40 protein-coding genes (1 of these 40 running past the window's edge) are annotated in these 40393 nt (G+C 34.8%); 15 read left to right on the forward strand and 25 right to left on the reverse strand.

Annotated features, from left to right (window positions below; translation table 11 throughout):
- The 4 genes from porV to LV89_RS08475 form a co-directional block, all read left to right on the forward strand.
- On the forward strand, positions 1–1152 hold the 3' portion of the coding sequence (gene porV, locus LV89_RS08460) for a type IX secretion system outer membrane channel protein PorV (RefSeq protein WP_109742448.1). Its footprint begins 30 nt before the window's first position; 1152 of the gene's 1182 nt are visible here — the last part of the coding sequence; the start codon falls outside the window, past its left edge; its stop codon occupies positions 1150–1152.
- Between the two features lie 145 nt (positions 1153–1297).
- Positions 1298–2575, forward strand: coding sequence for a M16 family metallopeptidase (locus tag LV89_RS08465; protein ID WP_109742449.1), 1278 nt, complete (start codon positions 1298–1300; stop codon positions 2573–2575).
- 288 nt (positions 2576–2863) lie between these two features.
- Positions 2864–3046: a 50S ribosomal protein L33 gene (rpmG, locus tag LV89_RS08470; protein ID WP_109742450.1), complete on the forward strand. Its 183-nt coding sequence runs from the start codon at positions 2864–2866 to the stop codon at positions 3044–3046.
- 92 nt (positions 3047–3138) lie between these two features.
- Positions 3139–3291 (forward strand): DUF4295 domain-containing protein, encoded by a 153-nt coding sequence (locus tag LV89_RS08475; RefSeq protein WP_109742451.1) that lies wholly within the window; start codon positions 3139–3141, stop codon positions 3289–3291.
- Between the two features lie 392 nt (positions 3292–3683).
- On the opposite strand, the gene LV89_RS08480 is transcribed toward LV89_RS08475, so the two are convergent.
- Positions 3684–5468: a hypothetical protein gene (locus LV89_RS08480; protein WP_146199107.1), complete on the reverse strand. Its 1785-nt coding sequence runs from the start codon at positions 5466–5468 to the stop codon at positions 3684–3686.
- Positions 5469–5798: 330 nt separating this feature from the next.
- Here LV89_RS08480 and panB point away from each other — a divergent pair, with 330 nt between their 5' ends.
- Together panB and LV89_RS08490 are read left to right on the forward strand one after the other, a co-directional pair.
- The gene (gene panB / locus LV89_RS08485; RefSeq protein WP_109742453.1) at positions 5799–6614 is read left to right on the forward strand and encodes a 3-methyl-2-oxobutanoate hydroxymethyltransferase; all 816 of its coding nucleotides are present in this window, start codon (positions 5799–5801) and stop codon (positions 6612–6614) included.
- Positions 6615–6757: 143 nt separating this feature from the next.
- A complete protein-coding gene (locus tag LV89_RS08490; protein ID WP_109742454.1) occupies positions 6758–7483 on the forward strand; it encodes an RluA family pseudouridine synthase in 726 nt (241 codons plus the stop codon).
- Here LV89_RS08490 and LV89_RS08495 read toward each other — a convergent pair.
- The 5 genes from LV89_RS08495 to LV89_RS08515 form a co-directional block, all read right to left on the reverse strand.
- Entirely contained in the window at positions 7449–7634 is a 186-nt protein-coding gene (locus tag LV89_RS08495) for a hypothetical protein (RefSeq protein WP_109742455.1), read from the reverse strand. The two genes, LV89_RS08490 and LV89_RS08495, sit on opposite strands and share 35 nt — an antisense overlap.
- Positions 7635–7918: 284 nt before the next feature.
- Positions 7919–8470 (reverse strand): YceI family protein, encoded by a 552-nt coding sequence (locus tag LV89_RS08500; RefSeq protein WP_109742456.1) that lies wholly within the window; start codon positions 8468–8470, stop codon positions 7919–7921.
- Positions 8471–8541: 71 nt separating this feature from the next.
- A complete protein-coding gene (locus LV89_RS08505; protein WP_229201491.1) occupies positions 8542–9381 on the reverse strand; it encodes a DUF5777 family beta-barrel protein in 840 nt (279 codons plus the stop codon).
- A gap of 157 nt (positions 9382–9538) precedes the next feature.
- Positions 9539–9994, reverse strand: coding sequence for a Rieske 2Fe-2S domain-containing protein (locus tag LV89_RS08510; RefSeq protein WP_229201492.1), 456 nt, complete (start codon positions 9992–9994; stop codon positions 9539–9541).
- A 347-nt stretch (positions 9995–10341) separates the two neighbouring features.
- Positions 10342–10755: an RrF2 family transcriptional regulator gene (locus LV89_RS08515; protein ID WP_109742458.1), complete on the reverse strand. Its 414-nt coding sequence runs from the start codon at positions 10753–10755 to the stop codon at positions 10342–10344.
- 369 nt (positions 10756–11124) lie between these two features.
- Between LV89_RS08515 and LV89_RS08520 the strand changes: the two genes are divergently transcribed.
- The gene (locus tag LV89_RS08520) at positions 11125–11964 is read left to right on the forward strand and encodes a hypothetical protein (RefSeq protein WP_109742459.1); all 840 of its coding nucleotides are present in this window, start codon (positions 11125–11127) and stop codon (positions 11962–11964) included.
- Between the two features lie 84 nt (positions 11965–12048).
- Here LV89_RS08520 and LV89_RS08525 read toward each other — a convergent pair whose 3' ends face one another.
- The 8 genes from LV89_RS08525 to dhiT all read right to left on the reverse strand — a co-directional run bounded on the left by LV89_RS08525 (position 12049) and on the right by dhiT (position 20744).
- Complete coding sequence (locus LV89_RS08525) at positions 12049–12957, reverse strand: WG repeat-containing protein (protein WP_109742460.1); 909 nt, start codon at positions 12955–12957, stop codon at positions 12049–12051.
- Between the two features lie 209 nt (positions 12958–13166).
- Positions 13167–13799, reverse strand: coding sequence for an LON peptidase substrate-binding domain-containing protein (locus LV89_RS08530; RefSeq protein WP_109742461.1), 633 nt, complete (start codon positions 13797–13799; stop codon positions 13167–13169).
- Positions 13800–13813: 14 nt separating this feature from the next.
- Positions 13814–14293, reverse strand: coding sequence for a gliding motility lipoprotein GldH (locus LV89_RS08535; protein WP_109742462.1), 480 nt, complete (start codon positions 14291–14293; stop codon positions 13814–13816).
- Between the two features lie 106 nt (positions 14294–14399).
- Positions 14400–16217 (reverse strand): PSP1 domain-containing protein, encoded by a 1818-nt coding sequence (locus tag LV89_RS08540; RefSeq protein ID WP_109742463.1) that lies wholly within the window; start codon positions 16215–16217, stop codon positions 14400–14402.
- Positions 16218–16461: 244 nt separating this feature from the next.
- Positions 16462–17742, reverse strand: a complete 1281-nt coding sequence (gene purD, locus LV89_RS08545; protein WP_109742464.1) for a phosphoribosylamine--glycine ligase — start codon at positions 17740–17742, stop codon at positions 16462–16464.
- A gap of 88 nt (positions 17743–17830) precedes the next feature.
- Positions 17831–20182, reverse strand: coding sequence for a RecQ family ATP-dependent DNA helicase (locus LV89_RS08550; protein WP_109742465.1), 2352 nt, complete (start codon positions 20180–20182; stop codon positions 17831–17833).
- Positions 20183–20227: 45 nt separating this feature from the next.
- Positions 20228–20467, reverse strand: a complete 240-nt coding sequence (locus LV89_RS08555) for a DUF2442 domain-containing protein (RefSeq protein ID WP_109742466.1) — start codon at positions 20465–20467, stop codon at positions 20228–20230.
- 7 nt (positions 20468–20474) lie between these two features.
- On the reverse strand, positions 20475–20744 hold the full coding sequence (gene dhiT, locus LV89_RS08560) for a type II toxin-antitoxin system toxin DhiT (RefSeq protein WP_109742467.1): 270 nt from the start codon (positions 20742–20744) through the stop codon (positions 20475–20477).
- A gap of 62 nt (positions 20745–20806) precedes the next feature.
- On the opposite strand from dhiT, the gene LV89_RS08565 reads away from it, so the two are divergent.
- Positions 20807–21775: a KpsF/GutQ family sugar-phosphate isomerase gene (locus tag LV89_RS08565; protein ID WP_109742468.1), complete on the forward strand. Its 969-nt coding sequence runs from the start codon at positions 20807–20809 to the stop codon at positions 21773–21775.
- Between the two features lie 86 nt (positions 21776–21861).
- Here LV89_RS08565 and LV89_RS08570 read toward each other — a convergent pair whose 3' ends face one another.
- The 3 genes from LV89_RS08570 to rpsL all read right to left on the reverse strand — a co-directional run bounded on the left by LV89_RS08570 (position 21862) and on the right by rpsL (position 23471).
- Positions 21862–22338, reverse strand: coding sequence for a DUF4293 domain-containing protein (locus LV89_RS08570; RefSeq protein WP_109742469.1), 477 nt, complete (start codon positions 22336–22338; stop codon positions 21862–21864).
- 122 nt (positions 22339–22460) lie between these two features.
- Positions 22461–22931 carry a 30S ribosomal protein S7 gene (rpsG, locus tag LV89_RS08575; RefSeq protein ID WP_109742470.1) on the reverse strand — a complete coding sequence of 157 codons (471 nt, stop codon included), beginning with the start codon at positions 22929–22931 and terminating at the stop codon, positions 22461–22463.
- 129 nt (positions 22932–23060) lie between these two features.
- Positions 23061–23471 carry a 30S ribosomal protein S12 gene (gene rpsL / locus LV89_RS08580; protein ID WP_109742471.1) on the reverse strand — a complete coding sequence of 137 codons (411 nt, stop codon included), beginning with the start codon at positions 23469–23471 and terminating at the stop codon, positions 23061–23063.
- Between the two features lie 269 nt (positions 23472–23740).
- On the opposite strand from rpsL, the gene LV89_RS08585 reads away from it, so the two are divergent.
- Positions 23741–25105, forward strand: coding sequence for a PQQ-dependent sugar dehydrogenase (locus LV89_RS08585; RefSeq protein ID WP_109742472.1), 1365 nt, complete (start codon positions 23741–23743; stop codon positions 25103–25105).
- Between the two features lie 116 nt (positions 25106–25221).
- On the opposite strand, the gene LV89_RS08590 is transcribed toward LV89_RS08585, so the two are convergent.
- Positions 25222–26049, reverse strand: coding sequence for a PepSY-like domain-containing protein (locus tag LV89_RS08590; RefSeq protein ID WP_109742473.1), 828 nt, complete (start codon positions 26047–26049; stop codon positions 25222–25224).
- A 296-nt stretch (positions 26050–26345) separates the two neighbouring features.
- On the opposite strand from LV89_RS08590, the gene LV89_RS08595 reads away from it, so the two are divergent.
- A complete protein-coding gene (locus tag LV89_RS08595) occupies positions 26346–26951 on the forward strand; it encodes a PepSY-like domain-containing protein (protein ID WP_109742474.1) in 606 nt (201 codons plus the stop codon).
- Between the two features lie 53 nt (positions 26952–27004).
- On the opposite strand, the gene fabG is transcribed toward LV89_RS08595, so the two are convergent.
- From fabG to LV89_RS08615, 4 genes are all read right to left on the reverse strand, one after another.
- Positions 27005–27742 (reverse strand): 3-oxoacyl-ACP reductase FabG, encoded by a 738-nt coding sequence (gene fabG, locus LV89_RS08600; RefSeq protein ID WP_109742475.1) that lies wholly within the window; start codon positions 27740–27742, stop codon positions 27005–27007.
- Positions 27743–27822: 80 nt separating this feature from the next.
- Entirely contained in the window at positions 27823–28281 is a 459-nt protein-coding gene (locus LV89_RS08605) for a MaoC family dehydratase (protein WP_109742476.1), read from the reverse strand.
- Positions 28282–28412: 131 nt separating this feature from the next.
- Positions 28413–28805 (reverse strand): hypothetical protein, encoded by a 393-nt coding sequence (locus tag LV89_RS08610; protein WP_109742477.1) that lies wholly within the window; start codon positions 28803–28805, stop codon positions 28413–28415.
- Between the two features lie 160 nt (positions 28806–28965).
- Positions 28966–29358 (reverse strand): T9SS type A sorting domain-containing protein, encoded by a 393-nt coding sequence (locus tag LV89_RS08615; RefSeq protein WP_109742478.1) that lies wholly within the window; start codon positions 29356–29358, stop codon positions 28966–28968.
- A 742-nt stretch (positions 29359–30100) separates the two neighbouring features.
- Between LV89_RS08615 and LV89_RS08620 the strand changes: the two genes are divergently transcribed.
- The 4 genes from LV89_RS08620 to LV89_RS08635 all read left to right on the forward strand — a co-directional run bounded on the left by LV89_RS08620 (position 30101) and on the right by LV89_RS08635 (position 32627).
- A complete protein-coding gene (locus LV89_RS08620) occupies positions 30101–30790 on the forward strand; it encodes a hypothetical protein (protein ID WP_109742479.1) in 690 nt (229 codons plus the stop codon).
- Positions 30791–30952: 162 nt separating this feature from the next.
- Positions 30953–31954 carry a hypothetical protein gene (locus LV89_RS08625; RefSeq protein ID WP_109742556.1) on the forward strand — a complete coding sequence of 334 codons (1002 nt, stop codon included), beginning with the start codon at positions 30953–30955 and terminating at the stop codon, positions 31952–31954.
- Between the two features lie 92 nt (positions 31955–32046).
- Complete coding sequence (locus tag LV89_RS08630) at positions 32047–32283, forward strand: hypothetical protein (protein WP_109742480.1); 237 nt, start codon at positions 32047–32049, stop codon at positions 32281–32283.
- Positions 32265–32627, forward strand: coding sequence for a type II toxin-antitoxin system VapC family toxin (locus LV89_RS08635; protein ID WP_109742481.1), 363 nt, complete (start codon positions 32265–32267; stop codon positions 32625–32627). Before LV89_RS08630 ends, LV89_RS08635 begins: the two co-directional genes overlap by 19 nt.
- A 98-nt stretch (positions 32628–32725) precedes the next feature.
- Here LV89_RS08635 and LV89_RS08640 read toward each other — a convergent pair whose 3' ends face one another.
- The 3 genes from LV89_RS08640 to LV89_RS08650 form a co-directional block, all read right to left on the reverse strand.
- Positions 32726–34213 carry a RagB/SusD family nutrient uptake outer membrane protein gene (locus LV89_RS08640; protein WP_109742482.1) on the reverse strand — a complete coding sequence of 496 codons (1488 nt, stop codon included), beginning with the start codon at positions 34211–34213 and terminating at the stop codon, positions 32726–32728.
- Positions 34214–34359: 146 nt separating this feature from the next.
- Positions 34360–37542: a SusC/RagA family TonB-linked outer membrane protein gene (locus tag LV89_RS08645; protein ID WP_109742483.1), complete on the reverse strand. Its 3183-nt coding sequence runs from the start codon at positions 37540–37542 to the stop codon at positions 34360–34362.
- Between the two features lie 117 nt (positions 37543–37659).
- Positions 37660–38739, reverse strand: coding sequence for a glycoside hydrolase family protein (locus LV89_RS08650; protein ID WP_109742484.1), 1080 nt, complete (start codon positions 38737–38739; stop codon positions 37660–37662).
- 272 nt (positions 38740–39011) lie between these two features.
- Between LV89_RS08650 and LV89_RS08655 the strand changes: the two genes are divergently transcribed.
- Positions 39012–40349 carry a dihydroorotase gene (locus LV89_RS08655; RefSeq protein ID WP_109742485.1) on the forward strand — a complete coding sequence of 446 codons (1338 nt, stop codon included), beginning with the start codon at positions 39012–39014 and terminating at the stop codon, positions 40347–40349.
- Positions 40350–40393: the final 44 nt, after the last annotated feature.

The raw sequence follows: 40393 nt of genomic DNA on the forward strand, positions 1-40393 counted from the left end.
GCGTCTTTAATGCTTGGATTAACTATGTCAACTGCGACAATTTTCGCACAGACAACTGTACCTCTATCTTCAGATACACGTATTCCTACCCCAGCTATTCCATCATTAATCATTACTCCTGATGCACGTTCTGCGGGTATGGGTGATGCCGGTGTTGCTATTTCAGCTGGAGATGGTGATGCAAACTCAATTTTCTGGAATCCAGGTAAAATGCCATTTGCAGGTAAAGACATGGGCGTTTCGTTATCATATACGCCTTGGTTACGTCAATTGGTAAACGATATGGCATTACTTAATGGTAGTTTTTACAAAAAAATTAAGAACAACCAAGTAATTGGTGCTTCAATCCATTATTTTGACCAAGGACTTTTCCAAGCTACTGATAACACTGGTAATTCTTTAGGTAATTATAATTCAAAAGAATATGCAATTTCTATTTCATATTCACGCAAATTGTCTGAAAAGTTAGGTTTGGGTGTAAATATCAAATATATTAATTCTACTTTGTTAAGTGGTTTAGCAACTACTTCATCTTTAGGTTTTAATGTTCAACCAGCTTCAACTGTAGCAGCCGATATTGGTTTATTCCATACGTCAAAAAGTGATAAAAAATGGAACTATAACTGGGGTTTGATGATTCAAAATATTACGGGTAGAGTTTCTTACGGTGGTTCAGAATCTAACTTTGTTCCTACAAACTTCAAAGCAGGTTTAGCCGCAATTAATACGATTGATGCTCATAACAAATTGACATTAACAGTTGATATTAATAAACTGATGGTACCAACGCCAACAATTGACCCTGCAACAGGTAAATTGAAACAACCAAGTACAGCTATTGGCGGTATTTTAGGTTCATTTGGTGATGCTCCAGATGGTTTCGGAGAAGAATTAAAAGAAATTAATCTTTCATTAGGTGGTGAATATTTATACAACGATATGTTTGCTGCTCGTTTAGGTTATTTCCATAGAAGTACTGACAAAGGTGGTAATCCTTATTTTACAGCAGGTTTCGGTGTTAAATTAGAGAAAAAATACGGTTTAGATTTTGCTTATTTAATCCCTTCAGGAAGCGGAAGTCCTTTAGCACAAACGTTAAGAATTTCACTTCATGCTAATTTTAATGCAGCTCCAAAAGTAATTGCTAATTAGAATTTGTCGGAATTATTATTCCGAATCATATAATTTCTTAAAAATGACATTTCTTCGGAAGTGTCATTTTTGTTTGTAACCACATAGAAATAATAGCTTCGTAACTTTAAGTCACGGTTCTATTATATTAAACACTAAATAAGCTATGTTAGATAGAACAATAAGTCCTGATTTTCAAACAATTCAAAACATAAATATTCCGCCAGTACAAGTAATTACTTTATCAAACGGAATTTCTCTGTATGTTATAAATGTTGGCGAACAGCCAGTCATTAAAGTAGAGTTTAGTTTTGATGCAGGTAATTTACAAGAATCACAAAATGGCGTTTCTTTATTTACAGCCAAAATGATTACCGAAGGGACAACAAAATATAACTCCGCAGAGATTAGTGAATATTTTGATAAATTCGGGTCATTTACAGAGTCTGGACAAGGTTTAGACCGTGCAAGTTTTACTGTTTATGGATTAAAAAAACATCTTTCCTCATTATTGCCAATGGTGCAAGAATTGTTAAACGATGCCGTTTTTCCAGAAGGAGAATTAGAAACGTTAAAGAAAATTCAACAACAAACGCTACAAGTTAACTCAGGTAAAACTGCGTTTATTGCCAATAAAACATTTCGGAAAAAGATTTTTGGAGACTCACATCCTTATGGGAATTCAATTTCAGAAGAAGCAATTCAAGCAGTAAATCAAGATTTACTTATCAATTTTTACAGTGATTTTTGGAAAGGAAAGCCTTTCAAAATTTTTCTATCAGGTAATGTTGGCGAAGCTGAAATAGCATTAATAGAGCAGTATTTTGGGAAAACCGATTTGGGAAAAAGTCCTCTTAAAAAGGAATACTCTTTGGCAATGTTCAATAAAGGCGAGAATGTGTTGGTAGAGAAAGAAGGGGCTGTTCAATCGTCTATACGTATGGGTAAGCAGTTTATGACTCGTAAACATCCAGACTTCTTTACAATGTTGTTATTAAATGAAACTTTAGGTGGTTATTTTGGCTCAAGATTAATGAAAAATATTCGAGAAGATAAAGGCTTCACTTATGGAATTTCGTCCAATTTAGCGTTGTTTGGACAAGCTGGCTACTTTGTAATTGGAACAGATGTAAAAAAGGAATTTACTCAGCAAACAATTGACGAAATTCATAAGGAAATTAAAATTTTGCAAACCGAATTAATATCAAGTAATGAGTTAGAAACCGTAAAAAATTATATGATAGGTTCATTTGCAGGGTCATTAAATACACCATTTGATATTGCAGACAGATATAAAGTAATCTTTTCAGAGAATCTTTCCTTAGATTTTTATCAAAATTATATTTCTAATATTCAACAAATTTCAGATGTTATGCTTTTAGAAGCAGCGAATAAATATCTGGATATAGATTCGCTTTTTGAGATTGTTGTGGGAGGAAAATAGGGAATTTATATAGAAATGTAACTGTTTGATTTTTAGTATTTTATGATGTTTTTTCATTTAAAGTCTTTCATTTGAAATTTATATCTTGAGAATATTAAAAAAAAATAAAAACTTTTTAAGACATATTTGCCTAAAACTCAAAGATTTACTACCTTTGCAGTCCTGTTTGGGAAATAGCTAATCGTTATTGGTTGTTGCTTATTCATAAGTAACTTATAATCAGTTGATAACAATGATGATTGCTTCATTTACGTCACAACGATTAACGCATAATTTTATCATAAAGCAATGGCTAAGAAAGGCAATAGAATCCAAGTAATTTTGGAATGTACTGAACAAAAAACATCAGGAGTTCCAGGAATGTCTCGTTACATTACCAAAAAGAATCGTAAAAATACTACAGCTCGTTTAGAGTTGAAAAAATACAATCCTTTCTTGAAGAAAGTAACGGTACACAAAGAAATCAAGTAATCCACTTAGGAGTTAGACACATATAGAATTACAAGTGATGCTTGTCATCATTTTAATTTTAAATTATCAACTTCATAACTTATTATAAAAAAATGGCAAAGAAGGTAGTTGCAACCCTGAAAAAAGAAGGTGGTGTAAAATACGCTAAAGTTATTAAAGCTGTAAAAAGCCCTGTAACTGGTGCTTATACATTCAAAGAAGAAATCATTCTTCAAGATGAAGTACAAGCAGCTTTCAAAGGATAGTATATCCGAAAGACTTAATTAAAGCCTCTATTGTGAACCAATAGAGGCTTTTTATTTAATAATAGCTTTAAATAAGAATGAATACACCTACTGAAAGTTAATCGTTAATCCTGATAGATATTGTGTTGAATAATATTGAGAAAAAAGCCCAAAGAAAGATTCTAAGGGCTTTTGCAGTCTCCATAAGCTATTTTATATTGTCTTTTAGTTTTATGTCATATTTACGAAGTAACTATCATAATAGTTTGTACTGTGTTAAGAATAAGTGAATTTTAGGTCAAATGAACTCAATCGATACTAAGACGTAAAAAAGAATAAAAAGGTTGTGTTATGAGCAAAAAAAGTCCTCTCGAAGTTATCAAGAGGACTTTTTGTATATAAACCTTAATTGATTATTTTTTAGGTTTGTCAGGAATGATACGAATATCTTCTGGTTTTTTAGGGTCAATATAGAATTTATATTTAGCCACAGTACCAGTTGGTTTACAATCTCCTGCATTCAAACGTTGAACTTCATATTCATATACTGCTGGATTCTTTGGAAGTGGAAGATCCTTAGGCCATTTGATATTTGGGTCAGTAGCAACGTTTTCGTAGTTAACAGTTGAGCTATAAGTTTTTACACCAGTAGCACCTGAAACAGATTTCTTACGTCTTGGAACTAAACGTTTTGGTTTAGCAACCGCCACTGCATCAGCAGGTTTAGCAGGAGCAACAGTTGTTGCTTTACGAGCTTTACGACGTGGCTTGTAAGCTGAAGAACCTCCGAAATATTTTGTAGCTGTTGAGCCTCCAAAAATTTTGAACATATATTGGTCTTCAACAGGTTTTGCAACAATATTCTGAACAACTGGTTTAGCTCTGTATCCAAAACTTGCAGCAGATGCTTCAGATAAACATTTTCCTTCTACACTTGACTGAACTGTGTAGTAATAGAAGCTACAATCATCTCCATTTACTAATGAAACGTTTGCTGGTAAGCTCAAGTTAGCATTTTTAGTAGTTTGTTGATAGATTGGAGTTCCAGAACCGTCAGCTTTGTAAAGTTTGAAGATATATTCTTCATTCTCTGGAGTTGCAGAAGTGCTTTTCCAACGGAAAGAAGGAATTGTAGTTGAGCCATTATCATACATCATTCCGTTTTCTCCTTGTAAAGTAGGAATAGCACAAACAACTGGTGCTGGAGGAGGAGGTAATAATGAATAAATCGTATTTCCTGTTTTCTCTCCAAATGTGTGAGAAAGAGCTAAACCGAAGTTACAACCACCATGAGTACGAGTATATTCTCTGGTTAATACTTTAATTGATGAAGGAGTCACATCTCCACCATCTACTGTATAAGGAGTTGAAGTTAAGAATCCTTGTCCATTTAATCCAACTGCCCAGTTTTTAGCAAAATTGTAAAGAATGTCAACACTTAATAAACCACCTAATTGGTTTTTTGATGCTGAAGGCGAAGTACGGAATATGATAGCATCAGCACCTAAAGCACCTGTTGTTACAGCACCAAATCTTGGAGCTGAACTATTGAATAAACCTCCTTTTAAATCAACATCAACATTAATTTTCTTACTTACTGGTAAAGCTAATGCAGGTCCGATTAATAAATAGAAATCTTCGTAGTTTCCTTGAGTATCATATTTAACTGAACTTGGAGCGATTCTTTCACTTAAAGGTCTTGTCGCATTTATGATATTTATATTTTTAGCAATTTGACCATCTGCACCTTTGTAATCATCACTCACCCCAAAATTTTGGTATCCTCCCATTAAACCTAATCCTAAGATTCCCCAGAAACGATTTATTGAAAGGGTATTGTAAGCACCTGGCTTTAAAAACAATGATTTGTCTTCTCCTTCTTTACAAAAAGGAATGGCAACACCAACACGGTCTGTAAGTTTCCAATAACTTTTTGGTTTAGTTGAACGCAAAACGTTGCTGTTTTTATAAAAAGCTGAATCAAGGTAATAACCATCTGCTACTGTTTTTACAACCTGTCCGTTTGAATAGGTAGTAGTAGTGATTCCGTTATCGGTTAAAGAGCTAACGATTGTAGGTTTAGTCTTCAAGTCTTGGGCTGATGCTAAGTGACCTATACTAAGGCAGGTCAATAGCCCCATAGTTAACCTTTTTGTAGTTTTCTGCAAAAGGCTATTTCCTGAAAAAATCTGTGTCATATTTACTTAATTTTGATAAAATGATAAAGTTTTGCGACGGACTAATTTAGTAGTTTGACAATTCTTGTGAGTAAAAGTAACGCTTTTTCTAAAAAAACAAGTGCTAAAATGCGAAAATTCATATTTTTTTCACAAAAAAACGTGATATACTCTGCTTTTAGGCGTTATTACGCACGATTAATCTTAATTTTGTGATAATTCTATTGTTGCACAAATATACAACAAGCGTGCCGATATGTGAATACCGTAAACTCAAAGTGTTTTTACTTCGTATGAAACATATTTTTACCTGATAATTATCTTCTTTTTTAAATCTTAATTAGAAAATTCATGTCTGTACATACTGAAATTAAGCGAGTTACGACGCATATTTTGCAAGAAATGAAAAACCGAGGAGAGAAAATTTCTTGCCTTACTGCTTATGATTATTCAATGGCTCGTATCGTTGATGCGGCTGGTGTTGATTTAATACTTGTTGGTGATTCTGCTTCAAATGTGATGGCTGGGCATGAAACTACGCTTCCAATCACGCTTGACCAAATGATTTACCATGCTACTTCGGTGGTAAAAGCTGTAAAAAGAGCATTGGTTGTAGTTGACATTCCTTTTGGGTCTTACCAAGGAAATTCTACTGAGGCATTACGTTCTGCCATTAGAATTATGAAAGAATCTGGTGCTCATGCTGTAAAGATGGAAGGTGGTTCCGAAATTAAAGAATCGATTGTTAGGGTTTTAAGTGCTGGGATACCTGTAATGGGGCATTTGGGGCTTACTCCTCAGTCAATTTATAAATTTGGAACTTATACCGTTAGAGCAAAAGAAGAAGAGGAAGCCAAAAAATTGATGGAGGATGCCAAAATGTTGGACGAAGTTGGTGCTTTTGGTGTTGTTTTAGAGAAAATTCCTTCTGACTTGACTAAAAAAGTTTCTCAAAGTATTACAATTCCTACCGTTGGTATTGGTGCTGGAGCTGATGCAGACGGACAGATTTTGGTTGTTCATGATATGTTAGGAATAAATAAGGAGTTTAAACCGAGATTCCTCCGTAGATATGCTGATTTAGACGGTATAATGAATGAGGCTATTTCTCAATATGTTAAAGATGTGAAGTCGGTTGATTTCCCAAGCGAAAAAGAAAGTTACTAAAATTTAGGGATTAGGTGTTGGGGATTAGGGAGAAGTTAGCGAGTAAAGAGGTAAATATTGAGTTGTCAAAATCTCAAATTTATATCCAAATTTCTAATACCCAATTCCTGAATCCTAACCACCAATCACTAAACACTTAAAAAATGAAAGATTTTCACGTAGTTTATGAAGATAACCACATCATTGTGGTAAATAAAAGAGCTGGTATCTTGGTTCAAGGAGATTCTACTGGCGACCGTACTCTTACTGATGCTGTTAAGGATTATATCAAAAAGGAATATGGTAAGCCTGGTGATGTATTCCTGCACCCTGTGCATCGGCTCGACCGTCCTGTGAGTGGGCTTGTTGTTTTTGCTCGTACCTCAAAAGGGCTTGAAAGAATGATGGAGCTTTTTCGAAAAAGAGATATTCGAAAAACTTATTGGGCAGTTGTTAGACGAAGACCAAAAGACCTTAAAGGTAAATTGACTCATTGGTTGATTAAGGATGAATCAAAAAATGTGGTGACTGCTTATGAAGAAGAAGTGAAAGGTTCGCAGAAAGCAGAGTTAAATTATAGAGTGCTTGGAGAAATTAATAAATTTTTCCTTTTGGAGGTTGAATTATTGACAGGAAGACCGCACCAAATCAGAGTTCAACTCGCCACGATTGGAAGTCCTATTCGTGGCGATTTGAAGTATGGTTATGATAGACCAAATGCTGATGCGAGTATAAATCTTCATGCCAGACAAGTTTATTTTATTCATCCTGTCAAGAAAGAACCAATAATTTGTAAAGCGGCTGTTCCTCCAAATGCTTTTTGGGAGGAATTCTTAGAACTTGACCCTGATGAGTTTAAGCAAAAAAATCTTGGTTATCTTCATGAATAAGGGGCGAATAAACATCGTTCCTTATTTGGTCAACTAATCCCAAAAAAGCATGCTTAATTCCTTGTAAAGCTCCCGATGCAATACTCAAAGGAAGAATTAATGGCAAAAAAATAAGCCATTGCAATATCATAAATTGATTTAGTTTTTTCATATTGATTTTGATAGCGGTCAAAATTGTTTGATAATTTCATTTACAAGAAGATAATGTTCTTATTTTGAATTATTTAAAGACAAATTTCGTGCCGAAGTGGTTTGGTTATAGATTCATTTATATCGTAAAAATAAAAATTATTCTTTGAATAACAACATTATTTCAATGAATAATCTTTATTTTTTTCGATATGATTACATTTAGTTTATATATAAAAAAAATTGTGGAGAAAATAAAAAGCCATGACTGATAACAGTCATGGCTTTTTAGGGTATTTCATCACTTTATTTCTTTACATAAGGGCTAAATATATATTTTGATTTTACTGCGATTACTTCTGCAATTTTGGAGAAAACGAGTTTGGGAACATCAATTTTGTGGTCAACAAGTTTTACATCAAAATTGCTGGTTAATGTTATCTTCTGATTATCCACAGTGAGTTTCCCTTTTATTTCACGTGCTTGCGTTATTCCATGCAAAGTTAGTTGCCCTTTGGCTGTAACGTCGTAAGTGCCGTTTTTAGTTAAGTCAATATCTTCAACAATTTTTCCCTTGAAAAGACCTGTTGGAAATTTATCAGATTCGATATAGTTTTCATTGAAATGTTCCTGCATCAGTTTGTTTGGAAAGTCAAAGGCGGTCATTTTCATGCTCACGGCAATTTCCTTAGTTGAGGTATTAAGAATTGCCCCGACGGTTTTGTTGACACCAGAAATATTTTCTACTGGCGTTTCTGAAAAAAAACTCGTTTCTCCGCTTTGGGTAGAAAAAAGTTGCCCGAAAGTTGTACTTGAGGTTAAGCAAGTAATAATAATTAATTTAATGAAATTTTTCATAACGATTAATGTTTGCTTGATATACGTTAATCTTGAATTATAGGATTGAATTAAGAATGACAATTTAGTTTTTATTTATTCATTCCTTTAGCTCGTTTATCAAAGCTAAAGCTTCTTGAAATATTAAAGCCATAGAAAATTCCTCCATCGCTCCATTGTTTGGTAGTTTGTGCAATAAATTGACGTTCAATCATTCCTCTTGAATTGGTTAAATGAAACTGAAAAACGTGTCCGCCTGTCTCAATATCAAAACCAAGTGCTAATGAATTATGATAGTTACTTGAACTTGGTCTGTTAAAATTTGCATAATATTCTGCACTGAGGCTAAGTCTTTTACTTAATTTCAAACGTCCACCAGCACCCAATGCCAGTATATTGTTGGGAGTATCTGTTGTTTCTGCCTTATTAAAATGTAAAAAGGTAGGCATCAATTGTAAGGATAGTTTATCGTTGAATTTTCTCGCTATAATTGCTTGTCCTGTGTAGGTCATTCTTTCAAGATTATCATAGTATTTCATGACTGTTCCAGATTCTAACGCCGAACCTGTGGCAACTGTACTGATGGCATTGCTACCATATAATGTTAAGGTTACGGGTATGAGGTTAGACTGACGAAGGAGTTTGTATTTAGCATAAAAGTCATACATTTTTTCCTGAGAACTTCTCCCTGCACCGATTGTCAGTTGGTCGGTTATTCCATATTCTAAACCTAATCTGATACGGGCTTCGTCAAGACCAAAGAAATTCTCGATAAAGCCAGAGTTGATTGCTCCAAAACGGTGTGAAATCCAGAAATTCAAATGGTTTTTATTAACGGTTTCAATGGTTTGTCCATTTATTAGTCTCGTTCCTTTGAAAGTAGCGGTAGCGTAGTCAACTTGATTTTTACTTTCTGTATCAAGAATTTTCATCAAGTCATCTTGTGAAAATATTGGAGATGATATCGTACATAACAATATAATAAATAGCTTTTTCATGATTGATTATGATATTGGATTGGAATAAAGGATAATGTATTTTCAAGCACCATTCATGTAGAAGGTGCTTGAAAAATTATATGAGGTAGGGTTAAATCGTGACAGTCAAAACATTGCCTGTTTGAGATACTTTGTAGGTTGTTAAAGCTCTTGAAGCAACTGAAAGGGCATTTCCTTTATTGTCGAAGGTAGCTCCATGAGCGGTACACATAAACTTGTTTGTGGCATATTGTACCTTTAGTTGTCCTTCATGGGTACATACCAATGTAACTGCAACATAGCCATTATCGCTTGTATTGGCAATCACAATACTATTGGCACTATCCACATGATAGCCGCCTTTGGTTAATAATTTAGCATAAGCGGTAGTTCCCATGTCAAATGTCACTGTTTTTCCCGTAGAGGTAGCAGGTGTAGTACTTTCTTCGTTTTTACAAGAAGTCATAGTTACACCACAATAGACAGCCATGAGACTTGCTCCACTGAGTCCTAATTTTTTCAAAAAGTCATGACGATTAATTTTTTCTACTTGATTTTCGTTTTGCATTTTAATAGAGGGTTTAAATGAATTGAGTTAAAAATGTTTTACGTTTTACTTTAAAACGTATCTGGTAAGTGGGTATTTACTTGATAGCAGTTTTTGTGTTTTATATACGTAGAATAATCCATGAGAGTTGCGTTGGTTTGAAAAAAAATCTTTTGCAAATTTTGTAGAAATAGACTGATAATCAAAAGCTTAGATTTTCTTCTGAAGATTTTTCCCTAAAACGAAAAAATATTATTAGTAGTATCGAAGAATTATAATGACGGGCAAAGAAAAAAGCATTGGGATTGCCAATGCTTTTTGAATTCTTTTGTTTTATTGATGATGTGTTAAAAACTTGATAGAATAAGTTAATTGTTAATCAAGTCTAACAAGGTATTTTGTTCTAATACCACTAAGTTGGCGTCACGCCATTTTACCATTACTTCACGAAGTGAACAAGTTTCTTCATCTCCGCAGTCGTCGCATTTTCCATAAAAATGTAAAGAAACGCATAACGTAGGAGAGATTGGCCCATCAATAATGCGGATAATTTTGGCAAAAGTTACTTGGTCTGGTGGGATTCTTAAATAATATCCGCCACCTTTTCCTTTCTGACTTTGTAAAATACCATGATTACGCAATTCCAATAAAATTGCTTCTAAGAATTTCTTAGGAATATTTTCTGATTCAGCGATATTTGAAATCAATAATGGCCCTTTTTCGTACTCTCGTGCCAACACTTTCAAGGCTTTAAGTGCGTATTTTGCTTTTTTAGAAATCATGTCTAAGAAGTTGAATATTTTCGAAATGCAATCAGTAAAACGATAAAACGAAAATAAATTTTACATGGTTGGCTAATGAAATGTGCTATTCTATATAGCTTATAGACAAAATTACACATTTTTATTAACACTTTCAGAATAGTCAGAATTTTGATAGCCAAATTATATTAAATCTTGATTCATGGTTTAACAACGTTATTTCTAAAAATATTTCAAAATTCTTAGGAAAAGAATTTGTTTAAAAGCTGTCAATTATCTTTGTGATTATAAAAACCACTAATAATATAAATCATGTATTTTAAAAAATCTGTTGCAGGGCTTTTTCTGCCCCTAATTTTCTGTTTCTCATGTGGAAAGGTCAGCAAAAAAATGATAATTGATAATAAGCAATTATTTGAAAATCTTTATGCTAATGACCAAAAGACGTTAGAAGTTGCCAATAAAGTGGATAGTTTGGCTAAAGCGAAATTAGAAGATGGTGAAATAGATGATGAAATAGAGAAAATATTTACCATGAATGCTCTTTTAGTTCAAAAAAATATTGCTGCTCGTGATAGTATCATTAGGCTGAATGCAACCAATGATAAGGTATTGAAGGAAACACTGAAAAGCGATTTGAAAGGAGAAACAAATGTGTTTTCAGAATTGCGTGCAAAAGCAATTGATGATTCTTTGACATTAGTGATGATTCAGGAAGGAATAAGAAATAGCTCTATTTATAAAATTCCGAATGAAGTTGTTTTTGCGGGAGGATATAAAATCTCCGAAAAAAATGTACCTAAAATGCAACAATTTTTTGAACCCATTTTAGATTCAATAGTGGTGTCTGCAAATAGATATATTAACAAAAAGCTAAGAATAAAAATTGTGGTATATGGTTATGCAGATGCTGACCCAATTAATCCAAAATCAAAACTATATACCGAAATAGGGCAAAGTTTATATCACGAAACTGTTGATAGTTCTTTGCTAAATAATTCGTCGAGGCTTAATCAAGAACTGTCAAGGCTTAGAGCTGAAGAGGTTGGAAGTTTAGTAAATACAATGATTTTTCAAAAATTAGATTATATAACAGGCGTAAAATCTGTATTTGTAGATTTAAGAAAAGAAGGAAAAGGAGAGGAGTTTCCTGAAAATAAAATAAAGTATAATGACATTGATGCAAGACGTAGAATTGTTAAGTTTTATTGGAAAATTCTTCCTGATTGAACCATAATTTTTGCTAAAACTTTCTGTTTGCTATCTTCAAGAAAGTTTTAGCAAAAATTGCTTGAAGATAGCCTTGCTGAAGTATTAATGAACAATTGATAAACTTTCTGTTCCTTCAAGGTTAATAATTTTAGATTCAGAGCCAGATTGAACTTTGAAATTTTGAGCATTTAATGGAATAATACTATCAAAAATATCAGATATTGGCGTTTGTGTTTTCGCAAATTGATTATCAATAAGTGCATATTTCCCTGTATTGAACCTGACTAAACTAATACCTTTTGTGAGTGCAATAGCATCAGATACATTATGTAGAGGAGCAGATTGTGTACCTTCAAAATCTATAAAAAACCATGAACCTTTTTTTACTAATGCTTTGCCATTATTAAAATTTTCGGCATGAGTATATTGGCATTTTACTATTTCATCTCCACAAATATTTAAGAAACCATAGCCCCCTTTTTCTTGTTTTACACGAACAAATCCCTGCTTGAATTTATCGACAAAGCTATATTTTTCCTTATTTTCTAAAGGTTGAATCATAATATCTCGTCCATCAATATCCTTTACTCTTACAAAATTACTTTCCGTTTTATTTACCAAACAATTGGCACTATTTATTAATGAAAACCTGCTGTGTAAATCGGTTAATTGCTCCAACTGAAACACATTTTTGATGGCATCATATTCTAAGATGTTAATTTTCTTTTTCAATTGAAGAGACATTCCTTTTATATAATCTGGGTAGTTTATTTGTTGTGGGTTGGCAAAAAAATGTCGGAAGTGTTTTAATAAAGAATCCTTATTATAAAATGGAGTTGGTTTGGCTAAAGTAGCCATCATTATTTTTTGAGTTTTTTCAAGATTAAAAAATGTTCGATTGTTGTTTTTAGCATTATTCAGAGAGTCCTTCTGAAAAGAAGCCATAACAGGGAAACAACTCAGTATATAGAATAGTAGTATTGCCGAGTAGCAATTTGAAAGCAATTTCATGATTTTTATGTGGAATGGTTAGGTAATAAGTCGTTGATAACTAAAGATATATCTGTTTTCAATGACTGACTGATTATTTATTGAAAAATAAACAACACAATATTATTTATGGGGCGGGTTAAATCATGAATTTCTGATTTACAGATAATTTGTGTACCGTAAAAATACTAAGAAATGTGAAGAGATTGATATTTTTGAGGTATAAGAATTTAAAAATTCAAAGGGTCGAGATTTTTAAAATGCCCATTCAATTTTATGCGTTCTTTGGTGCGTTCAACTTCTTGTAAAACACCAATTACCCTTTCTAAATGTTGAATCAAAAAGCCTTGACGTTCGGCTTCGGTGGGCATTTTTAGTAAGTTATATTCTTCTTCTAATGATAAACCTATTTTGTGGGCAATCTGAAAGGAATATGGTTGAGGTTTATTCACATCAAAAGAATGTTTTTCGCCTAATAATTTATACAGCGTTTCCACTCTTTGCGATAAGCCTACCATTACTGAGGGGCTAATTTCTGGCTCGGGCAATAATTCTACAACTCCGCCAGCATATAATTTCATCTCAACAGGATTTTGAAAATCAATAATTCTAAATACTCTAATTCCTTGTGTACGTACATCCATACGCCCATCATCGTATCTTTTTGAAAGTTTTATGACTTTGACTTCCGTGCCGAATCCCAGTAATTTCCCATCTAAAAAAACGGGAATGCCAAAGTTTGTTCCATGGTCTAAACTTTCATTTAGCAATTGACGATACCGAGGCTCAAAAATATGCAAATTGAGGTCTTCTAAAGGAAAAGGTACTAAGTTTAAAGGAAATAAAGGAAGAAATTTTTGCATGATTTATAAAATGGTCACTTTAATGTTTTTTCTACCGAAACGCCTGCACTCACAATATCAACTAATGGATTTTGACGCATATATTGGCGAATTTGAATTTTATATTTTCCCTTTTTCGGGAATTTAAAATCTTTAAATGCTAAAACTTTATGGTCGTAAATATCTCCTAAACCTTCTCCGAGTGGTTTGCCTGTAATGGGGTCAAAAAGCACAATTTCATCTAAGTGTTGATGTATCACTTTCCCTTTTTCATCAGTCAAATAATGAGTCATATAAAGGTTATGATACAGATAATCTCTATTATTTCTGACATTATAAAACACATTATACGGTATTTGAGTATCTGTAACTTCAAACGTAAAGGTTGGGGTATCTTTAATAAACCACTTGGCGTCTGGAATGTCATAATTATCCTTCAAAATCGTGTTAGAATCGCACGAAAGGAGGAAAGAAACAGCAAAAAGTGAGAAGATAATTCTGAATGAGTGACTCATTGTGTATGTTTTGGGAGATAGTCAAATGATAATGTTCAACAAACAATTTTCAAAATAACGAAGATTGAAGATTATTTGTTGAACATTAAGCATTAAAATTTATAACCTAAGCCTGTCCATCGCCTTTATTTTCAGGTGGGCGATTGTTTGGTTTTGGACCTTTATTGCCTCCATTTTGTTGATTCTGAGGGCGTTGTTGGTTTTGTGGAGGTTTGTTTCCTTGTTGTTTACCGTTGTTTGGACGTTGCTGATTTTGTGGTTTAGGTTGTTGTTGCCCATCACCATTGGGTTGCTGTCCTTGTTGACGTTGCTGGTTTTGCGGTTTAGGCTGTTGCCCTTCTCCGTTACCTTGCTGACGTTGTTGGTTTTGTGGTTTAGGCTGTTGCCCTTCTCCGTTATTACCTTGCTGACGTTGCTGATTTTGTGGTTTAGGTTGTTGCCCTTCTCCGTTATTACCTTGCTGACGTTGTTGGTTTTGCGGTTTAGGTTGTTGTCCTTCTCCGTTACCCTGCTGATTCTGCGGACGAGCATTGTGTTGTTTATTGCCCTTTTGTCCTTGTTGGCGTGGCTGATGATTCCCTTTTTGCTGTTCTCCTTGCGGTTTATTTCCTGCTTGATTTACAGGTTTTTCAGCATTTTGGGGTTTATTATCAGCTTTTACATCACGTCTTTCTTGCTTGAAATCCTTACGTTCTGGACGTTGATTATCTTTTTTGAAATCTTTGCGTTCTGGACGTGGAGAATCTTTTCTTTCTTGTTTAAAATCAGTACGGTCAGATTTATTTTTATCAAATCTCTTTTTATTTCCTCCGCCGTATTTTTTGTCCATTTTGTCCAAATCGGCATTCAATGGTCCACTTCCTTTTTCTAATTCTAACTCAATTTTTGCTGATTCTGCACCGTCGATTGTTTGTGGTTTTTGTCCACTTTCATTCATGTTCAAAATCTCACGAACACGGTCAACCGAAACGGGAATCCAGTTACTTTCTTCGCCTCTATATCCAAACCACATCACTCTTTTGAAAATATCCGTTTTCTGTAAAAAAGCATCTCCTTTAAGTGTTTGGAGTGGTTTTTCAATAGTTGGAATATCTTTAAGAGCATCCATGTAGGTCTCTAATTCATAATTCAAGCAGCATTTTAAACGACCGCATTGACCAGAAAGTTTAACAGGATTTAAAGATAGATTTTGATAACGAGCCGCCGAAGTTGTTACATTTTTGAAGTCTGTAAGCCAAGTAGAACAGCATAATTCACGTCCGCAAACGCCAATACCACCCACACGAGCAGCTTCTTGACGAAGCGAAATTTGCTTCATTTCAATTCTTACTTTAAACTCTCCCGCTAAAGTTTTGATTAACTCACGAAAATCTACACGGTCATCAGAAGAATAGTAGAAAATTGCTTTTGTATTGTCTGACTGAAACTCAACATCTGAGAGTTTCATATTTAACTTCAGTTCTTTGATGATTTCACGAGTGCGGTACATCGTCGGGTAATCACGAGCGACTGCCTGTTCGTGTTTTTCAAGGTCTTTATCATTTGCTTTACGATAAATAGCCTTGATTTCGTCATTATCCTTAATGCCTTTTTTGAGCATTTGCAGACGAACTAACTCACCCTGAAGCGATACAAAACCTAAATGATGTCCACTTGGTACATCTACAATAACAGGGTCGCCAGCGTAAAGCTCAACTTGGTTTGTATTGCGGAAATACTCTTTTCTTCCACCCTTAAACTTGACCTCTACGATGTTGAATTTACTGAAAGTTGGAACATCCATATTCGACAACCAGTCAAATACGTTCATTTTGTTACAACCACCAGTACCGCAGGCTCCGTTGTTCTGACAACCGCCTACTTTTGTACCATCTTCTTTATTTTTAGTCCCACAGCTACCTGAGGAACACGATTTACATCCCATAATTATATATATTTAAGTAAGGATGAGGCTTGATTGTTAAAAGGGAAGACTAAACTTAATTTAGATATTCTAATCCACACGGAAGTCGTCACTTTAAGCGACGACTTCCGTGGTAAGTATTCATTAAGATTTGCTAATGAATTTATTGTAATAGTTTGATTAATAGAAAATTACAATACTTATTCCAGATAACTAAATCCTAATATTTACTTATATTCAATAAGTTTTTGAAATTACTTCCAAATTAGTACCTCAACACATCAAGCCCGATATCTTTACGATAGTATTTACCCTCAAAAAGCACATCTTGGGCCGCTTTTTGAGATTTTTGAATTGCTCTTTCAAGCGTATTTGACATTCCTGTAAGAACCATAACTCGACCGCCATTGGTTACTACCAAATCTCCGTCCAATTTTGTTCCTGCATGAAAAATTGTTGCGTCTTTTACAGAGTCATAACCAACGATAACATCGCCTTTTTTATAATCTCCCGGATAACCACCTGCTACAACCACAGTGGTAACTGCGTGTTGTTTGCTTACCACGAAATCTACTTCATGAAGTTCGCCTTTGGCAGTGGCAATCATTAATGCTAAAATATCCGACTCGATTCTTGGTAAAACTACCTCCGTTTCTGGGTCGCCCATTCTTGCGTTGTATTCAATTACTTGTGGTTCGCCTTCGTGGTTCATTAAACCGATAAAGATGAATCCATTATACTTAATTCCTTCCTTTTTAAGTCCTTCAATCGTAGGAATAATTACGTCATTTTCAACGGCTTGCATGAATTTCTCATTGGCAAATGGCACTGGCGAAACTGCACCCATACCCCCCGTATTTAAACCTGTATCTCCTTCTCCAATACGTTTGTAGTCTTTAGCTTCGGGAAGGATTTTGTATGAATTTCCGTCTGTTAAAACAAAAACTGATAATTCAATACCTGTTAAAAACTCTTCTATTACGACTTTACTGCTGGCATCTCCAAATTTAGCATCGACCAACATTTCAGAAAGGGTAGTTTGGGCTTCATCTAAAGTTAAGGCAATAATTACACCTTTTCCTGCGGCTAATCCATCTGCTTTAAGAACTATTGGGAGTTTCTGACTTTCAAGATATTGCATTCCTTCTTGAAGCGTATCTTTTGTAAAAGTGGCAGATTTGGCTGTTGGAATTCCGTATTTCACCATGAAATTTTTAGAAAAATCTTTCGACCCTTCCAACATTGCACCGTGTGAATCTGGTCCAACCATTAAAATATGTTTCAAGTCTTCTCTCGACTGGAAATAATCACGAATTCCTTTTACTAATGGCTCTTCAGGGCCAACAATGACCAATTCAATATTATTCGAGATAACTGCTTCTGCAATTTTCTCAAAATCATTATAGCCAATAGGTAAATTGGTTGCAATTTGTGCTGTTCCCGCATTTCCCGGAGCTACAAACAATTTATCACAAAGAGGGCTTTGGGCAATTCTCCATGCAAAAGCGTGTTCACGTCCGCCCGAACCTAAAATTAGTGTATTCATTTTTTATAGTTAAGCTTTAAGTTTTAGGCTATAAGCAAACGTTAGATGATTTGCCTATTGCTTATAGCCTATAACATAATGCCAAAATTTAATTCGCTACTTCACTCAAAAACTTAATTCTCATCAATCGTAATTCTTCTTCTGTGATGTCTTCGATGTCACATTCATCCATTGCCACGGCGATATTATCACTTTCGGCTGCCATGAAATAATCGAAAATTTCATCTTGTTTATCAGGTTCGATAACTTGATTGATATAATAATCTAAGTTCAATTTTGTGCCAGAATAACAGATATGCTCAATTTCTTCGATGAGTTCTGCCATTGCTAACTCTTTTTGGTCGGCAATGATGTCTAAATCTACTTTTCTATCAACTTGTTGAATGATATGAATCTTGATTTTTGATTTATTAACCGCCGATTTCACTACTACTTCCGAAGCAGTTTCAATCTCATTATCCTCAACGTATTTTTTAATCAAATCAATGAATTGACGACCAAATTTCACCACTTTCCCCATACCCACACCGTTGATATTTGCCATATCATCTTTGGTGGTTGGATAAGTTGTTGCCATTTCTTCCAAAGATGGGTCTTGGAAGATAACATACGGAGGAAGATTTTTTTCTTTGGCTAATTTTTTACGAAGGTTTTTGAGCAATTCAAATAACGCTACGTCATAAGAACCACTTCCGCCTGAGGCTTCTTTTTCTTCGTCTTCTTCAATTTTCTCGTTTTCATAATCATGGTCTTTCGAGAGTGTCAAAGGGAATGGGTCTTTCATGTACGAACGACCTTTGTCTGACAATTTCAAAACGCCATAATTTTCAACGTCTTTTTCTAAGAAACCTAAAACGGCAATTTGACGAACCATTGAAACACATTGTTCGATTGGTTCTGGTTCAGCATTTTTTCTGCTTTTAGATTTTGGAGTTTTTTTCGCTTTTGCTTTTGGAATTGGATTTCCATCTTCATCTTCTTCATCAGAGAATTCTACTTCGTCGTCTTCATCGTCGTCGTCATCTTCATCATCGTCTGAATTGAGTTTGAAATAACTTTTTGCTTTTCCAAATGTTGCAATTTTTTGGTGGTCATTTGAGCCAACGAATTGACTTTTATATCCCATCAAAATATCAGCAATATGTTGTGCATCAAAGCTTTCACCTGTCAATTCAACCGTTTGAAGTGCTAATACCACTGCCTCCTCAACTTTGTACTTTGGTGTTGGCTTGTTACAGTTATCACAGAAACCACAATCTTTATCCATGTGTTCGCCAAAATAGTTTAATAATTGGCGACGACGACACGTTCCTAAATTCGCATAATGAACCATCTCGTGAAGCAACATTCTGGCTGTATCACGCTCAACAACGGTTTTATCTTTATTGAATTTGTCTAATTTGTTGATGTCTTCTTTGGCATAGAACATGATACACGTTCCTTCCAAACCATCACGACCTGCACGACCAGTTTCTTGATAATATCCTTCTAACGATTTTGGAGCGTCATAGTGAATTACAAAACGAACATCTGGCTTATCAATTCCCATTCCGAAGGCAATCGTAGCAACCATAACTTCGGTTTCTTCATTCAAGAAAGCCTCTTGGTTTGCCATTCTCACGTCGCTGTCTAAACCTGCGTGATAAGGAAGAGCTTTGATGCCATTTACGTTTAATAAATTAGCAATTTCTTCTACTTTCTTACGGCTCAAACAGTAAATGATACCTGCCTTTCCGTGATTAACTTTGATGTATTTGATAATTTGCTTATCAATATCATCACGTTTTGCACGGATTTCGTAGTAAAGGTTCTTACGATTAAAAGAAGATTTGAATAAACGAGCATCGTCTAAATTCAAATTTTTCTGAATATCCTGTTGAACTTTTGGCGTTGCCGTAGCGGTAAGAGCAATAATTGGCAAAGCTTTGTCCATACTCTCAACGATATTTCTGATACGACGGTATTCTGGACGGAAATCATGTCCCCATTCCGAAATACAGTGAGCTTCATCAATCGCAACAAAAGAAATATTTGCTTGCTTTAAGAAAGTTAAATTGTCTTCCTTCGTCAAAGACTCAGGAGCGATATATAATAATTTAACTTCTCCTTTAATAACCGCATTTTTAACCTTTGTCATTTCTGCTCTATTCAATGAAGAATTGAGGAATTGAGCATTAATGCCAAAAGCATTCATTTGGTCCACTTGATTTTTCATCAAGGCAATCAACGGCGAAATCACGATGGCTGTACCTTCCATAGCAATGGCAGGCATTTGGTAGCAAAGCGATTTTCCCGCTCCTGTCGGCATTATTACGAAGGTGTTTTCTCCTGAAAGTGTGTTCTTAATAATGTCTTCTTGTTCACCACGGAACTGAGAAAAGCCGAAGGTCTCTTTGAGCTTCTCTTTTAGCAAGTCGGCGGTTTCTTGGGTAACACTCATATTATTCAAACGTATTTGAGGTTTTGTAATGTATTTGGTGGTTGATTATATAATATTTGTACTCTCTAAATATAATGTGTCAGGGCAAAAGTCTTGTTCATTTAACCATTTTACTGTTCCCAGAAATGGCTTTACCGTTAAAAAGCGGCTTAAATCTTTTAGTTCTTTAAATACTCCATACTCTAAATATGGTTTTACATCAAATGACTTTACCTCATTATTATCAAAAGTCAATTTTAAAGTAAAGTCATGATTTGCTTCAACATTTTTAACTCTTGGATTCATTTCTATATTATTTTAAGGGTTCAATTGGAAAAACTTTTTCACCAATTACTGCCAAACTCCAATCTGCCATTAAATCTTCTTGATGAATTTCTATCCATGCTTCTACTAATTTACGTTTTCTTTTAGTCAAAACACCGTCAATCATATCACCCTCTGGAATTGAAAATACTGCTTCTTCTTCTCCATATCTAACATGAATATGGGGTAAGTTATGCTGCTTGTTATCCATGTAGTACATTGAAACAAGTAAACCGTAGAACATTGATATTACAGGCATTCTTATTTAGTATCTTTGCAATTATTCAATAAAAAATCAGTCATTCAAAATAACTTCTAACATTGAAATTAATAAAAAATATTCAATCAACTGCAAAAAAAGTTTTAGAGGAAGAGGCTAATGCTATCCTAAAAATTGTTCATTTGATTGATTCCGAATTTGAAAACTGTGTAAATCACCTACTTAACCTACAAGGGCGATTGGTTGTTACAGGTATTGGTAAATCGGCAATTATTGCTCAAAAAATTGTGGCTACTTTAAATTCTACGGGTACGCCTTCTTTGTTTATGCACGCTGCTGATGCGATTCACGGTGATTTAGGAATGATTCAGTCTGGTGATACCGTAATGTGCATTTCACGGTCGGGGGATACGCCCGAAATAAAGGTTTTAGTACCTCTGATTAAAAGAACTAATGTAAAGTTAATTGCGATGGTGTCTAATCCAAGTTCTTATCTGGGAAAAAATGCTGATTTTCTCCTTCATGCACTGGCTGAAAAAGAAGCAGACCCACTGAATCTTGCTCCAACTACCAGTACCACAGTCGCTTTGGCTTTGGGTGATGCTTTGGCAGTTTGTTTGTTAGAATACAGAGGTTTTAGTAGTAAAGACTTTGCAAAATACCATCCAGGAGGAGCTTTGGGAAAGAAATTGTATTTGAAGGTTTCAGATATTTATCCAAATCATGAATTGCCAATTGTTAATGAAAACTCAACCGTGAAAGAATCAATTTTAGAAATTAGTTCTAAAAGATTAGGGGCAACGGCTGTTTTGACCGAAAATCAAGAATTAGCAGGAATTATTACAGATGGAGATGTGCGTAGAATGCTGAACAAATATGATTCATTTGCGGGACTATTTGCGAAGGATATTATGACGGTAACGCCAAAAGCAATTTCACCTGATGCTTATGCGGTGGAGGCTTTACAGATTATGCAGGAGAAAAATATTACGCAGTTGGTTGTGGTAGAAGACAATAAGCCCTTAGGCTTTGTGCATTTGCATGATTTGTTGAAAGAAGGGCTGGTTTAATTGTGAATTAGTGAATTGTGATTTGGTGAGTTTTGCTATCGGAAGCTTACTAATCACTAAATCACAATTCTCTCAATCACAATTGATTATCTCATTCTATCGGCAGATTTTACTAACATTTCGTCTCTACGAATAAAACGGTTGGCAATCATATTACATAACATTGCTAATACCGCAGCGATAAATCCCGCCCCATAACTTCCTTGACTTTCAGGTTCAAACATTGGAATACCAACTTTGAAAACTTGATAGAAAGTATATCCTAAAACGGTGGCAATCATAATAGAGTTGACTAAGCCTAAAGTCATTTGCAACATTCTCTTTTTATATTGCGTAATTGAAAAGGCTGCTAATACTGCTGACACAATGGCTAATAATAAAATGAATACTGTGCTATCACTACTCACACAAGTAGTGCCTTTACAATGTTCTAAGGCAAAAGAAGTAAGCGTTACTTTTTCGTTTAAGGTAGCACTACTTTTCTCCCAGATAGGCAAGGCCGTAACCGATAACATCGCTACTGCAACAACGGCTAATAATAAGGTTTGGATTCTTTGAAGCATAAGATTATAAACTTTTTGTTTTTGCAAAGTTCTGAAACTTCTGAGAGGTTCGCAAAACAAAAGAGCGAAAACCTTTCGATTTTCGCTCTTTTTGTTTGTGTATCTCGTTGTTAATATTTGAATTAGAATCTGAAGTGAGAGAATGCTTTGTTTGCTTCTGCCATACGGTGCGTATCGTCTTTTTTCTTAACTGCTGCACCTTCACCTTTAGCGGCTGCCATGATTTCGTTAGCTAAACGGTCAATCATAGTTTTATCTCCACGCTTACGAGCATAAAGAATTAACCATTTCATACCTACTGACAATTTACGGTCAGCACGTACTTCCGTTGGAACTTGGAATGTAGCACCACCCACACGACGAGATTTAACCTCTACCGTAGGCATAACATTATTTAAAGCTTTTTTGAATAACTCTAAACCGTTTTTCTCCTTAGTTCTTTCTTCAACTTTCTCTAATGCACCGTAAAAAATCGTGAATGCCGTTGATTTTTTTCCGTCGTACATCAAGTTATTAACAAACTTAGTTACCATTACATCCCTAAATTTAGGGTCAGGTAATACGTATCTTTTCTTTGGTTTTGACTTTCTCATTTGTATTGTTAAGTTTTTAAATTTAGCCCATCTTCTGCCCTTAACGAAAGCATACTGGACTGTTTTAGTTAATAGTTAAGAATTAATGAGTAACAGAATAACTATTCTCTATTAATTACGTTCTATTTACTATTTTTTCTTTCCTTTTACTGGAGCTTGTACTTGACCTGGTTTAGGACGTTTAGCACCGTATTTAGAACGACGTTGACGACGGCCGTTAACACCTGCGGTATCTAATGCACCACGAATGATGTGATAACGAACCCCTGGTAAATCTTTAACACGACCACCACGAATCAATACGATTGAGTGTTCTTGCAAGTTGTGTCCTTCTCCTGGAATATAAGCGTTTACTTCTTTTCCGTTGGTTAAACGTACACGAGCTACTTTACGCATAGCCGAGTTTGGCTTCTTTGGCGTAGTTGTATAAACTCTTGTACAAACACCACGACGTTGAGGACAAGAATCTAATGCAGGAGACTTTGATTTAAACGTCAATTGCTCTCTGCCGTTTCTTACTAACTGTTGTATAGTTGGCATTTTGTGTTGTTTTATTTGAGATACACGTTCCTTTTCTTATTGATGAGTTGTGAATTAGTGATTTAGTGAATGCTGAAAAGAATCTTATTCACAAATCACAACTTAAAAATTCATAACTGACATAAAATCAGGGGTGCAAAATTACGAGTATTATCTGAGAATTAAAAAGTTTTTGACTTGTTTTATTTATATTCTATCTGTTTTATCTAATTGACCATTAGAACGTTAAGAACAGAGCATATATTTGTATCGAAAAATACTGCAATTCCATGAAATATTTATTACTCAATTTTTACCTTTTTATTCTGTTTGGCGTGATATTTCCAAATATTTCAAATGCTCAAAATCCTGAGTTGAAATTGACTGAAATAGTTTCTGGATTATTCCACCCTACAAATATTGCTTCTGTGGGTGATGGACGATTATTCGTTTCTCAATTAGATGGTAAAATTCAAATAGTACAAAATGGAACTCTTCTGAATACGCCTTTCTTGGATATTTCTTCTAAAATTAGAGATGCAGAATGGGGCGGTATTTTTGGATTTACCTTTCACCCAAATTATGCTCAAAACGGTTATTTATATGTTCATTATGTTCAGAAAAATGCGGAGGCTTCAGTTTATGCTCGTTACACTCGGAGTGCTAATAATTCCAATATTGCTGACCCAAATTCGGAGCAAATCGTTTTAGTTGTTCCATATCCTGTCAATGGGCATCGTTCTGGACATTTGGCTTTTGGTAAAGATGATTTTTTATACATTACAACGGGTGATGGAGCTTCTGGGGCGAGAGGTTCAATAGGGGATACTGACGGAAATGCTCAAAACCTTCAAAATTTATTTGGGAAAATCTTGCGTATTGATGTAAATAATGGCTCTCCGTATAGTATTCCATCTACAAATCCCTATCAAATTGCAGGCGATAATATTCCTGATGAAATTTGGGCGAGAGGTTTACGAAATCCGTGGCATTGGAGTTTTGATAAAGAAACGGGCGATTTATGGATTGGTGATAATGGGCAGGATGATTGGGAGGAAGTGGATTTTTCCCCAAATAATCACGCTGGCGGGCTCAATTATGGTTGGCGATGCTATGAAGGCTCACATCCTTATGTAAGTACGGGTTGCGGAGATGCGTCAAATTATGTAATGCCTTTGCTCGACTATGCGGGTTACAATTCTAATGGAGTTGGGGGGTCGGTTTTGGGTGGATTTGTGTACAGAGGAACACAATATCAATCTTTGCGGGGTTGGTATGTTTATGGAGATTATCAAACAGGAAAATTCTGGACTTTGAAACGAAATACGAATGGAACGTTTCAGAATATATTACAAAATATTACGCTACCCAATCCCGTAAGTTTTGGAGAAGAACCCAACGGGGAACTTTATGTAGCTACTTTTTATGAAGGGAAGCTATATAAAATCAGTACCAATATGATAGAAAGCGTCAATAGTGGAAATTGGAATAATACAAGTACATGGTCTTGTAATTGTATTCCAACGGTAAATGATGAAGTAATAATACAAACTCCTCACAACGTAACCTTAACTCAAAATGCCAATGCAAAATACCTTCAAATAAAAGGGCGTTTGATTTTTAATGGAAATCAAGTATTGGGGTTGGCGAATTGATGAGTTGAAATATTCATCAAAATAAGGTTGTCAGTGTTCAGAACACTAACAACCTTAAAGGCACTTTAATATACTTGAAAATTAATTGTTGTACTCAAATCAAATAAGTAATTGACTTATTTTTTCTTACCAGATTTTTTCGTTCCAACACTTACAAAAACGCCTGTTGCATCGAATACTACGTGATATGTTACAGAATTTGAAGTAATGTTTACGTCATAATTAGTAATCACACCTGCAACTGCTTCACTATACGCATTTACAAAAGTATATCCTGCATAATTTGTGTTTAAATACGTTGAAATTGCTGCTAATAAATCAGCCTGAGCTACTGGTACATTGGTTGTGGCTGTCTTTACTTTTCTTGTTCCTGCACTAATGAAAACACCTGTTGCATCAAATGTTACGTGATAATTAACGCTATTATAAGTAATATTTACCGAATAGCCTGTTAAGGTGCTATTTGAGGTTTTACTATAAGCATTGATGAATGTGTATCCTGCGTAATTGGTATTTAGGTAGCTTGTAATGGCTGCTAATAATTCTGTTTGCGTAACGACTGCGATTGATTGATCAACTTTTCCTTTTCTTCCTGTTGAATTTACACTTACAAAAGCTCCTGCGGCATCAAAATGGATGTGATATGGAACGCTATTTAAAGTAATATCAACTGAATAACCCGTAATTACACTGCTAACAGATTTACTATATGCACTTACAAAAGTGTATCCTGCATAATTTGTGGTTAAATAAGATGAAATTGCAGTTAATAAATTTGCCTGAGTAACTGCCACTTTAGTTGTGTTTTTCTTGGTACTATCAGCAGAACCTCTTGCTGAAGATACTGTTGAAGTTGTGTCAGTTGGAGTAATGTTTGATTGTTCACTGCATGACGCTAATGTCAATAAAAATAATCCGCATATTACTAAAAGATTCTTTCTCATGTTGTTTTGTTGTTATTAATTGAATTGAAAATTTAAAGTTTGGGGTTTGCAAATCCTTTACTGTTTGATGAAGATTACATGACTTGATATTGCTGTATTGCCTGATGTTTGTAAAAAAATATATTATTTAAACGAAGTAAATATTTTAATAATATCACAAAATAAAAGATGAACGAATTTCGTTTTGAGCGATTTTTACCTTTGGAATATTTTAAAAATTATATTAAATCAGGCAATATGAATAAAATGATTTGCGTATTCTACTACAAAACATTTAATCTTTAATAAAAAATAGCATGAAAAAAATATTGTTTTTATTGACAGCCGTTTCTGGGTTATTCTTAGCAAGTTGTAATCAGCAAGAGGTAAATGCCGATAATTCTGATGACGTACTTGCATCTATTGAAGCATCTGCCGCTCGTACTGCTGCTGTGAATGACACCGTGACAAAAGGAAAATGTAAAGGAAAATTGACAAGTGTTGATATTGCAACTTTACCAGCTACTGTTACTTCTTACATCAATGCTAATTATGCAGGTTCAACTATCAAATTTGCAGGTAAAGATGAAAAAGGACAGTATGTAGTTGGTGTGTCATTAAATAGCGTAGAAACTGGTTTATTATTTGACGCAAATGGAGCATTTGTACAGGCATTGGCACATTATGGCAAAAAAGCAAAACTAACAGAAGTGGCTGTGGCTGACCTTCCTGCAAGTGTAGGAACTTACATTACTGCTAATTATGCAGGTTATTCTATCAAAAAAGCAGGAAAAGACGCTGATGGAAATATCATCGTAGGTTTAAGTGATGGCACTAATCATAAAGCTGTGAAATTTGATTCTGCGGGTGTGTTCAAAGAAGAATTGCCAATTCCTCCGCATGGTAAAAAAGGAAAGAAATAATAAAATTAGTGTTGAATTATGAGGTTGAAATTTCAACCTCATAATTCAATAAATTAAGATGCTTGCCCTCCGTTTACGCCTAATACCTGACCATTTACAAAACTCGCTTCGTCTGAAGCCAAGAATAAATAAGCATTCGCAATATCCATTGGGTCGCCCATTCTTTTTACAGGAATCAATTTTATCATTTCTTGACGTACTTCTTCTGGCATGGCATCAGTCATTTCAGTTTTGATAAACCCTGGAGCAACTGCATTTGAGGTAATTCCGCTCTTCCCTAATTCTTTCGCCCATGTTTTTACCATTCCGATAACGCCTGCTTTGGCCGCCACATAATTGGTTTGTCCGAAATTACCATGAACGCCCACAATGGAAGACGTACAAATAATTCGTCCATAATTATTTTGAACCATGTACGGAGCAACTGTTCTTGTACAATTAAAAACACCTGTCAAATTCACATCAATAACCTGTTGCCATTCCAGATGCGACATTTTCAAAAGCGTTTTGTCTCTCGTAATTCCTGCGTTATTTACCAAAATATCAATATGCCCGAAACGCTCAAAAATATCAAGCGTTGCCGCTTCAATAGCAGGAACATCGGTTGTACTAATTTGTAAAAATTCACACTTAAATCCTTGTTTGCGAAGAGCAGCGGCAGTTTCTATACCCGCATCTAATAAATCCCAGATGATAACGGTTGCTCCTTCACGGCAAAATAATTCGGCAGCGGCTTTGCCAATTCCTCTGGCTGCCCCCGTAATGATGGCTACTCTGTCTTTTAGTCTCATGGTTTTGTTGTGTACAATGAACTTCCAAGTTCGTTTTTGTTTATACCTCTTTTTTCGATTCTGGAGAATCGAGATACAGATTACTCATAAAGCATTGAAATTAACTCGGCTACACAAGCGGGTTTTTCTTGTCCTTCAATTTCAAAAATACAATTCATCGTAATTCTAAGTCCAGAAGGTTGAGCATCTTCTGCTTCCAATAAACTCGCTCTCATACGCACCTGACTGCCCGAAGGAACGGCTGAGGTAAAACGAATTTTGTTTGCTCCATAATTCACGCCCATTTTTACAGATTCTACTTTAAAAAGGTCTGCCATAAATTTAGGAGCGAGTGAAAGCGTCAGGAAACCATGTGCAACAGTAGTTTTGAAGGGAGAATATTTGCTCGCCATTTCTTCATTGACGTGAATCCACTGAAAGTCTTGCGTAGCTTTGGCAAAATCATTAATCATTTCTTGGCTTACGGTCATGTATGCCGTTGTGCCTATTTCTTGTCCAACTTGTGCTTTGAGTGAGGCAAGGTTTTGAAAAATTTGCATTGTTAAATATTTTAAGATTGTTCTGAATACCAATTTACGGATTGCAACGATTTAAACAAAAATAAAAAAGCCGTAACCAAATTAGATTTGGGTTACGGCTTCCATTTTCATAGAATAAGTTGGAGGTTAAACTATTGTAAAGCAATCTGGCGGTTGATTGTAGTTGGTTTTGTCGTTACTAAATTTACTTCTTTCACAATTTTTTCATCGCCTTTTGTAAATTCAAAAGTATATTTTCCATCTTCCAATTGACTCATATCGTATTTCCCGTGATAATTTTTATCTTTTTTGCTTACGTGTTCTCTTACTAAAATTTCACCTTTTTCGTCTTTCAAAACTACCAATAAATTTTCGTCTGTCGTTTTTTCAATCATTATGTTCATTTTTAATGAGTTAATGGTTTGAAACATTCCTACTTCAAAAGTTTTTGCTTTTGTTGGCTCAACATTATTATCTTTTGCGTTAGCGATAAATGTCATTGCCGATAAAACTGCGATTGCGAAAGTTTTTACTAAAGTTTTCATTTCTTGATTTGTTTAGAATAGTTTTTAAATTTTAAATATCGTTTAGAAATTATTTTGAAATATTTGTGCCAAATGATTAAATATTTGACAATCAAGGTGTTATTGTTTTTTGTTTACTTTGTTTGTGTTCGTAATTGATACACTAAGCGTTCGGTTTTAATTAATCTAATTGGATGATACGATTCTCGTCAATGGCTTGTTGAGTTGTTAAGTTTACTTCTTTTACAATTTTTTCATCACCTTTTGTGAATTCAAAAGTGTAAGTGCCGTCTTCTAAACCTTTCATGTCATATCTTCCGTGATAAACTGCCGAATTTTTATCTACATTTCCTTTATAAAGCACTTTCCCATTCTGATTTTTCAGCACAACCGTAATGTTTTTATCGGTTGCTTTTTCAATCATTACATTCATTTGTAAGGTATTGATAGATTGATACATACCTATTTCAAAAGTTTTAGATTTACTTGGTGTAGAGTTTCCATTGTCAGCATTTGACGTGAAAGTGATAGCTGCTAAAGTTGCAATTGCGAAGGTTTTTACGAGATTTTTCATTTTATTGACTGTTTAGAATATTTTTATTGATTTAAAATTTATTTAGAGAATTGTAATTTTTCAGAGAAATAGATTTAGTATTATTTAAAAGTTAAATATGTTTAGAGGTTTGATATACAGGTATTTATGTTGTTTAGAGTATTTGATTTTAAAAGATAGATTTAGTATTTTTTCAGGTTAAAAGGTTTAGTATTTGAGAGTTTAGAGATTGTTTTTGTTTTAATTTCTGTGTCAAAGTTATATGTTAAAACCAGTACCTTGTTATACAAAATAGCTAATCGGTTATTTTAATGGATTACTGGTAGATTTTCTAAAGTTTTGGTTGATTTTTAATTTGAGTGGTAATGATAAATGTCAATTTCAGAATTTGTAATAAGTCATTTAATAGGTTTTAATATTCATAAGATGCAGGTTTAGAAAAAGAAGTTGCAAATCATTTAAAAAATATTTTTAATTATTGAAAAGTATTGTTGTTTCATTGGTTTTAAGTGTCTCGATTACTTTGATGATTCAAAATTATCAGTTGGCGGAGAGAAGTGAAAATGAATGTGATGAACCAAGCAAAGCGTGTGATGAAGTATTGAATTACTGTGATTGTATGGAAAATTAAAGAACATCATTAAAAACCAAGACACCATCAAGTCCTGTAACCATTCTTAAATTGAAATAGCGTTTGATTGAACAGAATCATTAATATTGTATAAAGTTTTTGAATATCGAAATACAAACATTGAATATAAAAATGGCAGAAGAAGAAAAAAGTCTTGGACGCAAAATATTGAGTTTCTTTATTGAAGAAGATACCACTCATACGCAAACCCAAACAACCACAACGCCTACGCAGGAGGGAACACCGCCCAAAGTGGAGGTTCAGCAAACAGTAGCGGTACAAAATTCGGCAGGAACGGGTGTAGTTGATAAAAAGTTTGTTGACCATTTTGTGCAATTGATTGAAAATTCAAATCTGAAAGGACCAGACTATTTTGAATATATGCAAGCTTTGAAAAGTTTGGCAGGTTTGGGGCTTCCAGAAGATAAACAGTATCAGGCGGCTTGGGCAAGTTTCAAAGCGATGGGAGGAATTACAGACGTTTCGGTTTTATCCACAACGGCTAATCAATATGTTGGTATTTTAGATACCGACCGTCAGAATTTTTTGAAAGATGTGGAAAATGCTATTTCTCAGAAAGTTGGCGGATTGAAAAACGATTTGAAAACAACGCAAGATGAAAATGAAACGCTTGCTAAGCAAATTATTGAATTGCAAAACAGAATAAATGCTAATAGTGAGAAAATTACAAAGATTACAGGTGATATTTCGGAACAAAGTGCTAAGATTACCGCTAATAAAAATAATTACGAAATCACGTATAGTTCTTTCGTAGAACAAATAAAAGGCGATATTGCAAAAATTCAGCAGTATTTGAGCTGATAAAGCTTATCTGAACTTAGATTTATTGGATTAAAGAATTGTTGGATTTTTCATTTGATTTTATCTTAAAATCTCTTAATCATAAGAATCCAAGTTTGGACTGAGTCTATTAAAATGGGAAACACTCACAAAATAACTTTTAACCAAATTAACAAAATAACAATGGCAGCAGACTTATCACAAATTGGAGGAGAAGGACCTCAAAAATCATTTTGGAGCAAACCAGAAGGAATTACATCAATGCTTTTTTTAGGAGCAGCGGGAGCCTTTGGTTTATATTACATTAATGAAATCCTGAAATTTTTGATTGAAGTGACTTCAAATACACTTTATTTGGGTGGACTTTTAGCGGTTTTGGGTTTAGTGATTTTCTTAATTACGAGTCGTGACGTAAGAACAGCGGTTTTCTTTTTGTTCAAGACTTTGATGCGTAAAATCACAGGTTTGGTTATTCAACTCGACCCGATTGCCATTATGAAAATTTATATTTCGGACTTGCGTGAGAAGAAAGAAAAAATGTCGGGACAAATTGATATTTTGGCTGGACAATTAGTGAAATTGAACAAAAAAATCACGGAAAATAACGAAAATATTAAAGCCAAATTTGCTGAAGCCAACAAAGCAAATTCAATGACCGATAAACCGGGAATGAAAGAGGCTGCCGCTTTGGCAACCATCGAAGGAGCAGGTTTACAAGAAATGAATGAAAAGCTTTTTCCACTACAAAAAAACATGAAAACGGTTTTGGGATTCATGGAAAAAGTAGCTTCTTCGGCAGATTATATCATCAAGGAAACCGAAATTAAAGTAAAATTAAAAGAGGCAGAATACGAAATTGTGAAGGCTTCTTCAAATGCTTTGAAAACGGCTATTAGCATCTTCAAAGGTAATCCAGACAAGAAGTTTTACTTTGATGAATCAATGGAATATATCCAAGATGATATGAGTAAAAAATTGGGAGAAATGAAACGTGCGATGGATTATTCAATGGATTTTATCAATTCAGTAGATATTCAAAACGGTATTTTGACTGATAAAGGACAACAAATGTTAGATGCTTATAACAACGGAGAATTTAATCTGATAACTTTAGATGCTCCAACAGAAAAACCGAAAGCTGTTAATCCTCCGAAGGATTCTAATTATAAGGGTTTGTTGGATTAAGGGGTATTTATTGACCTTCCCGAAAGTTTTAAACCTTTCGGGAAGGTTTTTATAATATATTTGTCTCATAAAATCGTTAACTATTAATTATCATGGACTTACAATATATTTCTGATACAGAAGGCAGACATACTGCGGTAGTAATTCCTATTGAAGAATGGAATAATATTACGGCAAAGCACGAAGACTTAAAACATTTAGAAACGTCTAAAAGTCAATCAATACGTCAAAAACCATCTGATTTTTTTGGTACACTGAGTAAAGAAGAAGGTGAAAAAATGCAAGCGTATGTAACTCAAAGCCGCAACGAATGGGAACGAGATATTTGATAGATACCAATGTTATTATTGATGCTCAATCGGGAGTTCTATCTGAAAAAGGAATGTTATTGCTAAAAGGCGTTATTGACAAGGATTTCACCATTTCATTTGTTACTTATATTGAAGTGTTGGGTTACAAAAATGTTTCCAAAGCCACAGAAGAGTTTATGGCTTTAGCAAATGTAATAGAGACAAATAAATCAATTATTGATACGTGTGTCGTTCTGAGAAAGCAAAAGAAAATAAAATTTCCTGACGCAATTATTGCTTCGACAGCTTTGACTTATGGTTTTACAATTATCTCTCGAAATACCAAAGATTTTGCCGATATAGAGAGGGCTTATATGTATTAATCCTTATAATGTTTAAATTAACTTTTATTCCAGAAAACAAAAAACGGTCGGTAAAGAGAAATCTTTAACGACCGTTTTTTATTACAAATAATCAAATCTTAATATCCGTTGTTCTGAGTATATAAACCAGATTTTACGTCTAATTCAGATTGTGGAATTGGATAAAGGATATAATCAGTTTTGAAGGCTTTCATTTGTTTCAAAACATCTTCTACTGGAATCCAAGCCGTAATGGTTTTTTCAACTAAACCAGAACGCACTAAGTCATGCCAACGAGTACCTTCTCCTGCAAATTCTTTACGACGCTCTTCCATTAATTGAGGTAAAGTCAAAGACGTAATATTACCTAAACCTGCTCTTTTTCTGATAGAGTTTACAATCGTAACGGCTTCGTCTTGAGTACCTCCACCGCCTTGTAAAATACATTCAGCTTTCATCATTAACACGTCTGCATAACGCATGGTGATAAAGTTGATTGGCCAGTCGGTACGGCTTTTTCCGTATTTCGTAAGGTCGATATATTTCTTGAAGAATGAACGAGTTTCTTGTACACCGTTGTTTGTATAACCACTCAAAATACTGAATGCTCTACGAGTATCAGCGGTAGCATAAGAGTTCAAAAGGTCGTTAGAAATCGGACGAATTGTTAAGGTCTGATTTGGTAAACCATTTGCCGTAAAATAAGTATCAGGAGCTAAAACAACAGGAAAAGTTGTTCCTAATCCTAAACCTCCACTGATAAACTGAACATCAAAAATTACTTCTGCATTGTTTTCATTGGTATATGAGAAAATACTTGGGTAAGTTGGCAACAATGAATATTTACCACTACTGATAACTTCGTTTAATAAAGAATAAGCCAAAGCCCACTCGTTTACGCCTAAACCTGCTCCTTCAATGTTATAAGTTGCTCCCGAACGAGTCATATATACTAATGCCAATAAAGATTTTGCAGCATTATTAGTAGCACGCCCAACGTTTGCAGTAGTGTAAGTAGCAGGTAAATTTTGCGTGGCAAATTGTAAGTCGCTAATAATCAATTTATAAACGTCAGCTACCGAACTTCTTGGAATGGCTAAAGCTTCGTTTTGAGAAACTACTTTATCAATCAAAGGTACTTTTCCAAACCAACGAACTAAGTCGAAATAATACATAGCTCTCAAATAACGAGCTTCTGCTTCAAAGCGTGGTTTTAAAGTAGCATCAGTAATGACAGCTCCATTTTTAGCTAATTGGTCTAAGAAAGTATTAGCCTTAAAAATACCGCTATAATTGGCTGACCATGCTTCTGAAATATATGGGTTTGTTGCCAAAGTAGGATGAAAACTATTCACACCTTCCCAGTCACGTACACCACCATCAGAAACTGCATATAAATTATCAGAACGAGTTTCTGATAAATTCAATTGACGGTCTGGATAGCCCGACAATGAAGCATATACCGAGTTGATGCCTTGTAAGAAATCGTTGTTGCTTTGATAAAATGTCAAGGTTGTAGCACTTGAAATTGGTTTTTGGTCGAGTTCATCAGTACAACCTGCTAATCCTAAAATGGCTGCTGATAAAAAGATATATATTCGTTTCATGATTTTATAATTAGAATATTGTTTTGAATTAGTGAGTTTAAAATGAAAGTGTCATAAGATTTCACCTTTAAAAATGGATGTTTTAGGGAATATAATTTGCTTGTTATTCAATCACTAAATCACCACTCACTCATTCACTAAATTATTTAAAACGTTAGGTTTACCCCGAAAATGATTGAACGAGCCAATGGAAGTCCACCATAATCTCCACCTTGTGGGAACGAAGCATCACCACTCAAGTTAGTATTGATAGCATCAGGGTTCCAGCCTCCTTTGTATTGGTCTGCACCAAACCAGTTTTCAGCAGTAGCATAAATTCTTGCTCCTTGAAGATATTTCTTACTAACAATTTTACCTAAATCATAACCTACGGTGATATTTCTGATTCTCCAATAATCTGAAGACCACAACCAGTCAGTATTTTTAATTCTACCAAAAGTTGAATATGCTTTTCCTCTCAAACCTTCACCTGGGTTTTCAGCCGAACGCCAACGGTTTCTATAAATGCCAAGAGCGTTATCTGTATAGCCTTGTCCAGTTCTATCAACTGCACGACCAAACAATGAATAAACCGAACCACCTGTTTGTCCTTGTACTAATACTGATAAGTCGAAACCTTTGTATTTCAAGGTATTTGTGATACCGTAGATTAAATCAGGATTTGGTTTTCCTGCGTAAACACGGTCATTTGCATCAATTTTACCATCGTTATTAGCATCAAAATATTTAGGGTCACCTGCGGTTTGAGTACCATACAAAGCAACTTTGTTATCAATATCTGCTTGTGATAAAATACCAGTCATTTTCACTACATAGAAAGCATACATTGGGTCACCAACTTTTAATACACTATGAGGAATATCAAAAGAAGAAGGAATATAAATTTGAGCATCACCTGGAGCTAAGTGAACAACTTTGTTTTCGTTATGGCTCAAGTTTACAGAAGTAGTCCATTGGAAAGCTCCCTGATTAATATTTCTTGAAGTCAATTCAAATTCCCAACCTTGGTTTAATACTTCACCAATATTTGTTAAAGAAGTAGCAAAACCTGTTGCAAGAGGTACTGGAACGTTCAATAATAAGTCGGTGTTTTTCTTGGTATAATAGTCAAAAGCTGCTGTAAAACGGTTTTTCAAGAAACCAACATCTACCCCAACGTCAATTGTTTGTGATTTTTCCCAAGTTAAATCTGGATTTGAAATACGGTTTGGAGATTGTCCACCCACTTGAGCAGCACCAAATGTATAGTTAGCAAAACCTAAAGTAGCAATACTGCTATAATCACCGATATTATAGTTACCAGCTTGTCCCCACGATGCTCTTAATTTTAATTCACTAACGGCACTAACATTTTTCATGAAGTCCTCTTCACTTAATCTCCAACCTACTGAAGCTGAAGGGAAAAGTCCCCATTTATTATTATCTCCAAAACGAGAAGAACCATCACGACGTAAACTTGCAGAAAGTAAATATTTCCCTTTGAAACCATACTGAACACGTCCGAAGTAAGAAAGTAAAACGTTTTGAGTTTCGTTGGTATTTCCAGTTACCGAAGCCGCAGCGTTTAAGGTCGTAATTGTACTACTGTTAAATCCACCCGCTGATGACATTGTTGAAGTTGCCAACTTTGTTAAGTTATAAGCGTATCCAATCACGGTTGATAAATCATGGTCTTTTGCAATCGTTGTGTTGTATGAAAGTGTATTTTCATTAACAATTGTTTGCTTTCTCAAAGTTGAAAAACTACCAGAAGTAGATATTCCCGGAGTATTTAAACGAGCTGTTTGGCTACCATTTACCCAATCAGGACTATATCTTTTTGTTGAAGCATCTGTATTGTCAAAGTTGATTGAACTTCTGAATGTTAAACCTTTCAATAATTCATAATCAACATAAGTAGAGAATAAAGTACGGAAGTTTTTAGTTAAACCTACGTTATTTTCTAATTGACGAATTGGGCTATTTCTTGAAACACTCCACGCATAACTTGGAAAAGCTCCTGTGTTAGCATCAAGTCCAGCATTAGCTTCTTGTACAGGAGTCATACCTGCTACAATGTGAATGATGGCATCTTTTCCTTCAATTCCGGGGTCGTTAGCTTCAGAATATGACGGTGCTAAATTTATTCCGAATTTTAATTTCTCATTCGCTTTTACTTCTACATTGGCACGAGCAGAATAGTTTTTATAGAATGTATTTAGCGTTGTACCGTCTTGATTTAATAAATTTCCAGAAACATAATATTTAACATTAGCATTTCCTCCACTTGCAGAAAGTTGATAGTTTTTCACCATTCCCGTTCTGAAAGCTTCTTTTTGCCAGTCGATATAAGTTAATCCCGGATGTCCTTCTTGCGTCCAACGGTCATCTAACATCAATGAAGTATTTACCGCAGTTCCTGCCAATTTAAGAATAGCTCTTCTTTCAGCAGTTGTTTGTGAAGCTGTACGTCCAGTTCCAGAAGCTACCCACTGAGCGTTAATCATTTCAGTAGCACGGTCAATCCATTCTTCTGCATTCAACATATCAAGCATACGAGTTGCTTTTGTGATACCCGAATACACATTTAAGCTGATTTTTGCTTTACTATCTTGTCCTTTTTTAGTGGTAATTAAAACAACACCATTTGCCGCACGAGAACCATAAATTGCCGCCGACGAGGCATCTTTCAATACTTGAATATTCTCGATGTCATTTGGGTTTAAGTTATCTAATGGGTTACCTGTACTAAAACCACCAGAGGCATTTTGTCCAGATGTTTCCAAAGGAAATCCATCAATTACATATAAAGGTTCATTACTTGCAGAAATTGAACCCGAACCACGTACTTGTACGCTAAAACCTTTACCGGGAGTTCCACTTGTTTGTTTTACACTAACACCTGCTAACTGCCCAATAAGAGCTTGGTCAACTCTTGCTACTGGACGTTGGTCTAAATCTTTAGCATTGAAATTTGCCATTGACCCCGTAACGTTAGCTTTCTTTTGTGTACCATAACCTACCACAACTACTTCGTCAAGTGATTTTGTATCTGGAGATAAGGCAATATTAATGATTGAACGGCTGTTAATACTTACTTGTTGGGTTGTATAACCTACCGATGAAAATACTAAAACGCCATTCTCATCTGCTACCGCAATTTTAAAATTCCCAGATGCGTCGCTGGTAACACCACGAGCTGAATTTTTGAGTAAAATGCTTACTCCCGGAATACCTGAACCCGAAACGCCATCGGTAACAAGTCCCGTAATCACCCTGTCTTGAGCAAATCCCATTAAAGAGACTAAAGACAACATGATGATTTTCGATAATAGTCGAATTGCTTTCATATACTTTAAAATGAATTGTTTGGAAAAATTGTAATCTAAATTTTAAATGGGTAAAAAACGGTGTTAATCTGACACAAATAATATTGGCAAGTCGCATCTATATTTCAACACCAAAACCTAAGGCTCTATTTTGAAAACAAAACCTGAGGATGTCATATAATTTCCACCTTGTGTGGTGGTGAAAAGATAAGCTGGTTTGCCATCTTTCATTAATATCTGTGGGCGTTCAAATCTACCATAGCGAGTCAAGTAGGCGGGAGGAGGAGCTTGTTTAAAATAAGTGTCTGCTCCGTGATAGGCAATTTTGGGTTTTGCCCAATGAAGACCATCTTTCGACTCAAAGTATAATCCTACTTCATGGTTAAAGAAACCCATATCACGCATTATCATTTTGAATTTCTTTTTCTCATAATAGATATAAGCATCTTCCACTTGTCGGTTTTCACCATATCCCGAAAAATCTACAATTGGATTTCCTTCATATCTTACGTAAGGGCCTTCAAGGTTTTTGGCAATAGCTAAGCCGTATTTTCGATTTCCTCTAATACTTGGATTTTTTGCTTCGTTGTATTCTTTGGTATTCCAAGATTTGTAATAAAGCCAATATTCACCATTTGGATGCTTCAAAAAAGCGGGGTTTGTAGTACAGTGGTCATCCCATGAACCATCCGAACCTGCTTCTAATAAAGGGCTGTCAGGGCGTTTCCAAGGACCATCCAAAGAATCAGCAGTGGCTAAGCCAATGCGTTTTGTATTGGTTTTTCCGTTTGAATTGCCCATGTAAAACAAGCAATATTTACCATCAATAAACTGAATGTGAGGATTATGGCAAGTTGTGCCATCCCAAAAACCTGCACCTCTTGGAGCAAGGATAGTTTCAACGTATTTGAATTCTGATTCTGGACTATCAGCTACTGCATGAGCAATTTCTGATTTATGAATCCATCCCCCCATCTTATATTTATCTGCCCATCTCGAATAAAATACGTGAACTTTGCCATCTGGGGCATAAATAGGAGCGTTACACCAAACGTAATATCCTTCGGTTTGTAGTATTCTGCCGATAGGTTTTAGTTTTTTACAGAAATCAGAAATATCTTTTTTGCCAAACGGAACATCTGCTTTTAACTCTTCAATATTTATGAGAGAAAGTCCTGCAAGTGTTCCTAAGAAATTTCTTCTACTTACATTTTTCATTATCTTAATCGCTTCAAACCCAACACATTATTTGCACATTTACTTTATTTTTTTGTAAAATAACTTATACCGATTTCATTAACCCCCATGTAGTATCCTGCTAATCCCTAAAAAACTTGGAATAGTACAAGGTTATTTTTTATAAACAGATTTTGTCCTATTTTAAGTTAATAATGCCTTTTGTATCATAAGCAGTTATGAAGAGGTAATATCAGAAAAATTAAAATTGTAAAAACTGTAATCTAAAATTATGGCTTTTGTAATTTTACGCCATGAACACAATACTTATCCTCAATGCCCAAGTTGTCAACGAAGGCAAAATCGAAACGAAAGACGTTTTTGTGAAAGACGGCTTAATTGATAAAATTGGAACAGGGTTATCTGGCTTACAAGCCGATAACGTTATTGATGCAAAAGGAAAATACCTTTTCCCAGGAGTTATTGATGACCAAGTACACTTCCGTGAACCGGGACTTACGCATAAAGCTTGTATTCACTCAGAAGCACGTGCAGGTGTGGCGGGTGGCGTTACCACTTTTATGGAAATGCCCAATACTGTTCCGAATGCCCTGACTCAAGACCTTTTGGCGGATAAATACGAAATTGCTGCTCGTACATCTTTAGCGAATTACTCATTTTATATGGGAGTTTCTAATGATAATCTTGAAGAGGCTTTAAAGACAAATCCAGAAAATGTTTGCGGATTGAAGGTATTTATGGGTTCTTCTACGGGAAATATGTTGGTAGATAATGAACAAACGCTGGATAATATTTTTTCAAAAAGTTCATTATTAATTGCCACTCACTGCGAAGTAGAAGGAATTATCAAAGCCAATACAGAAATCTACAAACAGAAATTTGGGGATAATCCTCATCCAAGAGTTCACCCAGAAATTCGTAGTGTAGAGGCGTGTTACAATTCGTCGTCAATGGCAATTGAATTGGCAAAAAAACATAATACTCGTTTACATATTTTACATATTTCGACAGGAGACGAAACGGAATTATTTAGAAATGATATTCCTTTAAAAGAAAAGAGAATTACGTCAGAAGTTTGTGTTCACCACCTGTATTTTGATGCTCGTGATTATGAAACGTTGGGAAATCAAATAAAATGTAATCCTGCCATCAAAGCCGACGGACATAAACAAAGAATTTTCCAAGCATTATTAGACAATAAAATCGACGTTATTGCTACCGACCACGCTCCACATTTATGGTCGGAAAAAGAAAATCCTTATTGGTCGTCTCCATCAGGTTTGCCATTGGTGCAACATCCTTTGAATTTGATGTTAGAGTTTTATCACGAAGGCAAAATTTCATTAGAACGTATTGCTGAAAAAATGTCTCATGCCGTTGCCGACTGTTTCCAAATTTCAAAACGTGGATATATTCGTGAAGGTTATTGGGCAGATTTAGTGTTGGTAGATTTAGAAAACACGACGACTGTTTCAAAAGAAAACGTTTATTACCAATGTGGATGGTCACCATTAGAAGGTAAAACTTTTAATTCTACCATTACTCATACCATTGTTTCAGGACATTTAGCCTTTGAAAATGGTCAATTTAACGAAAGTGTACAAGGTAAAAGATTGTTATTTGAAAGATAGAAACAGTTATCAGTTAACAGTTATCAGTTATCAGTTAACAGTTA

It is taken from the genome of Arcicella aurantiaca (assembly GCF_003148625.1).
GTDB lineage: Bacteria > Bacteroidota > Bacteroidia > Cytophagales > Spirosomataceae > Arcicella > Arcicella aurantiaca.

Excerpts from the sequence above, each read along its gene's own strand:
- LV89_RS08465 (WP_109742449.1), top strand. The coding sequence starts at position 1,298 with ATGTTAGATAGAACAATAAGTCCTGATTTTCAAACAATTCAAAACATA.
- rpmG (WP_109742450.1), top strand. The coding sequence starts at position 2,864 with ATGGCTAAGAAAGGCAATAGAATCCAAGTAATTTTGGAATGTACTGAA.
- LV89_RS08475 (WP_109742451.1), top strand. The coding sequence starts at position 3,139 with ATGGCAAAGAAGGTAGTTGCAACCCTGAAAAAAGAAGGTGGTGTAAAA.
- LV89_RS08480 (WP_146199107.1), bottom strand. The coding sequence starts at position 5,468 with ATGACACAGATTTTTTCAGGAAATAGCCTTTTGCAGAAAACTACAAAA.
- panB (WP_109742453.1), top strand. The coding sequence starts at position 5,799 with ATGTCTGTACATACTGAAATTAAGCGAGTTACGACGCATATTTTGCAA.
- LV89_RS08490 (WP_109742454.1), top strand. The coding sequence starts at position 6,758 with ATGAAAGATTTTCACGTAGTTTATGAAGATAACCACATCATTGTGGTA.
- LV89_RS08495 (WP_109742455.1), bottom strand. The coding sequence starts at position 7,634 with ATGAAAAAACTAAATCAATTTATGATATTGCAATGGCTTATTTTTTTG.
- LV89_RS08500 (WP_109742456.1), bottom strand. The coding sequence starts at position 8,470 with ATGAAAAATTTCATTAAATTAATTATTATTACTTGCTTAACCTCAAGT.
- LV89_RS08505 (WP_229201491.1), bottom strand. The coding sequence starts at position 9,381 with ATGAAAATTCTTGATACAGAAAGTAAAAATCAAGTTGACTACGCTACC.
- LV89_RS08510 (WP_229201492.1), bottom strand. The coding sequence starts at position 9,994 with ATGCAAAACGAAAATCAAGTAGAAAAAATTAATCGTCATGACTTTTTG.
- LV89_RS08515 (WP_109742458.1), bottom strand. The coding sequence starts at position 10,755 with ATGATTTCTAAAAAAGCAAAATACGCACTTAAAGCCTTGAAAGTGTTG.
- LV89_RS08520 (WP_109742459.1), top strand. The coding sequence starts at position 11,125 with ATGATAATTGATAATAAGCAATTATTTGAAAATCTTTATGCTAATGAC.
- LV89_RS08525 (WP_109742460.1), bottom strand. The coding sequence starts at position 12,957 with ATGAAATTGCTTTCAAATTGCTACTCGGCAATACTACTATTCTATATA.
- LV89_RS08530 (WP_109742461.1), bottom strand. The coding sequence starts at position 13,799 with ATGCAAAAATTTCTTCCTTTATTTCCTTTAAACTTAGTACCTTTTCCT.
- LV89_RS08535 (WP_109742462.1), bottom strand. The coding sequence starts at position 14,293 with ATGAGTCACTCATTCAGAATTATCTTCTCACTTTTTGCTGTTTCTTTC.
- LV89_RS08540 (WP_109742463.1), bottom strand. The coding sequence starts at position 16,217 with ATGGGATGTAAATCGTGTTCCTCAGGTAGCTGTGGGACTAAAAATAAA.
- purD (WP_109742464.1), bottom strand. The coding sequence starts at position 17,742 with ATGAATACACTAATTTTAGGTTCGGGCGGACGTGAACACGCTTTTGCA.
- LV89_RS08550 (WP_109742465.1), bottom strand. The coding sequence starts at position 20,182 with ATGAGTGTTACCCAAGAAACCGCCGACTTGCTAAAAGAGAAGCTCAAA.
- LV89_RS08555 (WP_109742466.1), bottom strand. The coding sequence starts at position 20,467 with ATGAATCCAAGAGTTAAAAATGTTGAAGCAAATCATGACTTTACTTTA.
- dhiT (WP_109742467.1), bottom strand. The coding sequence starts at position 20,744 with ATGCCTGTAATATCAATGTTCTACGGTTTACTTGTTTCAATGTACTAC.
- LV89_RS08570 (WP_109742469.1), bottom strand. The coding sequence starts at position 22,338 with ATGCTTCAAAGAATCCAAACCTTATTATTAGCCGTTGTTGCAGTAGCG.
- rpsG (WP_109742470.1), bottom strand. The coding sequence starts at position 22,931 with ATGAGAAAGTCAAAACCAAAGAAAAGATACGTATTACCTGACCCTAAA.
- rpsL (WP_109742471.1), bottom strand. The coding sequence starts at position 23,471 with ATGCCAACTATACAACAGTTAGTAAGAAACGGCAGAGAGCAATTGACG.
- LV89_RS08585 (WP_109742472.1), top strand. The coding sequence starts at position 23,741 with ATGAAATATTTATTACTCAATTTTTACCTTTTTATTCTGTTTGGCGTG.
- LV89_RS08590 (WP_109742473.1), bottom strand. The coding sequence starts at position 26,049 with ATGAGAAAGAATCTTTTAGTAATATGCGGATTATTTTTATTGACATTA.
- LV89_RS08595 (WP_109742474.1), top strand. The coding sequence starts at position 26,346 with ATGAAAAAAATATTGTTTTTATTGACAGCCGTTTCTGGGTTATTCTTA.
- fabG (WP_109742475.1), bottom strand. The coding sequence starts at position 27,742 with ATGAGACTAAAAGACAGAGTAGCCATCATTACGGGGGCAGCCAGAGGA.
- LV89_RS08605 (WP_109742476.1), bottom strand. The coding sequence starts at position 28,281 with ATGCAAATTTTTCAAAACCTTGCCTCACTCAAAGCACAAGTTGGACAA.
- LV89_RS08610 (WP_109742477.1), bottom strand. The coding sequence starts at position 28,805 with ATGAAAACTTTAGTAAAAACTTTCGCAATCGCAGTTTTATCGGCAATG.
- LV89_RS08615 (WP_109742478.1), bottom strand. The coding sequence starts at position 29,358 with ATGAAAAATCTCGTAAAAACCTTCGCAATTGCAACTTTAGCAGCTATC.
- LV89_RS08620 (WP_109742479.1), top strand. The coding sequence starts at position 30,101 with ATGGCAGAAGAAGAAAAAAGTCTTGGACGCAAAATATTGAGTTTCTTT.
- LV89_RS08625 (WP_109742556.1), top strand. The coding sequence starts at position 30,953 with ATGGCAGCAGACTTATCACAAATTGGAGGAGAAGGACCTCAAAAATCA.
- LV89_RS08630 (WP_109742480.1), top strand. The coding sequence starts at position 32,047 with ATGGACTTACAATATATTTCTGATACAGAAGGCAGACATACTGCGGTA.
- LV89_RS08635 (WP_109742481.1), top strand. The coding sequence starts at position 32,265 with ATGGGAACGAGATATTTGATAGATACCAATGTTATTATTGATGCTCAA.
- LV89_RS08640 (WP_109742482.1), bottom strand. The coding sequence starts at position 34,213 with ATGAAACGAATATATATCTTTTTATCAGCAGCCATTTTAGGATTAGCA.
- LV89_RS08645 (WP_109742483.1), bottom strand. The coding sequence starts at position 37,542 with ATGAAAGCAATTCGACTATTATCGAAAATCATCATGTTGTCTTTAGTC.
- LV89_RS08650 (WP_109742484.1), bottom strand. The coding sequence starts at position 38,739 with ATGAAAAATGTAAGTAGAAGAAATTTCTTAGGAACACTTGCAGGACTT.
- LV89_RS08655 (WP_109742485.1), top strand. The coding sequence starts at position 39,012 with ATGAACACAATACTTATCCTCAATGCCCAAGTTGTCAACGAAGGCAAA.